We start from the raw sequence: 51,147 nt of genomic DNA, 5'->3' as shown, positions 1-51,147 counted from the left end.
GGCGATCGTCGTGAGGGTGGTTTCCGGTCTGGTCCGCGTGACGGTGACTCCCGTGAGGGTGGTTTCCGTGGTGGGGACCGTCGCGACGATTCGCGTGGTGACCGTGGTGGTTTCCGGTCCGGCCCGCGCGAGGGCGGCTTCCGCGGTGGCGACTCCCGCGAGGGCGGCTTCCGGGGCGGCGACCGTCGGCCCGGTGGATTCGGCGGCGACCGTCGTGAGGGCGGCTTCCGCGGCGGCGATCGCCGCGAAGGTGGCTTCGGCGGTGACCGTCGTGAGGGTGGTTTCCGGTCCGGTCCGCGTGACGGCGACTCCCGGCCCGGTGGTTTCCGGTCGGGTCCGCGTGACGGCGACTCCCGGCCCGGTGGCTTCCGCCGCGACGGTGACTCCCGCGAGGGTGGCTTCCGGGGCGGTGACCGCCGCGAGGGTGGTTTCCGCAACGACGACTCGCGCGGCGGTGACCGTCGTGAGGGCGGTTTCCGGGGCGGCGAGCGCGGCGGTCACGACCGGCCGCGCCGGGACGACCAGCGGGGGGACGACCGTCGTCGGGAGGGCGGGTTCGGCCCCGACCGGGAGCGTCGGGACGAGACCGACGGCCGGGCGGTCGCGCCGGTGCTGCCGGACGAGATCTCCGCGAGTGACCTCGACACGGCCGTCCGCGCGGAGCTGCTGTCGCTGAACAAGCCGGTGGCGGAGACCGTCGCCCGGCACCTGGTCGCCACCGGTCAGCTGATCGACGAGGACCCGGCGGAGGCGCTGGCCCACGCGATGGCCGCCCGGCGGCTGGCCGCCCGGATCTCCGCCGTACGTGAGGCGGTCGGTCTGGCCGCGTACCACGCGGGGGAGTGGCAGACGGCGATCGCCGAGCTGCGCACGTACCACCGGATGACCGGGTTGCAGAGCCACCTGGCCGTGCTGGCCGACTGCGAGCGGGCGCTGGGGCGGCCGGAGCGGGCGATCGACCTGTTCCGGGGGGCCGACAACGACAAGCTCGACAAGGCTGTCGCGGTCGAACTGCTGATCGTCGCGGCGGGCGCCCGGGGTGACCTGGGGCAGAAGGACGCGGCGGTGGCGATGCTCCAGGTTCCGGAGCTGACCACCGACGTGGCCGAGCCGTGGACCGCGCGGCTGCGGTACGCGTTTGCCGACGCGCTGCTAGCGGTGGACCGCCGCGAGGAGGCCCGGGAGTGGTTCTCGCGGGCCGCCGACGTGGACACCGACGGTGAGACCGATGCCCCGGAGCGGCTGCTGGAACTCGACGGCGTGGTGATCGAGGGCGACGACGAGGACGACGAGCCGGTAGAGGAACCCGCCGCCGGGGCCACCGGCGCGCTGCCGGCCGACCCGGACGCCGGGACCCGGCGGGCCGCCGACGACCGTGACGAGGACGACTTCGACGACGACGAAGACGACGTTGACGACGTCGACGACGAGGCTCGCGACAGCCACGACGACCGCGAGGACGAGGACGAGGACCGGGACGGCGACGGTGCCGCGCCGAGTGGGCCGGACGCCGACCGGGACACCGCCGACGCCGACCAGGATGTCCGCGACGCCGACCGGGACGACCCTGCCGGTGACGATCTGCCCACCGGTGCCGCACGCGACGCCGGCGACATCGCGGGCGCGTCGGCGGACGACCGGCCCGACACCGTCGCCTCCCCGGCCGCTGACGCCGACGACGCGACGGCTCCGGGCGGGGTGAAGTCGGTCGACGGCGCGGCGGGGGCGGACCAGCGATGACGGCGGCCGCCGGGGACCGGCTGATCGACGGGTACGCCCTGGTCGTCTTCGACCTGGACGGAGTGATCTACCTGATCGACCGGCCGATCCCCGGTGCGGTCGAGGCCCTCGGCGCGCTGCGGGCCGAGGGCCGGTCGGTGGCGTTCGCCACGAACAACGCCTCGCGGCGCTCCAGCGAGGTCGCCGACCTGCTCACGGGCATCGGCGTACCGGCTGACCCGGCGGAGGTGCTCACCTCGGCCGCCGCCTCCGCGGAGCTGCTGCGGGACCGGCTGCCGGCCGGCGCGGCGGTGCTCGTCGTCGGTGCCGAGGCGCTGCGCGCCGAGATCAGCGCCGTCGGGCTCACCCCCGTCGACCGCGCCGACGCCGCGCCGGTCGCCGTCGTGCAGGGGTACGGCCCGCAGGTGGGCTGGGTGGACCTGGCCGAGGCGTCGGTGGCGATCCGGGCCGGGGCGACCTGGGTGGCCACCAACACGGACCGGACGCTGCCGAGTGGACGGGGGCCGCTGCCCGGCAACGGGTCGCTGGTGGCCGCGCTGCGGCACGCCCTGGACCGGGTGCCCGACGTGGTGGTCGGCAAGCCCGAGCCGGCGCTGTTCACCACGGCCGCCCGGCGGGCCGGCACCGGCCGCACGCTGGTGGTCGGTGACCGGCTGGACACCGACATCGAGGGTGCCCGCCGGGCCGGGCTGGACAGCCTGCTGGTGCTCACCGGCGTCAGCGACGTAGCCGAGCTGTTGGGTGCCCCCGAGCAGCGGCGGCCGACCCACGTGGCGGCCGACCTGGCCGGGCTCTTCGATCCGACGGCGGTGGTCCGGGTCCCCGGCACCCCGCAGGCCGGTGGATGGTCGGCGGCGGCGGTGGACGGTGCGGTGGAGTTGCGCGGTGCCGGCCGGCCCCTGGACGCGGTGGCCGTGCTCTGCGCGGTCGCCTGGGAGACGGGCACCGGAGCGGACGTCCGCCCGGCCTCCCCGGAGGCGGAGCAGGCGCTGGCCGGGTTCGGCCTGGCCACCTGAGGCACGCCACCTGACGGTGGAACGGGCCGGCACCGGGCATCGGTGCCGGCCCGTTCGTCGCCGGGCGGCCGCTCAGAGCAGCTTGCGCAGTTTCAGCAGGTCGAACGGGCTGGCCTTGATGGAGACCCGGCGGGCCGCGACCGCCTTGGTGACGTCGAGCTGGCCGTGCACCAGGGCGACCAGGTCGTCACTGGAGGTGGTCAGGGCGATCTTCGCCTTGGGGTCGTCACCGTCGGCGAGATCGACCAGCCGTCCGCCTTCGATCCGGCCGTGGAACGCGGTCTCCAGATCGGTGATCCGGCAGGCCAGGGTCCGGTCCAGATCGATCTTCCTGGCGGCGTCGGCGTGCCGGTCCAACCGGTCGGCAAGATCCCGCAGGGCCTGTCGGCACTCGTCCACGCTTGCCACATCGTCTCCTTCGTACCCGCCACGCCGTTTTCCGGCACCGTACCGCAAGGGACGGCTCGGGGCGCCCGGTAGCGTGAGGGCCGCACACTGCCCCCGCGGAAGGACTTGAGTCATGCAGGACGCGTGGCGCGCCTACCTGGAGCTGGCCCTGGGCCTGACGGAGGCGCCCCGGAAGAGGGCACAGGACGCCGCCCGGCGGTTGGCCGGCACGGGCGGCGCGACGGCCGTCCAGTTGCAGGCGCTCGCCGAGGAACTCCTCGCCACCGGCGCGGCGAACCGGGAGGCGCTGACCAAGCTGGTCCGCTTCGAGGTGGACCGGGCGCTCGGTGCGGTGGGGCTGGCGACGGCCGACGAGGTCGCCGAGCTGACCCGCCGGGTGCACGAACTGGAACGGCAGCTCCGTGAGGCGAAGGGCGTGCCTGGGGTGTCGCCGGCCGGTGACGCGGCACCGGATACGACCGTCCCGCCGACCGGCGGCGCGGGGATGGGGTCCGGGGCCGACCCGACGGCCGGGCCGACTCCCGCGGCGGCGGCCGGGACCGTCCGACCGGCGACCGGGGCGGTGACGAAGAAGGCCGTCGCCAGGAAGGCGGTGGCGAAGAAGGCGGTGACCCCGACGACGGTGGCGACGACGGCCCCGAAGGCCGTGGCCAAGAAGGCGGTCGCGAAGAAGGCGGTGGCGAAGAAGTCCGGGTCGGCGGCGGACGCGGTCCCGTCGCCCACCGGGTCGGCCGGAGCCGGCGGGGATGCTCCCCGCCCCGGGAAGGTGACCCCCGGCCACGACGGCGGCTCCGGTGGTGCCGCGTGAGCCGTCCCGTGGGAAGCCGGCCGTGACCGCCCCGTTCCGCCCCGGTCCGCCGCCGGCCGGCCGGCCCGGCCCGCCGGCTGCCCGTCCCGGTCCACCGCCGCATGTGGGCCGGCCCGGCCCGCTGCCGGTCGTGGGGCGCGACGACGAGGTCGACGACGCCCGGCATCCGGCGGTCGACGCCGCCGTGCGGGCGATGGCCAACGCCGAGGGCCTGTCCCCGGCCGACCAGATCGCGCAGTACGAGGCGGCTTACCAGACGTTGCGGGAAACCCTCGCCACCATCGATCAGACCTGACCGGAGAGAACCACCCCCATGGCACGTCGTACCCGGCTCGACGCCGAACTCGTCCGTCGCGGCCTGGCCCGGTCCCGGGAGCAGGCCGGAGCGTTGATCGAGGCGGGTCGGGTGCAGTTGCGCGGGGTGCCCGCGCGCAAGGCGGCCGCGATGGTCGACCCGGCCGATCCGCTGCTGGTGACCGGGGCGGACCCGATCGACGAGTACGTCTCCCGGGGTGGGCACAAGCTGGCTGGCGCGCTGGCCGCCTTCGGTCCCGGCGGGTTGCGGGTGGCGGGCCGGCGGTGCCTGGACGCCGGGGCGTCGACCGGGGGGTTCACCGACGTGCTGTTGCGCGCCGACGCGGCCGAGGTGGTCGCGGTGGACGTCGGCTACGGGCAGCTCGCCTGGTCGCTGCGGACCGACGAACGGGTACGGGCGATGGACCGGACCAACGTGCGGACGCTGACCCCGGAGGTGATCGGTGGGGCGGTGGACCTGACCGTGGCGGACCTGTCGTTCATCTCGCTGCGGTTGGTGCTGCCCGCCCTGGCGGGCTGCACCCGTGGCGACGGTGACCTGGCGTTGATGGTCAAGCCGCAGTTCGAGGTGGGCAAGGAGCGGGTCGGCGCGGGCGGGGTGGTGCGTGATCCGGCGCTGCGGGCCGAGGCGGTGCTGGCGGTGGCGGCGACCGCGGCCGGGCTCGGGCTCGGCCTGGCGGACGTCGCGGCCAGTCCGCTGCCGGGTCCGAGTGGCAACGTGGAGTTCTTCGTATGGTTGCGCCGGGACGCGCCACCTGCCGATCCCGGGCGGGTGCGCGCCGTGGTGGACGCCGGGCCGAACGGCCCCGGGCCGGACCCGGCGTCGGGGAGGGTGGCAGGGTGAGCGTGGTGGGCGGCGTCGGGACGGTGCCCCGTGGGGGCGGACGGGAGGCGGGTCCGGTGGACCTCAGCGATGGTGGGGCTGGCCGGGTGCGGGGCGGGCGGTGGCACCGGTGAGCCGGACGGCCCTGCTGGTGACGCACACCGGGCGGCGGCGCAGCACCGAGCACGCCCGGGCGGTCGCCGCCGACCTGATCGCGGCCGGTTTCGAGGTGCGGGTGGTGGCCGAGGAGGCCGAGGATCTCGACCTGCCCGGGGTGGTGCCGGTGGACGGTCTCCAGGCGGCGGAGGGTGCCGAGATCGTCTTCGCGCTCGGCGGGGACGGCACGTTCCTGCGGGCGGCGGAGCTGGCCCGGCCGGCGAAGGTGCCGCTGCTCGGGATCAACCTGGGCAAGGTGGGTTTCCTGGCCGAGGCCGAGATCGACGATCTCGACACGGCGGTGCGGGACGTGGTGGGGCGCAACTACACGGTGGACGAACGGCTCACCCTCGACGTCACGGCCGAGTTCGACGGTGGCCCGACGATCGAGTCGTGGGCGCTCAACGAGATCAGCGTCGAGAAGGGCGAGCGTGCCCAGATGCTGGAGTTGCTGGTCGACGTGGACGGTCGCCCGTTGTCCCGGTACGGCTGCGACGGTGTGGTGTGCGCCACGCCCACCGGTTCGACGGCGTACGCGTTCTCCGGTGGCGGGCCGGTGGTCTGGCCGGAGGTGGAGGCGCTGCTGCTGGTGCCGATCAGCGCGCACGCGCTGTTCAGCCGGCCGCTGGTGACCGCGCCGACGTCCACGTTCGTCATCACGGTCGATCCGTTCACCACGTTGGCGGTGCTGTGTTGCGACGGTCGGCGGGTCTACGACCTGCCGCCGGGGGCGACGGTGACGGTGCGTCGGGGCGCACTGCCGGTGCGGGTGGTGCGGTTGCGGGACCGGCCGTTCACCGACCGGCTGGTGGCGAAGTTCGATCTGCCGGTGCAGGGTTGGCGCGGTAGCCGCCGCTGATCCCGTCCCGGGCGGGGCCGGTGCGGGTGTCCGTGGTCACCTGCGGGGCCGTCGACCAGCGGCGCTGTGCCGGTGGCCGGGCGGTGGAGGATTTCCTGCCGGTGCGGTGCCCCGTGCCGGCTGGTCAACTGTCGCAGCACGCGTCTACTGTCGGGTGCTGTGCTGGAAGAGCTGCGGATCACCGGACTGGGCGTCATCGAGGACACCACCCTGCCGCTGGCCGGCGGGATGAACGTCATCACCGGTGAGACCGGTGCCGGCAAGACGATGGTGGTGACCGGTCTCGGCCTGCTGTTCGGCGGGCGGGCCGACGCGGGTCGGGTGCGGGCCGCGCCGGGGCGGGCGACGGTCGAGGGGCGGTTGCGGCTCGACGGCCGGGTGGCCGACGTGGTGCACGCCCGGATCGTCGACGCCGGTGGGGGGCCCGACGACGACGGTTCGCTGCTGATGAGCCGGACGGTGACGGTGGAGGGGCGGTCCCGGGCGCATCTGGGTGGCCGCAGCATGCCGGTGTCGATGCTCGGCGAGGTCGGCGAGCAGGTGGTGGCGGTGCACGGCCAGTCCGACCAGTTGCGGCTGCTGCGGCCGGCCGAGCAGCGGGCGGCGCTGGACCGGTTCGCCGGGCCGGGGCACGAGAAGCTGGTCGACGCGCTGCGGGAGGCGTACGCGCGGTGGCGGCAGGTGGTCGACGACATGGCCGACCGGCGCAGCAACGCCCGCGCCCGGCACCAGGAGGCCGATCTGCTGCGGCTGGGGCTGGACGAGATCACCCGGGTGGATCCGCAGCCGGGTGAGGACGACGAGTTGAAGGCCGAGGCGCAGCGGCTGGAACATGCCGAGGGGTTGCGGACGGCGGCGCAGCTGGCGCACCTGTGTGTGGCCGGTGGGGTGGAGGCGGCCGACGACACGCCGGACGCGACGGCGTTGCTCGGTACGGCCCGGCGGACCCTGGAGGCGCAGGCCGGCACCGATCCGGCGCTGGGCGAGTTGGCCGGCCGGCTGGAGGAGGCGGCCACCCTGGTGGCGGACGTGTCGGCGGAGCTGTCGACGTATCTCGCGGCGTTGGACGCCGACCCGGCCCGGTTGCAGACGATCTACGAGCGGCGGGCGGCGTTGCGGGCGTTGACCCGTAAGTACGCCGACGACGTCGACGGGGTGATCGCGTGGGCGGAGCGGGCGCGGACCCGGTTGTCCGACCTGGACACCTCCGACGAGTTGCTCGACGAGCTGGACCGGGAGGCGCAGCGGCTGGCCGGTGAGGTGGCCGAGTTGGCCGGGCGGTTGTCGGCGTCCCGGCAGGAGGCGGCGGTGCGCTTCGCCGAGCAGGTGACGGTGGAGTTGGCGGGGTTGGCGATGCCGCACGCGCGGATCGAGGTGGCGGTGCTGCCCCGGCCGGCCGGGCGGTCCGAGCCGACGTTGCCGGTCAACGGGGTGGAGTGCGGGGTCGGTCCGGACGGTGCCGACGAGGTGGAGTTGCGGTTGCTGGCCCATCCGGGTGCGCCGTCGTTGCCGTTGCAGCGGGGTGCCTCCGGGGGTGAGCTGTCCCGGGTGATGCTCGCCATCGAGGTGGTGTTCGCCGGTTCGGGCGGTCCGCCGACGTTGGTGTTCGACGAGGTCGACGCGGGTGTGGGTGGGCAGGCGGCGGTGGAGATCGGTAGGCGGTTGGCCCGGTTGGCGCGCAGTCACCAGGTGTTGGTGGTGACGCACCTGCCGCAGGTGGCGGCGTTCGCCGACCGGCACCTGGTGGTGGCGAAGGACACCGGGGGTGCGGTGACGACCAGTGGGGTGCGCGTGGTGGAGGACACCGAGCGGGCCCGGGAGCTGGCGCGGATGCTCGCGGGTTTGCCGGATTCGGATCTGGGTATCGCGCATGCCGAGGAGTTGTTGGCCGTCGCGGCGAAGGAAAGGCGGCCCTGAGGGCAACGATTGTGAGCGGAGGCACACCGGCCTGTGCTCTGGTGTGCTTCCCTGGGTAGGCGGCCCTGCTCAGGCATGTCGCGACGGAAATGCCTGCCTCCCATGCCAGGATGGTCACGATGCGTCTACCCACGTTGCGCCGGGCCCGGAACGCGGAACCGGACTCAGTTCTCGGCACCGCACGTCTGGATCGCCGTACCAAGCGGCTGGTCGGCCGGCTCCGCCCCGGCGACATCGCGGTGATCGACCATGTCGATCTGGACCGGGTGGCGGCCGATTCGCTGGTCGCGGTCGGTGTCGCGGCGGTGCTCAATGCCAAGCCGTCGGTGTCGGGCCGGTATCCCAACCTCGGTCCGGAGGTGTTGATCGGTGCCGGCATCGTGCTGCTGGACGACCTCGGCGAGGGGGTGTTCGAGCGGATCCGGGAGGGTGACACCGTCCGGATCGAGGGCAACACCGTCTTCCTGGGCGACGAGCCGGTCGCGCACGGTGATCTCCAGGATGCCGAGACGGTCGCCAAGGCGATGTCCGACGCCCGGGAGGGTCTGTCGGTGCAGTTGGAGGCGTTCGCCGCCAACACGATGGACTACCTGCGTCAGGAGCGGGATCTGCTGCTCGACGGGGTGGGCGTGCCGGACATCCAGACCCCGGTGCAGGGGCGGCACTGCCTGATCGTGGTCCGGGGTTACGACTACAAGGCCGACCTGGACGTGCTGCGCCCGTACATCAGGGAGTTCAAGCCGGTGTTGATCGGCGTGGACGGCGGGGCGGACGCGCTGGTCGAGGCGGGGTACACCCCCGACATGATCATCGGGGACATGGATTCGGTCACCGACGACGTGTTGCGGTGCGGGGCCGAGGTTATCGTGCACGCCTACCCGGACGGCCGGGCGCCGGGCCTGGCCCGGGTCAACGGGCTCGGGGTGCCGGCGATCACCTTCCCGGCGGCGGCGACCAGCGAGGACCTGGCGATGCTGCTGGCCGACGAGAAGGGTGCCTCGCTGCTGGTCGCGGTCGGTACCCATGCCACGCTCGTGGAGTTCCTGGACAAGGGGCGCGGGGGGATGGCCTCGACGTTCCTGACCCGGCTGAAGGTCGGCGGGAAGCTGGTCGACGCCAAGGGGGTGAGCCGGCTGTACCGGCAGAGCATCTCCGGGTCGTCGCTGCTGCTGCTGGTCCTGTCGGCGATCGCCGCGATGGCGTCGGCCGTGGCGGTCTCCACCGTCGGCAAGGCGTATTTGGGTGTGGTCTCCGAGTGGTGGGACAATTTCGTGTTCCAGCTCGGCCAGCTCTTCTAGCTCCCGACCGATCAAGAGGCTGCAAGCGTGATCAACTTCCGGTACCACGTGGTGTCCCTGACCGCGGTCTTCCTGGCGTTGGCGATCGGCCTGGTGGTCGGCACGGCCGCCCTCAACGGGCCGGTCGCCGACTCGCTGAAGGAGACCGTCAACTCGCTGCGCAAGGACAACCAGCAGATGCGGCAGTCGGTCAACAGCCTGCAGAAGGAACTGGACATGGAGGAGGATTTCGCCGCCGAGATGGCGCAGATCATCCTCCCGGGCAAGTTGACCGGCAAGCGGGTCATGGTGCTCAGCCTGCCCACCGGGCGGGAGCACACCGAGGGTGTGCTGAAGATGCTCCAGACCGCCGGCGCCTCGGTGGCCGGCCGCGTCGACATCCAGGACAAGTTCGTCAACCCGGACAACAACACCAGCCTGATGGAGTTGGCCGTCACCGCCGCCCGGCCCACCGCCCCCGCCTCCGCGCTGCCGGGCAACGGCAACGGCGTGGAGACCTCCAGCGCCCTGCTGGCCAGCGTCCTGCTCGACCGGCCGCAGGGCACCCCGCCGGTGACCGACGCCGACCGGCGGGCGGTGCTGGCCGCGTACGTCAACGCCGGCTACCTGACCAGCGAGGAGAAGGTCACCGGCCCGGCCGAGGCCGTGGTGGTGGTCAGCGGGCAGCCGTACGTCGACAAGGACTCGGCGAAGAAGGACGAGTCGGTGGTGAAGATCGCCGAGCAGTTCGACCGGACCGGCGCGATCGTCGTCGGCGGCAACGGTTCCACCGGGGGCAACCTGGTGGCCGTGGTCCGTGGCGACCCGGTGCTCGCCCAGACCATCTCCACCGTCGACAACGCCAACACGGTACAGGGGCAGCTGGTCACCAGCCTGGCCCTGGTGCAACAGCTCACCGAGAAGCGGACGGGTCAGTACGGCGTCGGCGACAACGCCACGTTGGTGCCTAGACTGCCCCAGTGAACGAACCACGTACCCCGCTGACCGGTTACCACCCGTCCGCGCCGTCCGGCGGTGCCGCATGAGCGGGATCGGGCGGCTGCTCGCCGCCGCCGCAGGTGCCGCCGCCGCCCGGTACGCGCTGCGGGAGGCCCGTACCTCCCCGGCGGGGCCGGCGTTGGAGCGGACCAACTTCCGGGGCCGTACCGTCACCCTCGCCGCCGGGCCGGCGCTGGCCGTCGGGGCGTCCGGCGCGGGGGCCCTCGGCGCGGCCAGTGTCCCGGCGGGCGCGGCGGTGCTCGTCGCCGGCCTCGGCGCGGGCGCGGTCGGCCTCTACGACGACGTGGTCGGTGCCCGCCCGGAGCAGAAGGCCGCCAAGGGTTTCGCCGGTCACCTCGCCGCCCTGCGGGCCGGTCGGGTCACCGCCGGGATGGTCAAGGTCGCCGGGGTGGGTGCGGCCGGGCTCGCCGCCGCCGTGCTGCTCGCCGCCGACCCGAAGGTCGCCGCGCACCCCCGCCGGCAGCGCCACGGCGCGCTCGGCCGCACCGCCGACGTGCTGCTCGGCGCGGGGGTGATCGCCGGCACCGCCAACCTGCTCAACCTGCTGGACCTGCGTCCCGGCCGGGCGTTGAAGTCGGGGGTGCTGCTCGGTGTGCCGCTGGCCGGTGGCCCGCACGCCGGTATCGCCGCCGGTGCGGTCGGTGCCGCCGCCGGGCTGCTCGACGAGGACCTCGGCGAGCGGGTGATGATCGGCGACAGCGGGGCCAACGCGCTCGGCGCGCTGCTCGGGGTGGCCCTGGCCGCCCGCACCGGCCCGCTCGGCCGGGCCGGGCTGCTCGCGGTCCTCGCCGGCCTCACCGCGGCCAGCGAGAAGGTCAGCTTCACGGCGGTCATCCAGCGCACCCCGGTGCTGCGGGAACTCGACGCGCTGGGCCGGCGATCCGACTGACGTGACCAGACCGGCCCCCCTCGCCGGCACCGGTCGGGTGGCCGGCGCCGCCGCCCTGATCGCCGTGCTCACCGTCCTGGCCCGGCTCGCCGGGTTCGGCCGGACCGCCGTGTTCACCTGGGTCGTCGAACGCAGCGACCTCGGCGGCATGTACGTCATCGCCAACACCGTGCCGAACATCATCTTCGAGATCGTCGCCGGTGGGGCGTTGGCCAGTCTCGTCGTACCGCTGCTGGCCGGGCCGGTCGCGGCCGGTGACCGGCGGGCGGTGGCCGCGACCACCGGGGCATTGCTGACCTGGACGGTGACCCTGCTGGTGCCGCTGGCGGCGCTGGTGGCGGTGTTCGCCGACCCGGTCGTGGCGGCGATCTCCGACGGGCGGTCCCCGGCGGAACTGGCCGCCGGGGCGCGGATGCTGCGGGTGTTCGCCCCGCAACTGCCGCTCTACGGCATCGGGATCGTGCTCACCGGGGTGCTCCAGGCGCACCGCAGGTTCGCCTGGCCGGTCGTCGCGCCGCTGCTGTCCAGCCTCACCGTCGTGGCGGTCTACCTCGTCTTCGGCGTCACCCAGGGGCGGGACGCGAGCATCGCGCAGGTCAGCCGGGGCGGGGAGCTGATCCTTTCCGGCGGCACCACCCTCGGGGTGGTGGTGCTGTCGCTGTCGCTGTTGGTTCCGCTGCGTCGGCTCGGGTTGACCTGGCGGCCCGGCTACGCGTTCCCCGCCGACGCGCGGGCCCGCGTCGGTGGGCTCGCCGTCGCCGGGGCGGTCACCGTCACCGCCCAGCAACTCGCCCTGGTGGTCATCCTCAACCGGGTCTCCGGCGGCCCGACCGGCTCCCCGCAGGTGTACAACCTGGCCCAGACCGTCTACCTGCTGCCCTGGGCGGTGCTGGCGGTGCCGCTGGCGGTCGCCGCGTACCCGGGCCTGTCGGCCGCCGCCGCGTCCGGCGACGAGCAGGGCTACCGCGCCACGGTCGCCTCGACCACCCGGGGGGTGCTGCTGTTCGGCTTCCTCGGCGCGGCGGCGCTGATCGGCACCGCCGAACCGGTCGGCCGGTTCTTCCCGCTCGGCGCGGAGCCGACCGCCGCCGCGATCGCCGGGTTCGCCCCCGGCCTGGTCGGCTACGGCCTGTTCGCGGTGCTCTCGCGGGCCCTTTACGCCCGGGGTGCCACCCGAGCCGCCACCGCCGCCATCACCACCGGCTGGCTGGTGGTGCCGCTGGTCGCGCTGCCCCTTTCGGCGCTGCTGCCGCGCGCCGACCGGGTGCTGGCCGTCACCCTCGCCAACTCCGTCGGCATGCTGCTGCTCGGGGCGCTGCTGGTCGTCGCCGTACGCCGCAGCGCCGGGCCGGCGGCGCTGGCCGGTGCCGGCCGGGCCGCCACCGCCGGCCTGCTGGCGGCCCTGGTCGCCGCCCCGGCCGGTGGTCTCACCGCCCGGCTGGCCGCCGGCGGCGGCACCCCGACGACAGCCGGGGCACTCGTGCAGGGCATGCTGTCCGGGGCCGTGGTCGGCGCGCTGTTCCTCGCCGTCGCCTGGCTGGTGGACCGGCGGGACGTCGGGCCGCTGCTCACCGGCGTACGCCGTCGGTTGGGCGGCCGGCGACCGGCGGGGAACCCGCAGGACGGCGTTGTGCGCGACGCCGGTGACGGGAAGGAGACCCTCTCCCCATGACCGACGCGACGTCCGCCCCCGACGCCCGGGGCACGGTGGTGCTGCTGCTCGCCTCCAGCACCGGCGGGGTGGGCCAGCACGTCCGGTCGGTGGCGCGCGGGCTCGTCGAGGCCGGCCAGCCGGTGCTGGTCTGCGGCCCGGCCGCCACCGCCGAACAGTTCGACTTCACCGCCACCGGGGCCCGGTTCACCCCGGTGGAGATCTCGGCCAACCCCACCCCCGCCGACGCGCGGGCGGTCACCGCGCTGCGTCGGGCGCTGACCGGCCAGCGGGTGCGGGTGGTGCACGCCCACGGGCTGCGCGCCGGACTGGTCGCCGCGCTCGCCCGGCCACCAGCGCCGCTCGTGGTCACCTGGCACAACGCGGTGCTCGCCGGAGGGCTGCGCGGGCGGCTGTCCCGGCTCGCCGAACGGGTCGTCGCCCGGTCCGCCCGGGTCGCCCTCGGGGCCTCCACGGACCTGGTGCAGCGGGCCGCCGCGCTGGGCGCCACCGACGCCCGGCTCGCCCCGGTCGCCGCCCCGGCGCTGCCCGCCCCGCGTCGCCGCCGCACCGCAGTACGCGCCGAGTTCGGTGTTTCCGCCGGGCAGCCGCTGGTGCTCTCCGTCGGCCGGCTGCACCCGCAGAAACGCTACGACGTGCTCGTCGACGCCGCCGCCCGGTGGCGTACCCGCACCCCGCCGCCGGTGGTGGTGATCGCCGGCAGTGGCCCCGCCTACCTGCCGTTGGCCGCCCGTATCTCCGCCGCCCGCGCCCCGGTGACGCTGCTCGGGCACCGTACCGACGTGGCGGACCTGCTCGCCGGGGCCGACCTGGCGGTGGTGACCAGCGACTGGGAGGCCCGGCAGCTGTTCGCCCAAGAGGCGCTGCGTGTCGGCGTGCCGCTGGTGGCGACCGCCGTCGGTGGGCTGCCCGAGCTGGTCGGCGACGGCGCGCTGCTGGTCCCGCCCGGCGACGTCGACGCGGTCGACGCGGCCGTCCGGTCGCTGCTGGACGACCCGGGCCTGCGCGCCGACCTGGCGAAGCGGGGTGCCACCCGGGCCGCCACCTGGCCCACCGAGGCCGACACCGTCGCCGCGCTGCGGGCCCTCTACACCGAACTGGACGCCGACCCGGCCGGCCGCGCCGGGGCGTCCGCCCCCGGCACCGACACCCCCTCGACGGGACGCGCCTGATGCTGCGCCGATTCACCCCGGTCCTGCTCACCCTGGTCGTGGTGGCGCTCGGGGTCACCGCCCTGGCCGCCCGGCCCGACAGCAGCCCGCCCCGACGCACCGCCGACTACGTGGTGCTGGCCGGGGTGGCGGGGCTGCGCTGGTCGGATGTCGACCCGCAGAGCACCCCGACGCTGTGGCGGATGGCCCGGCAGGGTTCCATCGGGTCGTTGTCGACCCGCTCCGCGCACCGCCCGACGTGCCCGGTGGACGGCTGGCTCACCCTCGGCGCGGGCAGCTACGCGGGCTGGAACGGCAGCCGCCGGCCGGGCGGGTGTCCGCCGGCCTCGGTGACCGTCGAGCAGCCCGACGGGATCGGCGCGAACCTGCCCGACCAGGAGCGGGTGGTCGCCTACAACGCCGACCGGCAGCCCTGGGGCACGGTGCCCGGTTCGCTGTCGGAGTCGGTGCGCTGCTCGGTGGCGGTCGGCCCCGGTGCCGCCGTGGCCGCCGCCCGCCCCTTCGGCCGGGTCGACCGGTACGCCCCGGCGTTGCCGGCCGACCCGGCCGGACTGCTCGGTTCGTGTGTGCTGAGCATCGTCGACCTGGGCACGGTCAGCGGCACCGACCCGGCCGACCGGCGGGCCGACGCCCGGCGGGCCGACGAGGCGTTGGCGAGGGTGCTGGCGGCCCGGCCGCAGCGGTCGCTGGTGCTGGTCGCCGGGGTGTCCGACACGGAGGCGCCGGCCCGGCTGCACGTGGTCGTCGCCGACGGCCCGGGGTGGGAGAACGGCTGGCTCACCTCCGCCAGCACCGGCCGGGAGGGCTACCTGCAACTGGTCGATCTCGCGCCGACGGCGCTGACGGCGTTGGGCCGGCCGATGCCCGAGCGGCTGTTCCTGGGCCGGCCGGCGGTGAAGGTCGAGGGTCGCCCGGACGACCTGGCCAGTGCCATCGCCGCGCCCGCCGACGCCGACCGGGAGGCCGCCGCCCAGCGGGCCGTGGCCGGCTGGTTCTTCGGGTTGCTCGCCGCCGCCCAGATCGCCCTGGCCGTCGCGGTGCTGCCGCTGCTGCGTCGGGCGCGGCGGCTGGCCGGCCCGCACAGCCCGCCACCGGTGTCGCCGCGGATCGTGGCGACCGTGGAGTTGCTGCTGGTCGCCGTCGCGTTGGCGGTGCCCGCGGCGTTGCTCGCCGACGCGGTGCCGTGGTGGCGGGGCGACCACGCGGGGGCGTACTTCGCGGTGGTGACGGTCGCGTTGATCGTCGGCGCGACGGCCCTGGTCCGGTTCACCCCCGGCCACGACCGCACCCTCGGCCCGCTCGGCGCGGTCGCCGGCCTGGCCACCCTGGTGGTCGGCGCGGACGTGCTCAGCGGGGCCCGGTTGCAGCTCAACGGGGTGGTCGGCTACTCGGCCCTGGAGGGTGGCCGGTTCTCCGGCCTCGGCACGGTGGGTCTGGGGGTGTTCCTCGCCGGTTCGCTGCTCACCGCCGGGTGGCTGGCGCAGCGGGTCCGCCGGCAGTGGCGGCCGATGGTGGTGGTGGCGGTCGGCGGGTTGGCCGTGGTGGTGGTCGGCAGCCCCTACCTGGGGGCCGACTCGATCGGCGCGATCGCGTTGACCGCCGGGGTGGCGGTGGCCGCCGCGATCAGCACCGGCGGCTGGCTGACGGTCAGCCGGCTGGTCTGGGCGACCATGGCCGGGTTGGCGTTGACCATCGGGTTCGCGGTGGTGGACCTGCGCCGCCCGGTGGAGGAGCGGGGGGCGTTGGGCCGGTTCCTGACCGCCCTGGGTGAGGGCACCGGCGGGTTGACCGTGCATCGGTCCAGCACGGCCAACTTCCAGACCCTGGTGAACAGCCCGTTGACGGTGCTGGCGGTGGTCGGGGTGCTGCTGGTGTGGTTCGCGCTGCTGCAACCCTGGGGTGGGCTGATGCGGCTGTTCGGCATCTACCCGGCGATCCGGGCGGCGTTCGCCGGCACGGCCCTGGCCTCGGTGATCGCCGGGCTGCTCGGCGGTGCCGCGCTGGACGTGGCCGGGGCGGCCGCGGCGCTGGTGGTGCCGATGGCTGCGCTGGCCTCGCTGCGGGTGCTGGACCACTCCACCGACCGCACCCAGCCGGGCACCGGCCACCCGCGTCCGGTCGGTCCGGGCGGTGGTCCGTCCGGCGGCACCCCCTCCGGCGGCCGATCCGACGACGGTGGGTCGGCTGGTGCGTCCGACGGCACCGACGCCGCGGCGGCGTCCGACGGTACCGCCGCCGAGGCGTCGTCGTCCGAGGGCGGCGGGGCGGGCGGGCCGGTCGACGGCGGGGCCGGCGACCCGGACGTCGGGGCCCGGCCGGCGGGGCGCAGCGGAACACGGGTGCCGGTGGCGCGGACCGCCGCGCCGGGGGTGTCGACCGCGACCGGGGCGGCGGCCGGCCCGGCCGGCGTCGGGACCGGATAGCCCGAGGTCGGGTGCGACGCCAGGTGGCCCCGGGAGAGGTGTTACCGTGGAATCCCGTGGATCGCGTGATCACTTGATCGGCACGGCGGTTCGCACGACCGCTACGGACGACACGGGAGCAGGCCTTGGCCCCTTCAGCACGCACGACCCGGCACATCTTCGTCACCGGGGGCGTCGCCTCCTCGCTCGGTAAGGGCCTCACCGCCTCCAGCCTCGGCAATCTGCTCACCGCACGCGGGCTGCGGGTGGTCATGCAGAAGCTCGACCCCTACCTCAACGTCGACCCCGGGACGATGAACCCGTTCCAGCACGGCGAGGTGTTCATCACCGAGGACGGCGCGGAGACCGACCTCGACGTCGGGCACTACGAGCGGTTCCTCGACCGGGACCTCTCCGGCAAGGCCAACGTCACCACCGGCCAGATCTACTCCGACGTGATCGCCAAGGAGCGGCGCGGCGAGTACCTGGGCGACACCGTTCAGGTCATCCCGCACATCACCAACGAGATCAAGGCGCGGATCGTCGGCATGGCCGACCCGGACGCCGACGGCCAGATCCCCGACGTGGTGATCACCGAGGTCGGCGGCACCGTCGGCGACATCGAGTCGTTGCCGTTCCTGGAGGCGATCCGGCAGGTGCGGCACGACCTGGGCCGGGACAACTGCTTCTACCTGCACGTGTCGCTGGTGCCCTACCTCGCCCCGTCGGGGGAGCTGAAGACCAAGCCGACCCAGCACTCGGTGGCGCAGCTGCGCAACATCGGCATCCAGCCCGACGCGATCGTGCTGCGCTGCGACCGGGAGATCCCGGAGAAGCTCAAGGAGAAGCTGTCCCTGTACTGCGACGTCGACGCCGAGGCGGTCGTCGCCGCCCCGGACGCGCCGAGCATCTACGACATCCCCAAGGTGCTGCACCGCGAGGGACTCGACGCGTACGTGGTGCGCCGGCTCGGCCTGTCCTTCCGTGACGTCGACTGGACCCGCTGGGACGACCTGCTGGAGCGGGTGCACCAGCCGCACCACACGGTCACCGTGGCGGTCGTCGGCAAGTACGTCGACCTGCCGGACGCCTACCTGTCGGTCAGCGAGGCGATCCGGGCCGCCGGGTTCGGCCACCGGGCCCGGGTGCAGCTGCGCTGGGTGCCCAGCGACGACTGCGTCACCCCGGCCGGCGCGGCGGCGGCCCTGGCCGGTGTGGACGGCATCGTCATCCCCGGCGGGTTCGGCGTGCGCGGCATCGAGGGCAAGATCGGCACCGCCCGGTACGCCCGGGAGAACGGGGTGCCGCTGCTCGGGCTCTGCCTCGGCCTGCAGTGCATGACCATCGAGGTGGCCCGCCACCTGGCCGGCCTCGACGCGGCGAACTCCCTCGAATTCGACGAGGACGCCAAGCACCCGGTCATCGCCACCATGGCCGACCAGCAGGACATCGTCGCCGGCCGGGGTGACCTGGGCGGCACCATGCGGCTGGGGGCGTACCCGGCGACGCTGGCCGAGGGGTCGATCGTGGCCGAGGCGTACGGCGCCACGGAGATCAGCGAACGGCATCGGCACCGCTACGAGGTGAACAACGCCTACCGGGACCAGCTCACCAAGGCCGGCCTGCACATCTCCGGCACCTCCCCGGACGGCCGGCTGGTCGAGTTCGTGGAGCTGGACCGCGGCCTGCACCCGTTCTTCGTGGCCACCCAGGCGCATCCGGAGCTGAAGAGCCGCCCGACCCGCCCGCACCCGCTGTTCGCCGGGTTCGTCAAGGCGGCCGTGGCGTACTCGCAGGCCGACCAGTTGCCGGTGGACCTCGACCCGGTGCCCGGTGCGGCGACGACCGAGACGACGAGGAAGACGCAGGCGGCGGCGAAGAACGCGTCCCGCAACGGCGCACCGGCGACGGCGTCGTCCGCGTCGTGAGCGCCGTCGAGCACCGCTACGAGCTGCGTTCCCGGGTGCAGCGGTACGCCGGGCGGATCTTCACCGTGGTCACCGACGAGGTGACCATGCCCGGTGGGGGCACCGCCACCCGCGACTACGCCCGGCACGTCGGCGCGGTCGCCGTGGTCGCCCTCGACGACGCGAGTCAGGTGGTGCTGGTGCGCCAGTACCGGCAGCCGGTCGGCCGGCACCTGTGGGAGCTGCCCGCCGGGCTGATGGACGTCGCCGGTGAGGACCTGCCGGTGGCCGCGGCCCGGGAGTTGGCCGAGGAGGCCGACCTGACCGCCGCCCGGTGGGACCTGCTGGTCGACGTGCACACGTCGCCGGGTTTCTCCGACGAGGTGGTCCGGGTGTTCCTCGCCCGGGAGCTGGCCGAGGTGCCCGTCGGGCAGCGGCACGAGCGGCACGACGAGGAGGCCGACCTGCAGGTCGTCCGGATCGACCTGGACGAGGCGGTCGGCATGGCGTTGGCCGGGGAGATCACCAACGGCCCGTGCGTGGCCGGGCTGCTGGCCGCCGCGCGGGCCCGGGACGCCGGCTGGTCGGTGCTGCGTCGCGCCGACACCCCGCTGCACCGCTGAATCCGTCCGCCGACAGGGGCCGCCGCGGTTCGCCGCGCGGCCCCTGCGTCGTGCGCACACCCCGGCCGGCCCGCTGTGTCACGACGTCGTTGCGGGAGCGTTTCCCGTGCGGCGGTCGGGGCCGCGCGGTGCGACGATGGGTGTGACGCCGAACGGCAGGCCCGCGCGGTATGCCTGACACACCGTCAGGCGCATCGGGCACCGGCTGTCACTGTGCCGCCCGTCGGGGGAGGGCGGCGCGCCTAGACTGCCGCCGGCGGGAACGGTGGACCGCGTCGGCAACGGAGCCGGCGGGGCACCGCGCAGTCCGGGGTGCGGCATCCCGGAGAAGGGTGTCTCACGTGAAGGTCGGAATCCCCCGCGAGGTCAAGAACCACGAGTACCGCGTGGCGATCACGCCGGCGGGCGTCAACGAGTTCGTCCGCCACGGTCACCAGGTCTTCGTCGAGGCCGGTGCCGGCGTCGGGTCCAGCCTCACCGACGACGAGTTCACCGCCGCCGGGGCCACCATCCTCGGCACCGCCGACGAGGTGTGGGACACCGCCGAGCTGGTGCTGAAGGTCAAGGAACCGATCGCCGAGGAGTACCACCGGATGCGCGCCGGGCAGGTGCTCTTCACCTACCTGCACCTGGCCGCGTCCAAGGAGTGCACCGACGCGCTTGTCGACCGGAAGGTCACCGGCATCGCCTACGAGACCGTCGAGCTGCCCGACCGGTCGCTGCCGCTGCTCGCCCCGATGTCCGAGGTGGCCGGTCGGCTCGCCCCGCAGGTCGGCGCGTACCACCTGCAACGGCAGGGCGGCGGCCGGGGCATCCTGATGGGCGGCGTCTCCGGGGTGTACGCGGCGAAGACCGTCGTCATCGGCGCGGGCGTGTCCGGGATGAACGCCGCCGCGATCGCGCTGGGCCTGCAGGCCGAGGTGCTGCTGCTGGACAAGAACGTGGCCCGGCTGCGGCAGGCCGACGCCATCTACCGGGGCCATCTGCAGACGGTCGCCTCCAACGCGTACGAGATCGAACGGGCGGTGCTCGACGCCGACCTGGTCATCGGCGCGGTCCTCGTCCCGGGCGCGAAGGCCCCGACGCTGATCTCCAACGAGCTGGTGTCCCGGATGAAGCCGGGCAGCGTGCTCGTCGACATCTCCATCGACCAGGGTGGCTGCTTCGAGGACTCCCGCCCCACCACCCACGCGGAGCCGACCTACCAGGTGCACGACTCGATCTTCTACTGCGTGGCGAACATGCCCGGCGCGGTGCCGCACACCAGCACCTACGCGCTGACCAACGTCACCCTGCCGTACGCCCTGGAGCTTGCCAACCAGGGCTGGCGCGACGCGCTGCGCCACGACCCGGCCCTGGCGCTGGGCCTGAACACCCACGACGGTCGGGTCGTCTACGGCCCGGTCGCCGAGGCGCACGGCATGGCCACCCTCCCGCTGGACGAGGTGCTGGCCTGACCGGGCGGACGACGCACGCCCCGGCACCCGACGCCGTGCCCCGCGCGACCGGGGACGAGGTGCCGGGGGCGGCAGGTGACGGGGCCGGGGCGGGCGGGGAGCCCGCGCCGGCCCTGCGGCGGGCCGTGCGCGGCTACCTCGACCACCTCACCGTCGAGCGGGGACTGTCGGCGAACACCCTCGCCTCGTACCGGCGGGACCTGGACCGTTACCTGGACACCCTGGCCGCCGCCGGGGTACGCGACCTGGCCGCCGTTGACGCCGGGCAGGTCGAGGCGCACCTGGCCCGGCTGCGCGCCGGTGACGACGACCATCCGCCGCTGGCGGTGACCTCGGCCGCGCGGGCCGCGTCCGCCGTGCGTGGGCTGCACCGGTTCGCCGTCCGCGAGGGCCTGGCCGGCGACGACCCCAGCCGCGACGTGCGCCCGCCCACCCCGGCCCGGCGGCTGCCCCGGGCGCTGCCGGTCGACGACGTGGTCCGGTTGCTGGAGACCGCCGGCCCGGTCACCGCCACCGGCGACGGGGCCGCCCTCGCCCTGCGCGACCGGGCGCTGCTGGAGTTCCTGTACGGCACCGGCGCGCGGATCTCCGAGGCGGTCGGCGCGGCAGTCGACGACCTGGCCGTCGACGAGGGCACCGCCCTGCTGCGCGGCAAGGGCGGCCGGACCCGGCTGGTGCCCATCGGCGGGTACGCCGTCGACGCGCTGCGCGCCTACCTGGTGCGGGCCCGGCCGGCGCTGGTGGCCGCCGGGCGGGGCACCCCGACGGTGTTCGTCAACGCCCGGGGTGGGCCGCTGACCCGGCAGGGGGCGTGGACCGTGCTGCGGCGGGCCGCCCGCCGGGCCGGACTGCCGGTGGACGGGCCGCACGCCGTCTCCCCGCACACCCTGCGTCACTGCTACGCCACCCACCTGCTCGACGGGGGCGCGGACGTGCGGGTGGTGCAGGAGTTGCTCGGCCACGCCTCGGTCACCACCACCCAGGTGTACACGTTGGTCACCGTGGACCGGCTCCGCGAGGTGTACGCCACCACGCACCCCCGCGCCCGCGACGCGGACCCCCCGCCAGCCCGCTGACCGGCCGCTATGCCCGACACGCCGGACCGGTGCCGAACGCGCTGGTCGTCGGTGGCGTAGAGTCGGCATCGGCGCGGACCTCCTGGGCGACAACCGGGGTGCGCAGCGGCGCCGCGAAGGACGTCGGACAGCTCCGACGCCGGGTGGTCGTCGGGAGGGGGCAACGAGGACATGGCTGGCAACGGTGACCGTGCCGACGCCTGGACGTCGGAGCTCCGTGAGCAGCAGGCGTCGCTCGGCGCCGACCTGGGCCCGGCCGATCCGGCCGCCTACACGATGCGCAAGCCGATCCCCGAGCCGATGCCCACCGACCGGCACGGCCCGGCCCGGATCATCGCGATGGCCAACCAGAAGGGTGGCGTGGGTAAGACCACCACCACCATCAACCTCGGTGCGGCCCTGGCCGAGTACGGCCGCAAGGTGCTGCTCGTCGACTTCGACCCGCAGGGCGCCCTGTCGGTGGGCCTCGGGGTCAACCCGCACAACCTCGACCTGTCCGTCTACAACCTGCTCATGCAGGACGACGTCATCGCCGAAGACGTCCTGATCAAGACGGACGTGGCCGGCCTGCACCTGCTGCCCGCCAACATCGACCTGTCGGCCGCCGAGATACAGCTGGTCAACGAGGTCGCCCGGGAGATGGCCCTGGCCCGGGTGCTGCGGACCATCCGCAAGGAGTACGACTACATCCTGATCGACTGCCAGCCCTCGCTGGGCCTGCTGGCGATCAACGCGCTGACCGTCGCGCACGGCGTGCTCATCCCCCTGGAGTGCGAGTTCTTCAGCCTGCGCGGGGTGGCGCTGCTGCTGGACACCATCGACAAGGTCCGCGAGCGGCTCAACTTCGACCTGGAACTCGAAGGCATCCTCGCCACCATGTACGACAGCCGCACCACCCACTGCCGGCAGGTGCTCCAGCGGGTGGTCGAGGCGTTCGGCGACAAGGTCTACCAGACCGTCATCACCAAGACGGTGAAGTTCCCCGAGTCCACGGTGGCCGGTGCGCCGATCACCACCCTCGACCCGGCCTCCTCGGGGGCCCGCAACTACCGGCAGTTGGCCCGTGAGGTGATCGCGGCCCAGGCCGACCGGTAGGTCGGGGTGCACGCCGGGGCGTCCCGGGCGGCGACGACGTCCGGGACGTGGACTACGGTCGTCCGGTGACCGCGCCGCCGCTGGACCCGCCGACGACCCCGCAGCAGCCGCCCGTGCTGGCCGCCGAGGTCGCCGCCGACGTGGCGACCGACCCGGCGGGGGTGCCGCAGGCCGGGCAGAGCGGCGGCTTCACCGTCCGGCTGGCGAACTTCACCGGCCCGTTCGACCTGCTGCTGCAACTGATCAGCAAACACAAGCTGGACGTCACCGAGGTGGCGTTGCACACCGTCACCGACGAGTTCATCTCCTACCTGCGCGCCATGGGCGACGAGTGGGACCTCGACGAGACCAGCGAGTTCCTGCTCGTCGCCGCCACCCTGCTCGACCTGAAGGCGGCCCGGCTGCTGCCGTCGGCCGAGGTGGAGGACGAGGAGGACCTCGCCCTGCTGGAGGCGCGGGACCTGCTCTTCGCCAGGCTGTTGCAGTACAAGGCGTACAAGGAGGCGGCGGCGCACATCGCCGAACTGGAGGCCGTCGGCGGGCGACGCTACCCACGGGCGGTCACCCTGGAAGCCCGGTATGCCGAGGCCCTGCCCGACCTGGTGCTCGGCATCGGCCCGGAGCGGCTGCGCACGCTCGCCGTGCGGGCGATGACCCCGAAGCCGGTGCCCGAGGTGTCCATCGCGCACGTGCACCTCGTCCGGGTCAGTGTCCGGGAACACGCGGCGGTCATCGCCGAGCGGCTACGCCGGGCCGGGATCGCCACCTTCGCGCTGCTCTGTGCCGACTGCGCGATCACCCTGGAGGTGGTGGCCCGCTTCCTGGCCCTGCTGGAGCTGTACCGGGAGGGGCTGGTCGTGTTCGTCCAGGAGGAGGCCCTGGAGGAGTTGACGGTGCGCTGGACCGGTCCCGCCGAGGGCGGCACCGAACTGCACGTCGACGAGTACGCCGGCAGCCCCACAGACCCCGACCCGGCCGCGCCCGCCACCGCCCCCCCGGCCGCCACCACGCCCGCCCCGGTGACTGCGCAGGAGAACTGATGAGCGACGAGGAGCGCCGGGACTCGCTGGCCGACCAGGCCGCCGCCTGGATTCCCCCGTGGGAGCGGCCCGCCCCGCAGCGCAAGCCCGCACCCGGCGCGCCGGACTCCGGGGCCGAGGACGCTCCCGTCCCGTCAGAAACGGACACCGTCGACGAACTCCCCGCTGCGGCGGCACCACCCGCAGCCGACGCCGAGACAGCCGACGCCGAGGCAGCCGACGGCGAGACCGCCGACGGCGAGACAACCGACGCCGGGACGGCCGGTCCCGAGCCTGCTACCGACGGGACACCCGAACCCGGACCTGACGAGGACGTGACCGCAGCCGTCGTGACCGCAGCCGGTGGGGCGGCTGGCAGCGACGCCGGCCCGGAGACGGCGGGGGAGCGGGGTGCGGGGGGCGTACCGAAGCGGCAGCCGGCCGGACGACGGCGGGCGACGGTCGCCCCGCCGCCGGCACCCGAACTCGACGACGCGGAACTGCGCGGCGCGTTGGAGGCCATCCTGCTGGTGGTCGACGAACCGGTAAGCGAACTCGTGCTGGCGCAGGTGCTGGAGCAGCCCCCGGAGCGGATCGGCCCGGTGCTCGACGACATCGCGGCCGGCTACACCACCGCCGGGCACGGGTTCGAGCTGCGCCGGGCGGCCGGCGGGTGGCGGCTGTACACCCGGCCGGAATACGCGACGTACGTGGAACGGTTCGTGCTGGACGGGCAGTCGGTCCGGCTGACCCAGGCCGCCCTGGAGACACTCGCGGTGGTCGCCTACAAGCAGCCGGTGACCCGGGGTCGGGTGTCGGCCATCCGGGGTGTCAACTGTGACGGGGTGCTCCGTACCCTGGTCTCCCGGGGGTTGGTCGAGGAGTGCGGCGCCGAACCGGACAGTGGGGCGTTCCTCTACCGGACCACCACGATGTTCCTGGAGAAGCTGGGCCTGGACTCGGTCGCCGACCTGCCCCCACTCGCCCCGTTCCTCCCCGACGACGTAGAAGAGCTTGCCGATGCCACGCGATAGCCGTTCCCCCAAGCCCGACGCCCCCGTGTACGAGGGCGCCGAGCGCCTCCAGAAGGTGCTCGCCGCCGCCGGCGTCGGTTCCCGACGCGCCTGTGAGGATCTGATCTTCCGGCGTCGGGTGACCGTGAACGGGCGGGTCGCCCAGCTCGGGGACAAGGTCGACCCCGCCACCGCCGTGATCCACGTCGACGGGGAACGCCTCCAGGCCGACAACCGCCTGGTGTACGTGGCGATGAACAAGCCGCGCGGGGTGGTCACCACGATGGCCGACGAGAAGGGCCGCAACGAGCTGGCCGAGTTCATCGGCAACCGGGTCGAGCAGCGGGTCTACCACGTCGGGCGGCTCGACGCCGACAGCGAGGGCCTGCTGCTGCTCACCAACGACGGCACCCTGACCCACAAGCTGATGCACCCGTCGTACCAGGTGCTCAAGACCTACCTGGCCGAGGTGGCCGGGCCGATCCCGCGTAACCTCGGCAAGCGGCTGCTGGCCGGTGTGGAGCTGGAGGACGGGCCGGTCAAGGTCGACTCGTTCAAGGTGGTGGACACCCTGGGGCGAACCGCCCAGGTGGAGCTGAGCCTGCACGAGGGACGCAAGCACATCGTCCGGCGGCTGCTGGCCGAGGTCGGGCACCCGGTGTCCCGGCTGGTGCGTACCTCGATCGGGCCGATCAAGCTCGGTGACCTGCGCACCGGGCGGATCCGGCGGCTGACCAACGCGGAGGTCGCCGCCCTGTTCAAGGCCGTGGGTGACTGACCGGAGTCGCACCGGGTACGTGTGCCGGTAGGCTTCCACGCGGCCCGCGGGCCGGTGGTGGCGTGCGCCGCCCCGGCGGCGCGGAGACACCCGCGAGGCGCGGGCATGATTGACGACGATGGACTACCGCTCAACGGCGCCGGAGCACCGGCGACCCGCGAGATACGGGCTGAGGAGGACAACGGTGGAGGAAAACGTACGGGCCGGGCGCTGCGTGGTCGCTGTGGACGGGCCGTCCGGTTCGGGTAAGTCCACCGTCTCGCGGCGGCTCGCCGCCGGCCTCGGTGCCCGCTACCTGGACACCGGCGCGATGTACCGGGCGATCACCTGGGCGGTGCTGCGTTCCGGGGTCGACCTGACCGACGCCGCCGCGGTGGGCAAGGTCGCCGAGGAGGTCGAGCTGCGCATCGGCACCGACCCCCAGGGGTACGCCGTGACCGTCGACGGGGTGAACGTCGACCGGGAGATCCGGGGCCCCGAGGTGACCGGCGCGGTCTCCGCGGTGGCCGCCGTCCCGGCGGTGCGGGCGCTGCTCGTGGCCCGGCAGCGGGAACTGATCAACCACGCCGGCCGGATCGTGGTGGAGGGTCGGGACATCGGTGCCGTGGTGGCTCCCGACGCCGACCTGAAGGTCTACCTGACCGCCTCCGAGGCGGCCCGGGCCCGGCGGCGCAGCGCCGAGGACGCCGTCGACGTCGCGGCGACCGCCGCCGATCTGGCCCGCCGGGACCGGCTCGACTCCACCCGCACGGTCGACCCGCTGCGGCAGTCCGCCGACGCCGTCGAACTCGACACCACCGAGCTGGGCATCGACGAGGTCGTCGACCGGCTGCGTGGGCTGCTCACCGAGCGGGGAGTGGCATGAGCGACGGTTGGGTGGAGCTACGCGAACCGGATGTCGAGGTCGACGAGCCGACCGGTCCGCAGCCGGTGGTGGCCGTCGTCGGCCGCCCCAACGTGGGCAAGTCGACGCTGGTCAACCGGATCATCGGCCGCCGGCAGGCGGTCGTCGAGGACACCCCCGGGGTGACCCGGGACCGGGTGCCGTACGACGCGCAGTGGAACGGCCGCTCGTTCACCGTGGTGGACACCGGCGGTTGGGAACCGGACGCGAAGGACCGGGCGGCGGCGATCGCCGCGCAGGCCGAGACGGCGGTGCTCACCGCCGACGTGGTGATCTTCGTGGTCGACGCGATGGTCGGCTCGACCGACGTGGACGAGGCCGCGGTGCGGATGCTGCGGCGCAGCGCCAAGCCGGTGATCCTGGTGGCCAACAAGACCGACAACAGCGCCATCGAGCTGGAGGCCACCTCGCTGTGGTCGCTGGGGCTCGGCGAGCCGCACCCGGTCTCCGCCCTGCACGGCCGGGGCTCCGGGGAACTGCTCGATGCCATCCTCGACGCCCTGCCCGAGGCCCCGAAGATCGTCGAGAACCGGCCGCGCGGCCCCCGCCGGGTGGCGCTGGTCGGCCGGCCCAACGTCGGCAAGTCCAGCCTGCTCAACCGGTTCTCCGGTGAGGAACGGGCGGTCGTCGACTCGGTCGCCGGCACCACAGTCGACCCGGTGGACAGCCTCGTCGAGATCGGTGGCGAAACCTGGCAACTGGTCGACACCGCCGGGCTGCGCAAGCGGGTCGGCAAGGCCAGCGGCACCGAGTACTACGCCAGCCTGCGCACCGCCGGGGCGATCGAGGCGGCCGAGGTGGCGGTGGTGCTGCTCGACTCCAGCGAGCCGATCAGCGAGCAGGACCAGCGGATCCTGACCATGGTCGTCGAGGCCGGCCGGGCCCTGGTGATCGCCTTCAACAAGTGGGACCTGGTCGACGCCGACCGCCGGTACTACCTGGACAAGGAGATCGACCGGGAGCTGCGCCGCATCCCCTGGGCGATCCGGCTCAACCTGTCGGCGCAGACCGGCCGGGCCGTCGACAAGCTCGCCCCCGCGCTGCGCAAGGCGCTGGCGAGCTGGGAGACCCGGGTGCCCACCGCGCAACTCAACCAGTGGCTCACCGCCCTGGTGCAGGCCACCCCGCACCCGGTGCGCGGCGGCCGGGCCCCGAAGATCCTCTTCGCCACCCAGGCGGGTGTCTCCCCGCCGCGGTTCGTGCTGTTCACCACCGCACCGCTGGACGCCGGCTACCAGCGCTTCGTCGAGCGCAAGCTCCGCGAGGAGTTCGGCTTCGAGGGCAGCCCGGTGGAGATCTCGGTACGCCCCCGCAAGAAGCTCGGCCCCGGCGGTCGGGGCAAAGCCCACGGCTGACCCGCCGTCGACACAGGCTGCCGCCCCACCCCGGGACGGCAGCCTGTGTCGTATCCCCTCCTTCCTAGGATGCTCTAGGGGTGGTGGCGGTGCCCACCGGCGCGGTGGGGGGCTGTGCGCGCGGTGCGAAGATCCTGCGCTAAGCTGTACCGGCTGCCGCGGGGGAGACCACGCGGGGAGCATCGGGACGTGGCGCAGCTTGGTAGCGCACTTGACTGGGGGTCAAGGGGTCGTCGGTTCGAATCCGGCCGTCCCGACAGCACGAAAAGAGGCCGTCGACCGGGATATTCTCCCTGGTCAACGGCCTCTAATTCGTACCACGGCAGTAGAGGTTCGCTGATCTAGACGGCGCGTAGCTGGGGACCACTCTGGGACCGGCGAGCCTTCAAGTGCGCGCTGAGCGCCGTTCCGGCGTCGGTGATCGAATGCCGGTCGGGGTGCAGGTACCGCCGGGTCGCGGTCGGCGACCCGTGGCCGGCGATCTTCCGTAGGACGTGTACCGGCACCCCGGCGTCGGCCATCCAGGTCAGACCGGCGTGCCGCAGATCGTGCCGTCGCAGGTGGTCATGGCCGAACCGGCATGGATCCGCGTCGTCCTGGCGGGGCCCGCGCGGCGTTGCACCGGACCCCTGACGATCACAGATACTGGCCGATCGTGGGCGGTCGGTCCTGACTGCCGAAGTTGGTCGGCAGGTCCTCCACCACCAGCTTCCGGACGACCTCCGTCGGCGCGTCGGCCAACTCGATGATCCGTGCCGCCTGCTTGGCGACGGTCGCCTCCAGCAGGTTGCGTACCGTACGGCCGTTGCCGAACGACGACCCCGGGGAAAGACGGGCGAGCGTCGTACGAACCCGGCCCGGTACGCCGTCGGCGAGTTGGTAGCCGGCGTCGTGGGCGAGGACGGTGAAGATCTGCACCAGCTCGTCGAGGTCGTAGTCGGGGAACTCGAGAAGCGTGGGGAACCGGGATGCCAGACCACTGTTCGCCTCGAGGAACCGCCGCATCTCGACCTCGTAGCCGGCGGCGATCACCACCAGGTCGTCCCGATGGTCCTCCATCAGCTTGAGCAGCGTGGCGATGGCCTCGTGACCGTAGTCCCGCGGCGAGTCGGACATCGACAGCGAGTACGCCTCGTCGATGAAGAGCACGCCACCGAGTGCCCGTTCGAACGCCGCGTGGACGCGCGGGCCGGTCTGCCCGATGTACTGGCCGATCAGGTCCGTCCTGGTCACCTCGACCAGATGACCGGAACCGAGCAGCCCGAGGTCGGCGTAGATCCGGGCGATCAACCGGGCCACCGTGGTCTTCGCGGTGCCCGGATTTCCGACGAACACCATGTGCCGGGATCCTCGGCTCACCGCGAGCCCGGCCCGGGTCCGCAGGCTTTCCGCCCGGGCCTCCGCGACCAGCAGCCGTACCTGCGCCTTGACGTCGGGTAGCCCGATGAGCGTGTCCAGCTCCGCCATCGGGTCGCCCTTGTGGGCGGGCGCGAGCACCACGGACGCCGGTGCCGTGACGTCTTCCACCAACAGCTCGGCCAGTTGCCCGACCGTGGGTGCGGCCGACCGGCTGATCCGCATCGCCTGGTGCGACGCGGACTCGTCGACGAGGTTACGGACCACCCGGACGTTGTCGAAGCCGGCGGCGCGCGGCATCCGCGTGACCAGATTCCGGACCCGGTCGAGCACACCGTCGGCGGGTACGAACCCGGACGCCTTGGCCTCCCGCTCGAAGAGTCGCACCAACTCGTCGTCGGTGAAGTCGACGAAGTTGAAGGTGTTCGGGAACCGCGCCGCCAGGCCGACCTCACTGGACAGGAACTCCGCGACATCCTTGGGCTGCCCGGCGATGACGACCACCAGGTCCTCGCGGTGCTCCTCGATCAACCTGGTCAGCGTCGCGGTGGCCTCGCGCGCGGCGGGGTTCTCCTGGACCGCCCGACCGACGTTGATCATCAGGATGCCGCCGAGCGCGTTGCGTACGGCAGCGGTCACCTTGGCGCCGTTGAGCAGTTCCGCCCTGGCCACCTCGACCAGGTGGCCGGAGGCCAGCACGCCGTACGCGGCATAGACCCGGCCGATGATCGTGGCGATGGTGGTCTTTCCGGTGCCCGGGTTGCCGGCGAACACCATGTGCCGTCGGTTGCGGGCCGGTGGCAGACCGGACTCGCGGCGTAGTGCCTCGACTCTGGCCTCCGCGTGGAGCCGGACGACGCGTTGCTTGACCGGGGACATCCCGATCATGTCGTCGAGGACGCCCATGGCGTCCTGCTCGGTGTGCTCGTCCGGGGCACCCCCGGGCCGGGCGGGTCGGGGCGGGGCGGTCGTGGGCTGCGCCGGTCCCGGAGTGTCGGCGAGGGCGGACACCAGCGGGTTGACGACGGCGGGCCGTGGCTGGCCGAGCATGCGCAGGCTACGCAGGTATCTCAGGCAGAAGAAGAGCCCGCTCTGCACGTCCCGGTGTGGGCCCGGCCAGCCGTTCAGCGCGGTGGCACAGCTCCACTCCAGGCCCACCCAGATGCGTGCGGTCTCCGCTTCGCCCGCGATGATCGCGTGGTCCAGCCACGCGAACACCGTCCGGTACCAGACGTCGTAGTCGAAATTGGGCTCAAGCACGTCGTACGCGCGGAGGACGGCGTGGAAACCGTCCTGGCCCAGCCCGGTCGTGGCGATGACGGCCGGCACCGGCTTGCCGAGCTTCAGCAGCATGGCGGCGACCAACTCGTCGAAACTGCCGGCCTCGGCGCCCACCGTGTCCACCAGGCGCTGGTGGGCGGCCCGGAGGCCGGTCAGGGTCCAGGACAGGTAGTCGGCCGGCCCGGCGTAGTCGGGTAGGGCGGCCCGCTCCGCGTCACCGAGCAGGGCCGATCCCCACTGGACGGCGAGTTGCCGCCTCGACCCCGCCCGGTGCTGTTCCAGTAGCGCCGGGTCCTCGGCTATCCGGGCGTACAACGTGGCCAGGGCGTGTCCACGCTCGGCGAACGGTGGCGCCTCGACGAGTATCCCGAGGCAGTCGCGGTAGTAGCGGATGATGCGTTCCCGGCGTGCCGGGCTGTCGGAGTCCGCGAAGAGGCGTCCCGGTAGGACCGGCATGACCTGGGTCTGCCAGGTGGTCTCCGGGTCCGTCGTCGGAGTCAGGGGTGCCGTCAGGTGGTCGGCCACCAGGAGGTCACCGAGCCGCCACAACGGGCCCGACACGCTGGTGGACGCGCCGAGCGCGCCCTGCGCCAGCCACTTCACCTCCTCGACCGCCATCGACGTGCCGGGCTTGAGTCGTGCCATCCGGGCGGGCAGGTCGGTGAGCCCTTTCCGGGCGGCGACGGCCATCAGCCGGGCACGGGTGTCCTCGAGCCACCCCGTGGGTGGCACCCATGGCCTGGCCGGCCCGAACACGTTGAGGTGCGGCGATCCGGTCAGCAACGGCACCAGATGGTCAGGCAGATCGATCCGGCCACTGGTGGGCCGCACGGCGACCGGGGCGGCACTACCCGGGGGCCAGGTGGTCATGCCTGAAGCCTAGGTCTGACCACCGACACTTATCCGGGTCCAGATCCGACCCCCTCCGGCAGCCCCACCGGAGCGGGAGCCGCTGGATGATCTTCGATGATGGGCGGCACCGCGTCGACACCAAGCCGGCTGACCACCAGCCTCCGTCATCACCGAAGGTGAGACAGAACCGAATGTGGGACAGAGCCGAGATCTACGTAGTCCCCTTGTCGCTGTCGGTGCCGGCGATCCGGGCGAGGGGAGAACGCACGGTGCCGATCGCGATGAGGAGTTGGATGGCGACGGCAACCAGGAACAGGGCGCGCACGGACCCGGAGGCGTCCAGGAGGACCGCGCCGAGCACGGCGCCCGCCGGGAGCGTGGCGTAGGCGATGGCCCGGCCCATTGCGACGAACCTGCCGATGAGTTCAACCGGGATGATCCGCTGGAGACTGGTGTACCAGCACACGACGACCAGCGCGAACGCCGCGCCGCTGATGCCCCCGCCCGCGAGGATCGCGCCCCATACCGGCAGCACCGCCGGTATGGCCATCCCCAGAAGCGAGAGCGCCATCCCGGCCGAGATCACCAGTCCGGCTGAGGTGCGCTTCATCAGGCGGGGGGCCAGCACGCCCGCGACGACGGCACCGGCCCCCTGCGCGCTGAACACCATGCCCAGCGTCAACGTGGACTGACCTTCGCTGTGTAGCAGGATGTAGACCAGATTGCCCTGGATCAGGGCCGTGGCGAAGTTGGCAGCGGTCATCAGTACGGTTCCCCACAGAATAGCCGGGGAATATCCGATCGTACGCAGTCCCACCGCCAGTCCGCGAAGGACGCCTGACGAAACGGCGGGGGGCCGCGCCCGTCGGGTCACGCCGGGGACGATCGACGCGAGCAGTGCGGCTGAGGCCACGAACGTCGCAGCGTTGATCGAGGTGGCCGTGCCGACGCCGGTGGCCGCGACGACCGCGGTGCCGAAGAGGGGGCCGCTGAAGGACAGCAGGCCGTCGGTCACCTGTGTCCACGCGTTGAATCCGGCCCTGCGTCCCTCCGGCACCCCCTCGACCGTCAAGCCTTGCATGGCGGGGAAGTAGAACGGACGGATGCACGCGAGCAGCAGCGCGACGGCGTACAGGGCCGCGATGGGCGGGTGGTCGGCGCGGGCGAGTAACGCCAGCAGGGCCGCGACGACTGCGGAGGCCGAGTCGCAGAGGATCATGACTTTGAGTCTCGGGAATCGGTCGGCCACGAGGCCCGCGAACGGCCCGATCACCACGTACGGCACGAACTCGACGACGTATGCGAAGGCCGTGGCCAGCGGCGAACCGGTCAGTTGCAGCACCAGCATCGGAACCGCGAATCGGTAGATCCAGTCGCCGACCGAGGAGATGGTGAACGCGGCTCGGAGACGGATGATGGCCGCGAGGGTGAGCCGGTCGACCTCGCCCGCCGGGGTCTGCACCACCGCCCTGAGTTGCCTTCTCAGGCCATCGACTCGGTGGTCACCGACGATGCGAAATCCGTGACGAGCTTGCTCGGCAGGTCGGCACGCAGCAGAATCCGCAGCCCGGCCTCGCCCTTGGCGACGATGGGGAAGAACACCGCCGAACAGTAGTAGCCTCTTTCGAACATCCGCACCGACAGGTCGATGGCCCGGTCGGCCTCGCCGACGGGGACGACGCGCACGGCGAAGTCGTTCCCCGCGTGCGGGGTCGGCACCAGCCGGTCGAAGAGCTCGACGTTGTCCCGCAGCCGTCGTTGCAACTCCCCGAGTTCCGGCGTCCGGTGCAGGGCCGCGCTGGCGAGTGAGGCACCGAGCACCATGTTGTCGGGGCTCTGCGACCAGCCCACCGGTCCCGCGTGACGTCGCAGGAGCCGGACCAGGCCACGGTCACCGAGCATGGCGACCGCGCCACCGGTGCCGAACCCCTTGACCAGCGACGCCACCACCATGGTCAGTGGGTTGAGCTCCGCCCGGGAGCGCACGTAGCCCTCGCCGTGCTCGCCGACCGCGGACAGGGAGTGCGAGTCGTCGATGTAGAGGAACAGGCCGTACCTGTCCTGGAGCTCCAGCAGCCCTTCCAGCGGGAGCGCACCGCCCATCGAGTACGCGCCGTCCGCGACGTACGCCACGCGCGGGTGTTTGCGGCAGACGTCCTCCACGTAGTCCAGGTCGTTGTGCGGGGCGGTGAGCACCAGGCTCTCGTCGGCGCAGATCGGCTTCACGTGGGCGAGGTTGAAATGGGCGAAGCGGTCGAAGACCATCGTCCGGGGGCCGCCCTCGGCCAACTGGCCGCCCGCCAGCAGCGGCAGGATGCCTGACGTCAGCGTGCTGCAGGACAGGCCGACCAGGATGTCGGCCCGCCACAGGTCGCCCAGTTCGTCCTCCAGGTCCGCTGACAGATTGGGCCGGATCCGGGTCGCCGATACCGACAGCGACGTCGACTTCGCCGTGGCCAGCGCGTCCACGGCTCCCTGCAGGATCTTCGGGTGGGAATTGAGCCCCAGATAGGAGCACGAGCACATGTTCACGAACCGGTGGCCGGTTTCCCGTATCACCAGTTCGTAGTCGGACGCCGCGTCCACGTGCATGTCGATCAGCCCGTGCTCGGCCGCGGCCTGCCAGACCGGATCGGACGCCGCCAACATCCGCTCGCTGTTGCGGTAGCGGTGCGGACCGGTCGCCTCGGGCTTCTCGCCCGGGTGATCCACTGCTGTCGCGGTCACTGTCTCTCCGTTCGGTCGAGGTGCGGCGGAATCAGTCCGGGGCGCAGAGCGGATGCCGCGGGCACTGGGCGGTCGTGGTTACGTCGTATCCCTTCGCAAGACCTGTTCGGCGTCAGTAGCCGGCCGCGCCGTGAGCGTCTTCACCGCGCGCGGTGGGCACCATGAAGGTGCGTTCGAAGGTCAGCACGATCTCGCCGGTGGACTTGCGGCCCTCGGTGCGGCAACTGACGATGCCGACGCCCGGCCGGCTCGTCGACAGACGTTTGGCGGTGATCTCGCTCTCCGCGTAGAGCGTGTCGCCGACGAAGACCGGATGGGGCAGGCGGATGTGGTCCCATCCGAGATTGGCCACGGCGCGCCCGCTCGTGCTGCGCGCGGTCATCCCGCCGACGATGCTCAACGTGACCAGGCTCGACACGAGCGGCCGGCCCCACCTGGTGTGCTCGCCGTAGGCGGCGTCGATGTGCAGCGGCGAATCGTTCATGCTCAGCATGCTCATCAGCACGTTGTCCATCTCGGTCACGGTGCGCCCCGGCCGATGCTCGATCACCGTGCCGACGACCAGTTCCTCGTAGCAGAACCCGACTGTCTCGCGGTACCGGTGCGGGCCGATCCGGCGGTAGCCGAGCGGCCACGGCTCATCGTCGTCAGTTCTCGCCTCGGTCATCGGTGTGCCACCTGGGGCGCGTCGCCGGATGCCCCGAATTCGTCGAGCAGCCGCCGGGACGCCTCGAAGAACGGACGGCCGAGCATGCCACCATCGACCGTGGTCACGCCGTCGGCGCTGTGTCGGGCCGCGTCGACGATCCGTGCGGCACGTTCCAGCTGCTCCATGCCCGGCGAGAACACCTCGTTGATCACGGTCACCTGGGCCGGGTTGAGCGCGATCTTGCCGCTGAACCCCAGTGCCAGCGCGAGTTCGGCCTCCCGGTACGTGGCCTTGGTGTCGGTCAGGTCGAAGGTGGGCGAGTCGATCGCGTGGATGCCGGCGGTATGGGCGCCGTTGACCACCCGGGCGCGCGCGTGCACCAGCGGCTCCCAGTCCACATTGATGCCGAGCACGGCGGCGTAGTCGGCGGCGCCGAAGATCAGGGCGCGCAGGTTACCGCAGGCCGCGGCGATCTGCGCGGCGTGTTCCACGCCTCGCGGCGTCTCCAGCACGGCGAACAGTTCCACGCCGGGGCACCGGGGCCGCAGCACCTGTTCGACGATTTCCAGGTCGCGCGGCGATTCGACCTTGGGCACGAGGACGGTGGCGGGTTTGACCGGGTAGTCCTGAATGGCCAGGAGATCGTGCAGGCCTTCGGATTCGGTGACCGGATTGATCCGGATGGCGCAGTGCCGTGCCATTCCCAACGCGGACGAGAAGAAGGCGCCGGCCTCGCTGCGGGCCTCCTGCTTGCGCCGCACGGACACCGAGTCCTCCAGGTCGACAAGACAGATGTCGGCGCCGGAGCGGTGGCACTTGGCGTAGCGTTCGGGGGAGGTCGCCGGCGTGCACAGCACGGAACGGCAGTAGCGGGTATACATTCACGACTCCCGGTTCACGTCGATCAACACCTTGCCGACGGTCGCCCTGGCAGCCAGCGCGGCATGGGCGGCGGCGACGTCACGCAGGCCTACGACGCGATCGACGTGCGCGACCAACCGACCTCGGCGCGCGAATTCGAACAGGGTCTGGGCGATGTGGCACAGCAGCTCCCGGTCGTCCACGACGTGCCGCATCCAGAAGCCGGCACATCCGACGGACTGCTCGATCAGCCGACGCAGCGGCACGTCGACGTGCCCGCCCGGACGCCAGCCGAGGGTGACCAGTCGGCCGAACGGGGCCAATCCGGTCAGCGCGGACTGCGTCCGCGCACCGCCGACGGAGTCGAGGAACACATCGACCCCGCGACCACCGGTCAGCTCGCGCAGGCGTGCGCCCAGATCGGTACCCGTCCCCTCGACGAGGGCCTCGGCACCCTGTGCGGTCACGAACGCCTGCTTGGCGGCGGTCCCCGTGATGCCGATGACTGAGCCGGCGCCCAGCGTGAGGGCCAGTTGGACTGCGAGATGGCCGACACCGCCCGCGGCCGCGGACACCGCGACGGTCTCGCCCGGGCGCAGGCGGCCGGCCAACATCAGAGCGCCGTAAGCGGTGGCTCCCTGTTCGAACAAAGCGACAGCCTGCCGGTCGTCCAGGTCGTCGGGCACCTCGACCGTGTGCACGTCAGGGGCAGCAACGACCTGCGCGTACCCGCCGCCGGTCCGTAGCAGCGCGGCCACCCGGCGTCCATCGCGCCGCCGTATGCCCACGGCGTCCACGCCCAGCACCGCGGGCACCTTCCGCCCCGGGTCGGCGCGTTGGTCCAGATCGTCGAAGTTGAGGCCGGCGAACGTGACGTCGACCAGGCTCTCCCCGCCGGCAGGCGACGGCTCGGGCACCTGCTCCACCCGCAGGACGTCCGGCCCGCCTGCCGCGTGCATGACGACGGCGTTCATCGACCTTTTCACAGAACGCCACCGGATATGTTCCTGGTGCGGCTGGTGCCAATTCTCAACGACGCCACGAAACCTCACCGGAGATCGCGGCGCAATCCGCGGCGCCGATTTGGATCATGAGTGACCTGGTGCCGAGCCGATAGCGACAGCGTGACCGCGTTCGCCCTTCGCGCGTTTCTACTGCGTAGCGGGTCTATCCGGGCTCTACGCCAGCTATTGCTCCGGTGAAATTATCACGGCCCACCTCCATCGGCCAGTATCAGTCTTCACCGAAGATCGCGGTCTACGTCTCCGCCGCGGGCCGGGTAATTTCGCATATTGCGACAATGGATACGGAAATGGTGCGACCGGAACGTCACGTACGCACTCATGGTCCGTTGTGGACGAGTACCGCGGTGGGAACCGCCGAATCGGACATGGCGGCTATCGCGAGGCTCTCCATGTCCCGCAGCAGCGCCTCGCCGTCCGCCGGGGTGACATACCAGCTGTCCCCGCGCAGTGTGAACACGATGCCTTCCGCAGGGTCGTCGATGCTCAGGTACAGCGGCTCGATCGGCTTGTCCCGCCACTCGGTCAGCCGGAACTCGGTGCGGGCGAGCAACTCCGGGATCGTGTCTGCCGCCGACGCGTCCGGAGGCGTCATGGCCGCGATTCTGGTCGTCTCGCCTCGCCGGTCGTTGACGTACGCCCACGTGTCGCCGGCCCAGCGCGGGGCGCCCGGCTGTTCGCGGGCGAGGCGGTCGATGAGCGCGAGCTCGTCCTCCGGATCGTAGTAAGCGTGCTTGTACGCCAGCCGAACGGGACCGCGGGCGCGGATCATCGCCTCGTCGACGGTGGCTCCGGCGACATCGAGCACGCAGACGCCGGACTGCATGACATGGCTCACGACCCTGCGCAGGCCCGGCCGAAACCGGTTGTTCACCAGCGGCCGCAGCACAGCCGGGTTCAGCAGTTCCCGTCGGCCCAGAGCGATGGCGTACAGGGTCAGCAGGATCGTCGAGGAGTCGGCGCGCGTGCGGCGGGCGATCGCCTGCATCGCCGGGAGCAGGGCGGCGGTGGTCAGGGTGGCCGCCCAGTGCCGCCGTTCGCCCCGATCGGCCGACCGGGGCATCGGGCGCGGCGGGACGGACCGCAGCTCCGCCTCGATGTGGCGCAGCCCCGCCGCGGCCTGCCGCCGCCCGGCCAGCGAGTCCTGCCAGCGGACGAGTTCCAGCTGCTCCATGCCGCGCGGCGGCTCGGCGACGCGGGCAGTGGTCTCCTCGAAGAGCACCGAGACGCCGACGCCGTCCGTCGCCAGGTGACAGACGACGATGACCATGTGGGTCACCGCGCCCTCGCGGCGCACCGCGGCAACGCGCAGCGGCCATTCACGGACGAAGTCGCGGGCCGTGGCCAGATACGCTTCGTACACCGCTCGGGCCGTCTTCTGCGGGTCGGCGTCCCCGTCGGCGTCGTATACCTCGAAGGCGATCTCGCCGTCGGCGAACAGTTCCTGGCTCGGCCGGCCCTCGGCGTCGAACCGCAGCCTCGTGCGCAGCGAAGGGAAGCGGGACATCATGTACCGCAACTCGTCTGCCAGGTCCGCCACGGTCCGGCCGGGCGGCTGCGGCATCGGCGCGCCGATGTTGAGCCAGCCCCACCTCAGCATCGACAGCCAGACCATGCGCTGGCCCCAGGTGAGCTCCCCGGCCCCGGTGGCGTCGCCGGCGAAGGCGACGGTCACCCGCTCGGCGGGAAGGGGCGGCGCGGCGGGCGGTCGTTCGGGCATGCCCGGTTCACGCACCACGCCGGCGACCGCGGCGTAGCGTACCGCCTCGGGCAGGGCCTCGGGTTCGAAGAACATCGTCGAGCTCCTCGGGAGTGCGGGTACTGACCCGGTGCCACCACCACCGCCCGGACCACTGAGGAGCGACCGGTAGGCGGGTTGTCAGCGTCCGGGAATTATCGCGGGCGTGACCGCATCCCGCGAGAGTCCACATCCGACCTTCGCGCTGACCGTCGGGCCGTTGTCGAGCCGGGTCGGCCCGGCTAGCATGACCGCAGAACTCTGGTAAGAGAGTGGAGCACCTCGCGGGCTTGCGCGGACCGCCGCCACTCCGGCAGACCATCTGACAGCAGAAGGCTGCCGCTGACGGAGTCCCGGCCGGTAGCCAGGAGGTCCTCGTGGTCGCACCGCTGGGTATCGTGCCGGCGGCGGGTGGGGGTTCGCGGCTTTGGCCGTACCGGGCCGCGAAGGAACTGATCCAGATCGGCTACGAGACGGTCGCGGCGGACGGTGGGCCGGGGCGGCTGGTGCCGAAGGCCGCGATCGACCACGTGCTGGACGCCATGCGGCGCGGCGGGGTGCACTCGGCCTTCGTCGTGCTCTCCCCGGTCAAGTGGGAGGTCTTCCGCTATCTCGGCTCAGGCGGGCAGCGCGGCATGCAGCTGTCTTACCTGTGCCAGGAGGAGCCGCTCGGCATGCCGCACGCGCTCGACCTGGCCCACCCCTTCATCGGGGACCGGACCGTGTGTATGGGCATGCCGGACACCCTCCTCGCACCGGATGACTGCTTCGCCAAGCTGCTGGCCTTCCACGAGAAGCGCGACGCGGACCTGAGCCTGGGCCTGTTCCCGGTCGCCGATCCGCGAGCCTTCGCGCCGGTCGTGCTCGACCCGGGCACGGGCCGGGTGGTCGACATCGTCGACAAGCCCGAGGTGCCGCCGGTGGCGACCGTGTGGGGCATCGCGGCCTGGTCGCCCGCGTTCGGCGACCTCCTGCACGAGTTCGTGCGCTCGGCCGGGGCCGGGGTGCCGGGCGAGGGGCTGCTCAGCGAGGCGTTCCTGCAGGCCGCACGGTGCGGGCTGCAGGTGTACGGCTTACCGTTCGACACCGGCGAGTACCACGACATCGGCACGCCGGCCGGCCTGCTTCACGTGCGCCGCCGGTTCGAGCCGGACCTCGGCGGGTTGTCGTGAGCCGTTTCCTGTTCGTCGTCCCGCCGTTGGCCGCGCACGCCAACCCGGCGGCGGCGGTTTCCCGTGCGCTGACCGGGCGCGGGCACGAGGTCGCCTGGGTCGGCTCCGAGCGTTACCTGCGGCCGCTGCTGGGCGCGGAGGCGACCGTCTTCGGCACCGGGCTTCGCCCGTACCGCGGACAGCGCGACAGAGGGCTGAGCGCCGTGCGGTCGCTGTGGGACGACTTCGTCGTTCCGTTCTGCGCACACATCGCGCCTCAGGTGAACGACGCGGTTGAGACCTATCGGCCGCACGTGGTGGTCGCCGACCAGCACGCCATCGCCGGCAGCCTGGTGGCGCAGCGGCATGGGCTGCGGTGGGCGAGCCTGGCGCCCACCCAGATGGAGCAGGCTCGGCCGTTTCGCAACGTGCAACAGGTGGAGCGGTGGATCGAAGGCCGGGTGGCGGCCGCGGGCGAGGCGCTGCTGGGCGCCGCGCCGGAGCACGACCCGCGCTTCTCGCCCCACCTGCTGATCGACTTCACCACGCCTGCGCTGACCGGTCGCCATGACCCGTCCGCACACCTCGCGGCGGTCGGCCCGGCGCTCGGCCCGCGCCCGGGCGTGCCGGACTTCCCCTGGGCGGCGCTGGACCGGGATCGCCGACTGGTGCTGGTCACGATCGGCACCGTGGCCACCGACCTGGGCCGGGACTTCTTCGCCCGGGTGGTCCGGGCGCTGGAGCCGCTGTCCGGCCGGGTCCAGGCGGTGATCAACGCGCCGGCCGCACTGGTCCCCGACCCGCCGCCGCACGTGCTGGTCGCCCCGCGCACGCCGATCCCCGAACTGCTGCCCCGAGTGGACGCCATGATCTGCCACGGCGGGATGAGCACCAGCTGCGAGGCGCTGCTCAACGGCATCCCGCTGATCGTGGCACCGATCAAGTACGACCACCCGATCGTGGCCAGACAGGTCGCCGCCGCCGGCGCGGGACGACACCGGCACTTCGACCGTACCAGCGCCGCTCAGTTCACCACGGCGATCGAGGCCCTACTCGACGATCCGGAATACCGGGCCTCCGCCGAGCGCATCGCCGCCTCGTTCACGGCGGCTGGCGGCGCCGGGACGGCAGCCGAACGCCTGGAACGCCTGGCGGCCTGATCCGGCCGGATCCGAACGGCTCCGATCCCGCGCCGGCTCAGCGGCCCAGCACAGAAGCCTGACGAGAGAGAAGCTCGCTGGAATCCAGGCCCGGTCACGGCTCGGCCGGCGACGGCGAGGCCGTGCGGGACGCGGCCGACAGCCGACGGGTGAGCGCGGCGCCGATGATCGCCATCGGCTCGGGCAGCAGCATGTGCTGGTGCTTGCAGTCGAGTTCGATCACCTCGACCGGGCCGTGCGTGACGGCGCGCCAGGATTCGGTCTTCTCGGCGGTGCTCGGCTCCTGCTCGGTCCCGGTGGCCGCGAACAGCAGGACCGGGCAGCGCAGCATGCCGGGCGGCCGTACGTCGGCCCGGGCGATGGCGACGTTGTTGACAATCACCTGCAGCAGGCGTCGGATCTCGTCGTCGGACCACGTGCTCAGGACGAGGTTCGGGCGGCGGCGGATCAGGGCCAGCGCGCTCGCCTCCGGTTCGGGATCGCCCTGCCTCAGCAACGCGGGATAGCCGAAGCTGTCCAGGACGATGTTGTAGTAGAACCAGGCGTCCGGCTCGGCATCGAAGCTCGCCGGATCGAAGCTCGGGCTCGCGTCCATGCTCGCCAGCAGGCCGACCTCGTGCCCTCGTGCCTCGAGTTCACGCGCCATGCTGTACGCGACATTGCCGCCCACCGACCAGCCGAGCAGGAAGTACGGGCCCTGCGGCTGCACCCGGCACACCTGGTCGGCGAAGTCCCGGGCCAGCTCCGCCATGCTCGTCGGCAGCGGCTCGGGACGCGTCAGCCCTCGGGACTGCAGGCCGTAGACGTTGCAGTCGGGAGGCAGTGCGGTCAACAACTGATGGAAACCCCAGCTCAGCCCACCTACCGGCGGCACGCAGAACAGTGTCGCGCCGGGCCCGCCCTCGCGCAGCGGCAGCACGACGTCGAACATGCCCTCCATGGCCTTGAGGACGGCCCTGCTCTGGCGCTTCCAACGCAGATCGGCGGCGTCCGCGAGTGGCATTCCTCGGCCTCCAACGCGGGTCGGGGAGAGGTTCCAACGGTCATGCTGCCACAGCGCGGCACGCTTCGACAGAGCCATGAGTCGGCTGCCGCAGGTGCCTGATTCGCAGCGGGTCACCACGGTCGGCTGTGGAGGCCGATACCGTCGATTGACGGCCGTCGAAGGGGAGTGCTGTAATGCGCCAGTGGTGACTGCGTGCGAGCGTTCCGTGTGACCGCACTCGATGCGGTGGCGGCCGACCCGCCGCCCACGCCGGTTCCCGTCGAGAAGCTGGCGGACCGTCTGGAGTTGACGGACATACAGGTCAGGATGGTCCGCCGGTTCGACGGGCTGCCCGCCGTCGCGCGGGCCGGCCGGCTGCTGGCGGCCGACCGCCCGGCCCTGGCCGGGGTGATCCGGCGGGCGGTGGACCGGGCCGGGATCAGGACCGGACGAGCGGTGGCTGATCCGGCCCCGCAACGTCAGTGTCGTGACATGGCAGCGGCTGTGCGTCCTGCTGTGGTTCCCGCTGAGCCGGGCGCTGTTCGAGCACGTGGGCACCGGCGGGCACCTGTTCCGCTCCGACGCGTTCGTGAACTGCCGGACCAGCGGTGGACTGCGGGCTGCTGGCGCCCGGCGACCGCTATCTGGTGGCCCCGGTCGGGTCGGGCGAGGGCGCGACCGTCGCCACCCTGGTTCCTCGAGCACTGACTTTCCAAACGCCGACACTACGGGCACGACGACTCGGGACTGACGGGAGCTGGGCGATGGACGCGGACCAGGAGACACCGGTGGACGTGCGGATGCGGGACGCGGTGACGGCCACGATGCTCGCCATACTGCCCGGGCTGCTCGACTACGACGGGCCACTGACGCCGCACAGCCGGTTGCAGGACGAACTGGGCCTGAGCTCCTCGCTGGTCCTGGAGCTACTGCTCGGCATCGAGGAGACGCACGACATCCAGATCGACCTGGAGGTGATGGACGAGGACAAGGTCGTCACCGTGGCGGATCTGGCCGAGTACATCGCCGGCCACTACGAGCAGTTCTAGCCGCGCGTGCGCCTGATCGCAGCGGTGCGCCGCGAGTTCGACGGCCGGGCGACGTCCCTGGACGACCCTGGGTGCGGCCGTGCGGCGCGGTGGGGTGGAGGCCGTCGGTGCTCGCGCCGCAGCCGAGTAGCCGGCCGCAGCTGCGCGCGCCTCGGGCCCGCGCGAACCCGGGCCGTCAGCGCACGGACCATCGTGGACACTGCCCCACTGGTACGGGTGCGCAGGAGTCCTGAATCGGCCCGGCTCTCCGCCGCGCGCACCCGCCTAACCCGGCGTATATGTACGCGTTGAAGCCGGTGCGCCGCGAGTATAGACATGGTTCTGTTTCACTAAGAGAATCTTCACGGGGCGGACGGCTGCCGTCCCGCGGCTCGACCGGCTCCGGCAGAGCGGCTCACCCGACCCTCGGGCGAGCAGGCTGCCCCGACTGAAGGTGAGCTGTCCGACATGCGCGACGACGATGGCCACTTGGCGGGCACCACGGTGCACGTGCCCCGTCCCGCGCCGCAGACCGCCGCGGAAGACCGATGACGCCTGCTGAGATAGCGGCGCTCATGCGTGAGATCACCGAGGTCGACGAGATCGGGGTCGACGACGACTTCTTCCACGCGGGCGGCAAGTCGTGGGATGCGCTCTCGCTCCTGGTGATCCTGGCGGAGCGATCCGACGTCAAGCTCTCACTCCTCGACGTGTTCCACACCCGCACCCCCAGTCGGCTGGCGGACCTCATCGCCCACCGGAGCGTCACGGAGAGGTGATCCACATGGTGCCGGCGACGCTGGACCTGGTGACCCACGACAACGCGCGGCGGACATCTCCGGCTCTACACCTCGACGCTCACACCGTGTTGTCCTACGGTGAGCTGTCCGAACTGGTCGGCGAAGCCGAGCAGGCACTGCGCCACGACGGCAAGGCGCTGGTTCTGTGCGCGGGAGACCGCGATCTGCCCACTCTGCTGGCCTATCTGGCCGCGTTGCGCCTGGGGCACACCGTCGCGTTCCTCACCGCCACGGCGGAGAACCTCTCGGCGTATCAACCCGAGTTCGTCGTTCCGGCGCCCGGCGGCGGGACCGGACTGGCCGAACTGGGCTACCACCCGACCGCCCGGGAGATCGCCGGCGCGACGGTCTTCAGCCGGGACGGCAGCCGACCGGCGGGCGAGATCTTCCCCGGCACCGCATTGCTGCTCGCCACGTCCGGCTCGACCGGCAGCCCCAAGGCCGTCCGGCTGTCCTACCGGGGGCTGGCCGACAACACCGCGGCCGTCGTCCGCGCGCTGGGTGTCACCGCGGCCGAACGCGCCCCCACCACGCTGCCGATCAGGCACGCCTTCGGGTTGTCCGTGCTGAACACCCACCTGCTGGCCGGCGCGAGCGTCGCGCTCACCGGGCACTCACCGCTGTCGTTGGCGATGTGGGACGACCTGATCCGGTCCGGTGCCACGTCGTTCGCCGCGGTGCCGATGACCTACGCGGCATTCGGGCCGGCGCATCTGAACCTGCTGGAACGCAGCAGGGTCCGCACCATGACCCACTCGGGCGCACGGCTGGGCGAGGAGCTGACCGTGCGGCTGGCCGACACGATGCGACGGCTGAACGGCCGGTTCTTCGTGATGTACGGCCAGACCGAGGCGACGTCCCGGATCGCCCGCCTGGACCCCGCGGACCTGCCGCATCGTCTCGGCTCGGTCGGCACCGCGATGCCGGGCGGCACCATCACGATCCAGCCGATGCCAAGCCACGCGCGAGCGGTGCCCGGCGAGGGCGCGGTCCACTACCGTGGCCCCGGCGTCATGCTCGGCTACGCCAGCGGGCGCGCGGACCTCGCCCGTGACGCCGAGGTGGACGTCTTGGACACCGGCGACCTCGGATATCTGCGCGACGGCTACCTGTATCTGACCGGCCGTTCGAAACGGATCGTCAAGGTGCTGGGTGTCCGCACCAGTCTGGACGACCTGGAGCGCATGGTGGAGCGGCCGGGTCACCCGCTCGCGGTGGTATGCGGCGCCGACGAGGTGATGCATCTGGTCGGCGCGGGCGACCGGGCGGTGCACGAACAGCAGCGCAGGGACCTGGTCGAGCTGCTCGGGGTACCCAGCCGGCACGTCGTCTTCCGCCAGGTGCGCTCGCTGCCCCGGACCTCCGGCGGAAAGATCGACTACCGGACACTGGCGGCAGCCACGGAAGTGCGCGGAGGCTCGCTCGATGAAGCTGACTGACTGGCGGATCCTGTCCGATCGGGGGCCTGATCTCATCGCCTGCCTGGACTTTCCCGGGGCGCGTGCGGCGGCGGGCTTCACCGACCTGGCCGAGGGGGTGCCGGTCGACGCCTGCTTCCTGCACTTCAGGCAGGCCGGTGCCGGCCCGCTGGCGGCGAGCGTGGACCGCTGGGCCGCCGAACTCGCCGCGACCGGCCGACCGGTGCGCGCGGTGCTGGGCTACTGCGCCGGCGGCGCGCTGGCCACCCGCCTCGCGGACGCGATCGCCGCGACCGGCCCGGCACCCGTGGTCGTACTCTTCGACGCCGTGCCCACGACCGGCGAATCGGTGGCCGACCAGTTCATGTCGGCGGTGCAGTCCTCGGCCCGGCAGTTGACCGCGCAGGAACTGGCGGACGCCCGTGCGCTTTCCGAGCAGATCGTGACGAGGTATCCGGACGACCTGCGGCTTGTCGCGGCGGGCCTGACCGAACACTACGAGGCGCTGATGCGCGCGGTCGCCGACCGGTTGTCCCTGCCACTGTTCCTCCATCAGGAACTCACCGCCGGGTTCACCGCCTATCTGGACTACCTGCTGCTGGCCGGTGAGGGCGGGTTCGACACCCGCGCGTCGACTCCGCTGTTCGTGACCTCGCTCGAACACGAGCCGCCGGTGCAGCCGGCGCGGACCATCAGCCTCGATGTGGAGCACGACGATCTGCTGCGCGATCCCAAGGTGTACAAGCTCGTCGCCGAGATCATCAGAGGAGAGATACCACAGTGGTGAGCCTGCCGAAGATATCCGAGGTCCTGTCCGCGCATTCCGCGGTCCGCCGAGCCGAGACCGTGATCGTGCGCTGCGATGGGCGGGACGTGACCGTGGCGGCCGCCGAGCTGAACCAGTACGTGAGCGGGCCGATCCTGCGTAACCACGTGTGGCAGGAGTTGGGCGAGGACAGCGGGCTCGCGGCCGTCCTGATCGTGGAGAGCATTCCGGCCGGTGACGCGGCGAACGCCGAATCCCTCGCCGCCGCGGTGGCGGACGGGCATTGCGCCCTGTTCGAGGAGCCCCGCGACGACGTCGAACGCCGTGTGGCGGCGATCTGGTCGGAGACGATGGGCGTGACGCGCGTCGGCGTGCACGACGACTTCCTGGAACTGGGCGGCGACTCGCTCTCGGCCCTGCGCATCATCACCGCCATCGAGGCGCAGTTCGACCGGTCGCTGGACGTGTACGACTTCATGAGCGCGGGCAGTGTCCGCCGCCTGGCGGACCTGCTGCGCTGATGGAACTCAGCGTGCGCCGACGGGTCGCCGAGATCGCCCGGGCCGAGCCGGACCGCCCGGCCCTGATCGGGTTCGACGCCGACCTGGCCGAGCAGGTCCTTCCCTGGCAGCGGTTCGCCGACCGGGTCGGGGACGCGGCCGACGCGCTGCGGGCGGCGCTGGACCCGGGCGCGCGATCCTGCGTCGTCGTGCCGGCCGGCAACAACCTGCCTGCCGCCCTCGGCATCGCGGCGGCGCTCGTGGCCGAGGTGCCGGTCTTCCCCCTGAACCCGGCCACCCCGCCGGCCGAGCGCGACGCCCTGCTGAACCTGCTGGGTCGGCGGTTCGCACACGTCCACCTGATGGACGCCGAGCTTGAGCCACAGCGGGCGCAACTGCCCGCCGGACCCGACTCGCCGAGTACCGGCACCGGCACCGGCACCGGCACCGGCACTACGGCTTACCTGCTTGCGACCGGTGCCAGTTCGGGCATTCCGAAGATATCCGCACGGCCCGGACCGCTGCGCTACGACCCGGCCACGACGCCCTCCCTGGTGATCCGGCAGACCGGCTGGCGCACCGCGCAGCGGCAGCTCATCGTCGGGCCGCTGTACCACGCCGCACCGTTCACCGCGTTCATCGATGCCGTGCTGGACGGCAACACCGTCGTCCTCCAGTCGTTCTTCGCCCCGCAGTGGACGGTCGAGTTGGTGCGCCGGTACGCCGTGGAATGGCTGCAGCTGACCCCGACACACATGCGCGAGATCCTGCGTGTGCCGGACCTGGCCGAAGCGGACTTCGGCAGCCTGCGGGCGATGCTGCACACCGCGGCGCGCTGCGACCCGGACACGAAACGCGGCTGGATCGACCTGCTCGGCCCGCGGCGGGTCTACGAGCTCTACGGCGCGACCGAGGGGGTGGGCGTGACGCTGGTGCGCGGCGACGAGTGGCTGGCCCGGCCCGGAACGGTCGGCCGTGGCTTCCTGACCCAGATCCGCATCCTGGACGACGCGGGCCGTCAGGTCCCGCCCGGCACGAGCGGCACCGTGTTCATGCGGACCCCGCAGCGCCTCGGCCGCTCCGACTATCTCAACGACCAGTCGATCCGCACCACGGCGGACGGGTTCGCCACGGTGGGCGACCGCGGGCGGGTGGACCAGGACGGCTACCTGTACCTTGAGCCGCGCGGCCACGACACCATCAACGTGGGCGGCGAGAAGGTCGACCCGGACGAGGTCGAGGCTGCGCTGCGCGACCATCCCGCGATCCTCGACGCCGTCGCCGTCGCCGTCGCGCACCAGACGCTCGGGTTCGTGGTCGCGGCGCACGTGGTGCTGCGTCCGGGCGCGAGCGTACGCAAGGCCGAACTCGCCGCGCACTGCGGGCGGCGGCTGGCCGGCTACAAGATCCCCAAGCAGTTCACGTTCACCGCCCAGCTTCCCCGGTCGGCGGCCGGCAAGGCCCAACGCTGGCGGTTGACCCCCCACGACAAGCCCCATGACGAGAGTGGTGCGACCCCGCTATGAACACTGTTCGCGACGAGCCGATCGGCAACGGCTCCTTGACCGGCACCGGTTACGAGCGCCCCCGGGACCCGGTGGAGATCTGGCTGGCCCGGCAGTGGCAGCGCATCCTGGGCTTCGGCGTCGGCATCCGGGAGAACTTCTTCGGCGTCGGCGGCAACTCCCTGGACGCGGCCCGGGTGATCGACGCCATCCTGGGGGAGTTCGGCGTCCAACTGCCGCTGAACGTGCTGACCGAGCACCCGACGGTCGAACGCCTGGCCGCGGTGTTGCGCGACCATGACGAGCGGCCACCGGGCTCGCTCATCGCGATCCAGGACGGCGACGGTTCACGTACGCCACTGTTCCTGGTCCACCCGGACGACGGTCAGGTGGGCCGCTACTGCCTGCTCGCCAATGCGCTGGGCGAGGAGTTCGCCGTGTTCGGCCTCCAGGCGGGGGGTCTCCACAGTGACACACAACCGTCTCGCACGGTGCCGTCGATGGCCGATGCCTACGTCGACGCCGTCCGTGCGGTACACCCCACCGGCCCGTATCTGCTCGGTGGCTGCGGGGTGGGCGCGGCGATCGCCTACGAGATGGCCGTCCGCCTCGAAGACGTCCGGCTCGTGGCCGCGATCGACGTCGAACTGCTCGAACCTCTGGACACCGTCGTCGAGTCCTGGTCGCGCGAACTGCCCCGGCAGGCGCAGCTGCCGGAAATCCTGGCGGACTGGCAGGATCGAGGCCTGGTACCGCCGAACGCGACACCCGAGATCGTCGCGCGCTCGCTGCGCGTGTGGCAGGCCAACCGGGAGGCCGCGCGCGACTGGCGGCCGTCGCCGTACACCGGACCGATCGACGTCTTCGGCCGCGAGCAGAGCACGATCCTGCCGGCGACAGTCGCCCAGCGGGCACACGACTGCGACACGGTCGACCGCCTGGCCGCCGCGTTGCGCGAGCTGATCGGCTGACCGGCGATGAGCGCCGACACTGAAACCGCACCGCGCCGTCGGCGCCGTGTGGTCCTCACCCCGGCGCGCTCGATCCCGGTCGAGTTCGCCGGGGAGCGGGGCGGCGAGGGACCGCTCACCCTGGGCCAGCTCAACATCCTCAACTGGCTGGGCGCGATGCCCGAGCACTCCCTCGCGAATCTCTGGGTCGAGCTGCCGATCCCCGGCACGCCGTCCATCGAGGAGGTGACCCGGGCGGCGGCGGCGCTGATCGCCCGGCACGAGAGCCTGCGCACCACCTGTGCATCCGGTGGAGAGCCGCGCCAACAGGTCGCGAAGACCGGCGTCCAGCTGGTCGAAGTGTACTCGCTCGGCGAAGGACACTGGGGGCCGCGGGACCGCCCTGTGGTGGCCGAGGCGCTCATCAGGTGGCTGCGCGAGCATACCGACTCAGCATGGCGTCCGCTGCGGATGGCGGTGTCCGTCGCTCCCGACGACGGCGGTCGCGTCATCGCCTGCGCTGCCGGGTTCGCGCACCTGACCGTGGACCACGCCGCCATCGAGATCCTCAAGCGCGACTTCGCCGGCCTGCTCGACCAGCCCGGACGAGGACAGCTGGGCCACCCCGGCCACCAGCCACTGGACCAGGCCGAACTGGAGACGACGCCGGCCGAGCAACGCAGGGCCGAGGCGGCGCTCGGGTATCTGCGGGCGCAGCTGCAACGCGTCTCCCACTGCCTCTACACGGTGCCGGGCGCCCGACCCGGCGGCGAGTCGCTGGCGGTTGAACTGTCGTCGGTCGCCGCCGCGATGGCTGTGCGACAGATCGCGGCGCGCACGCGGGCCAGCCGGTCCAGCACCGTGCTGGCAGCGGTCTGCGCCGTGGTCGCCCACCGTGCGAACCGTCGGGAACTGGTGCTGCCGATCCTGTCGAACAACCGATTCGAACACCACCTGACGGGCTATGTCGGCTCCCTCGTCCAGAGCACGCTCGCCACCGTCGAGGTCGGCGACAGGGACTTCGACGAGCTGGTAGGCCACACCTGGGCTGCCGTGCTGGAGGCCAGCCGCCACGCCAGGTACGACGCGGCCAGGCGATCCGCCATGGACGAACTGGTCGAGCACGAACGCGGCCTGCGCATCAACTACGACCCCTTGTTCAACAGCCTCGTGCCCGAATCGTGGTCCGGGCTCACCGGGGGCGTCGGCTTCCAGGCCGGGCGGATCGACGCCGCACTCGCCCAGACCCGGCTGCTGTGGCGCCCGATGCCGCGTGCCGGCACACCGATCCGGTTCAGCCTCAATCAGCTCGACGGATGCCTGCGGCTCGACGCGTGGAGCTCCGACTCCGGCCTGATGCCGCGGGCCGAACTCGAATCGGTGCTACTGGCGACCGAACGCGTGCTGGTCGCCGCCGCCCCCGGTGACCTGCCCCGCGCCCGGACGCCTGAGGTCATCGGGCTGGAGCCCGTCACGGGCACACCGGACCGGATTCTGGTCGACTCCTGCTGGGTCGACGTGGCCGACGTGCAACGCCTCGTGGAGGCGGCGGTCGCGCCCGCCGTGGCACACGTCTTCGCTGAGGTCGGCGGCCGCCCGCTTGTCGCTCACCTCACCGCCACCGACACCGTCCGTACGCCGGAACAGGCGCACGCCCGCTGCATGGCCTTCCTCGCCGACCACCCCACAGCCATCACCCCACGCCAGTACGTCATCTGCGACGCCGCGCCGCCCGAACCGGATGATCCCGCGGCCTGGCCGACGCCTTCGGCCACCGGCTCCGGTCGCCGTTGACGGTCGCGGTCACGCAGCTCGGGTGGCTCACCGCCACCGACACCCGGTCTGGTTCCCGCCGGACACCCCGCCAGCCAGGACTGGGGTCCCGGACCAGGGAAATCCCTGGTCCCAGGCGGCTCCCAGCGGCACACACTGGTGTTCGTCCGGCCGACCAGCCGGGCGCTCCCTCCAGGGTGAACAGGGGTACGACATGAGGCGCAAGACCGTACGGATCGACAACATTCCGGCTGACGGCGTGCAACTGGCCGACGAGCAGCTCGCCCGGATGCTGGGCGGCCTGCCGAGGCGGGACGTCGGGGGTTCGTCGAAGACCATCGACGACATCCCCAACGGGGGCCGGAACGACACGGACAGCGACTTCTGATCACCGCCGTCGCCGGCCCGCCCCGTCCCGGGACCGGCCGGCGTCGGCCACCCCACGGTCCACTCTGGCGTCGAGGCCGTCGCCGGATCGCCGACCCCGATCGAGATCAGGGCCGGGCATGGCGGAAATTCAACTGTACGATCGACCTGCTGGACGGGCCGGTACGCCTGCTTCCGCAGCCCGGTGGCGAAGCTCGGTGAAAGCGGGATCGGCTCACGGATACGGTCCACCATGCCGGTGTCGACCACTGTCGGATCAGTCCATCGCCCGCGCGAGTAGGCCGGCCGGTCCCAGGTTCGCGGCGAGCAGCCGGACCGCCCTCGCACGCCACGTGTCGCCGTGGTCGCCCGGGGTATAGGCCTCCCCGGCGAGGAAGGCGACGTCGACCAGACCACGGCTTGCGCGCCAGTAGGCCAGGCGACGCGGGTCCACCGTCACCGGCCCGTACCCCTCGAAGAACCAGTCGCGTTCCCGATCGCCGATGTGCTCGTCGCCGTACGCGCCACCGAGGACGAACATCAGGTCGTGTTCGGGTG

The 51,147-nt window shown here is 72.6% G+C and carries 44 protein-coding genes, 1 tRNA gene and 2 pseudogenes (1 of these 47 cut by a window edge); 35 read left to right on the top strand and 12 right to left on the bottom strand.

The genetic code is table 11. The features are described 5' to 3' along the window. A pseudogene (locus tag B5D80_RS15215) lies at nucleotides 1-501 on the bottom strand (hypothetical protein); the annotation flags it as partial. 108 nt (nucleotides 502-609) lie between these two features. Between B5D80_RS15215 and B5D80_RS15210 the strand changes: the two are divergent. Next, the gene (locus B5D80_RS15210; RefSeq protein ID WP_088644525.1) at nucleotides 610-1,740 is read left to right on the top strand and encodes a hypothetical protein; all 1,131 of its coding nucleotides are present in this window, start codon (nucleotides 610-612) and stop codon (nucleotides 1,738-1,740) included. Next, complete coding sequence (locus B5D80_RS15205) at nucleotides 1,737-2,756, top strand: HAD-IIA family hydrolase (RefSeq protein WP_088644524.1); 1,020 nt, start codon at nucleotides 1,737-1,739, stop codon at nucleotides 2,754-2,756. The genes B5D80_RS15210 and B5D80_RS15205 overlap by 4 nt, the downstream gene beginning before the upstream one ends. A 72-nt stretch (nucleotides 2,757-2,828) precedes the next feature. On the opposite strand, the gene B5D80_RS15200 is transcribed toward B5D80_RS15205, so the two are convergent. Continuing rightward, nucleotides 2,829-3,164, bottom strand: a complete 336-nt coding sequence (locus B5D80_RS15200; protein WP_088644523.1) for an SCP2 sterol-binding domain-containing protein — start codon at nucleotides 3,162-3,164, stop codon at nucleotides 2,829-2,831. Nucleotides 3,165-3,276: 112 nt separating this feature from the next. On the opposite strand from B5D80_RS15200, the gene B5D80_RS15195 reads away from it, so the two are divergent. The 22 genes from B5D80_RS15195 (at nucleotide 3,277) to B5D80_RS15090 (ending at nucleotide 27,958) form a co-directional block, all read left to right on the top strand. Then, nucleotides 3,277-3,972 carry a phasin family protein gene (locus B5D80_RS15195; protein WP_245854597.1) on the top strand — a complete coding sequence of 232 codons (696 nt, stop codon included), beginning with the start codon at nucleotides 3,277-3,279 and terminating at the stop codon, nucleotides 3,970-3,972. 22 nt (nucleotides 3,973-3,994) lie between these two features. Next, complete coding sequence (locus tag B5D80_RS15190; protein WP_088644532.1) at nucleotides 3,995-4,267, top strand: hypothetical protein; 273 nt, start codon at nucleotides 3,995-3,997, stop codon at nucleotides 4,265-4,267. Between the two features lie 18 nt (nucleotides 4,268-4,285). Continuing rightward, a complete protein-coding gene (locus B5D80_RS15185) occupies nucleotides 4,286-5,131 on the top strand; it encodes a TlyA family RNA methyltransferase (protein ID WP_088644522.1) in 846 nt (281 codons plus the stop codon). 109 nt (nucleotides 5,132-5,240) lie between these two features. Continuing rightward, a complete protein-coding gene (locus tag B5D80_RS15180) occupies nucleotides 5,241-6,125 on the top strand; it encodes an NAD kinase (protein WP_088644521.1) in 885 nt (294 codons plus the stop codon). A 159-nt stretch (nucleotides 6,126-6,284) separates the two neighbouring features. After that, nucleotides 6,285-8,042 carry a DNA repair protein RecN gene (recN, locus tag B5D80_RS15175; protein ID WP_088644520.1) on the top strand — a complete coding sequence of 586 codons (1,758 nt, stop codon included), beginning with the start codon at nucleotides 6,285-6,287 and terminating at the stop codon, nucleotides 8,040-8,042. Between the two features lie 119 nt (nucleotides 8,043-8,161). Continuing rightward, complete coding sequence (steA, locus tag B5D80_RS15170; protein ID WP_088644531.1) at nucleotides 8,162-9,340, top strand: putative cytokinetic ring protein SteA; 1,179 nt, start codon at nucleotides 8,162-8,164, stop codon at nucleotides 9,338-9,340. 27 nt (nucleotides 9,341-9,367) lie between these two features. Next, the gene (locus tag B5D80_RS15165; protein ID WP_088644519.1) at nucleotides 9,368-10,303 is read left to right on the top strand and encodes a copper transporter; all 936 of its coding nucleotides are present in this window, start codon (nucleotides 9,368-9,370) and stop codon (nucleotides 10,301-10,303) included. Nucleotides 10,304-10,361: 58 nt separating this feature from the next. Further along, nucleotides 10,362-11,228 carry a hypothetical protein gene (locus B5D80_RS15160; protein WP_088644518.1) on the top strand — a complete coding sequence of 289 codons (867 nt, stop codon included), beginning with the start codon at nucleotides 10,362-10,364 and terminating at the stop codon, nucleotides 11,226-11,228. A gap of 1 nt (nucleotide 11,229) precedes the next feature. Beyond that, on the top strand, nucleotides 11,230-12,900 hold the full coding sequence (gene murJ, locus B5D80_RS15155) for a murein biosynthesis integral membrane protein MurJ (RefSeq protein WP_088644517.1): 1,671 nt from the start codon (nucleotides 11,230-11,232) through the stop codon (nucleotides 12,898-12,900). After that, nucleotides 12,897-14,072: a glycosyltransferase family 4 protein gene (locus tag B5D80_RS15150; protein ID WP_088644516.1), complete on the top strand. Its 1,176-nt coding sequence runs from the start codon at nucleotides 12,897-12,899 to the stop codon at nucleotides 14,070-14,072. The genes murJ and B5D80_RS15150 overlap by 4 nt, the downstream gene beginning before the upstream one ends. After that, a complete protein-coding gene (locus tag B5D80_RS15145; protein ID WP_245854595.1) occupies nucleotides 14,072-16,495 on the top strand; it encodes a hypothetical protein in 2,424 nt (807 codons plus the stop codon). Before B5D80_RS15150 ends, B5D80_RS15145 begins: the two co-directional genes overlap by 1 nt. Before the next feature lie 125 nt (nucleotides 16,496-16,620). Beyond that, on the top strand, nucleotides 16,621-18,402 hold the full coding sequence (locus B5D80_RS15140) for a CTP synthase (RefSeq protein WP_088644515.1): 1,782 nt from the start codon (nucleotides 16,621-16,623) through the stop codon (nucleotides 18,400-18,402). Further along, nucleotides 18,399-19,004 carry an NUDIX domain-containing protein gene (locus tag B5D80_RS15135; RefSeq protein ID WP_088644514.1) on the top strand — a complete coding sequence of 202 codons (606 nt, stop codon included), beginning with the start codon at nucleotides 18,399-18,401 and terminating at the stop codon, nucleotides 19,002-19,004. The genes B5D80_RS15140 and B5D80_RS15135 overlap by 4 nt, the downstream gene beginning before the upstream one ends. A 341-nt stretch (nucleotides 19,005-19,345) precedes the next feature. After that, a complete protein-coding gene (gene ald, locus B5D80_RS15130; protein WP_088644513.1) occupies nucleotides 19,346-20,461 on the top strand; it encodes an alanine dehydrogenase in 1,116 nt (371 codons plus the stop codon). A 59-nt stretch (nucleotides 20,462-20,520) separates the two neighbouring features. Further along, nucleotides 20,521-21,537 carry a site-specific tyrosine recombinase XerD gene (locus tag B5D80_RS15125; protein ID WP_088644530.1) on the top strand — a complete coding sequence of 339 codons (1,017 nt, stop codon included), beginning with the start codon at nucleotides 20,521-20,523 and terminating at the stop codon, nucleotides 21,535-21,537. A gap of 171 nt (nucleotides 21,538-21,708) precedes the next feature. After that, nucleotides 21,709-22,632, top strand: coding sequence for a ParA family protein (locus B5D80_RS15120; RefSeq protein WP_088644512.1), 924 nt, complete (start codon nucleotides 21,709-21,711; stop codon nucleotides 22,630-22,632). A 140-nt stretch (nucleotides 22,633-22,772) separates the two neighbouring features. Then, a complete protein-coding gene (locus B5D80_RS15115; RefSeq protein WP_425437210.1) occupies nucleotides 22,773-23,672 on the top strand; it encodes a segregation and condensation protein A in 900 nt (299 codons plus the stop codon). Further along, on the top strand, nucleotides 23,672-24,685 hold the full coding sequence (gene scpB / locus B5D80_RS15110) for an SMC-Scp complex subunit ScpB (protein ID WP_144081675.1): 1,014 nt from the start codon (nucleotides 23,672-23,674) through the stop codon (nucleotides 24,683-24,685). The genes B5D80_RS15115 and scpB overlap by 1 nt, the downstream gene beginning before the upstream one ends. Continuing rightward, nucleotides 24,672-25,442, top strand: a complete 771-nt coding sequence (locus tag B5D80_RS15105) for a pseudouridine synthase (RefSeq protein ID WP_088644511.1) — start codon at nucleotides 24,672-24,674, stop codon at nucleotides 25,440-25,442. The genes scpB and B5D80_RS15105 overlap by 14 nt, the downstream gene beginning before the upstream one ends. Before the next feature lie 184 nt (nucleotides 25,443-25,626). After that, nucleotides 25,627-26,307: a (d)CMP kinase gene (cmk, locus tag B5D80_RS15100; RefSeq protein WP_088644510.1), complete on the top strand. Its 681-nt coding sequence runs from the start codon at nucleotides 25,627-25,629 to the stop codon at nucleotides 26,305-26,307. After that, nucleotides 26,304-27,701 (top strand): ribosome biogenesis GTPase Der, encoded by a 1,398-nt coding sequence (gene der / locus B5D80_RS15095; RefSeq protein WP_088644509.1) that lies wholly within the window; start codon nucleotides 26,304-26,306, stop codon nucleotides 27,699-27,701. Before cmk ends, der begins: the two co-directional genes overlap by 4 nt. 183 nt (nucleotides 27,702-27,884) lie before the next feature. Beyond that, a tRNA-Pro gene (locus B5D80_RS15090) sits at nucleotides 27,885-27,958 on the top strand. Between the two features lie 84 nt (nucleotides 27,959-28,042). Here the strand turns inward: B5D80_RS15090 and B5D80_RS15085 are convergent. From B5D80_RS15085 to B5D80_RS15050, 8 genes and pseudogenes are all read right to left on the bottom strand, one after another. After that, a pseudogene (locus B5D80_RS15085) lies at nucleotides 28,043-28,273 on the bottom strand (tyrosine-type recombinase/integrase); the annotation flags it as partial. A gap of 64 nt (nucleotides 28,274-28,337) precedes the next feature. Next, nucleotides 28,338-31,208 carry an AAA family ATPase gene (locus B5D80_RS33900; RefSeq protein ID WP_088644508.1) on the bottom strand — a complete coding sequence of 957 codons (2,871 nt, stop codon included), beginning with the start codon at nucleotides 31,206-31,208 and terminating at the stop codon, nucleotides 28,338-28,340. Nucleotides 31,209-31,401: 193 nt separating this feature from the next. Continuing rightward, the gene (locus B5D80_RS15075) at nucleotides 31,402-32,655 is read right to left on the bottom strand and encodes an MFS transporter (protein ID WP_158224187.1); all 1,254 of its coding nucleotides are present in this window, start codon (nucleotides 32,653-32,655) and stop codon (nucleotides 31,402-31,404) included. Nucleotides 32,656-32,672: 17 nt separating this feature from the next. Further along, entirely contained in the window at nucleotides 32,673-33,917 is a 1,245-nt protein-coding gene (locus tag B5D80_RS15070) for an aminotransferase class I/II-fold pyridoxal phosphate-dependent enzyme (protein ID WP_245854591.1), read from the bottom strand. A gap of 112 nt (nucleotides 33,918-34,029) precedes the next feature. After that, complete coding sequence (locus B5D80_RS15065; RefSeq protein ID WP_088644506.1) at nucleotides 34,030-34,584, bottom strand: MaoC family dehydratase; 555 nt, start codon at nucleotides 34,582-34,584, stop codon at nucleotides 34,030-34,032. After that, nucleotides 34,581-35,447, bottom strand: a complete 867-nt coding sequence (locus B5D80_RS15060; protein WP_088644505.1) for an HpcH/HpaI aldolase/citrate lyase family protein — start codon at nucleotides 35,445-35,447, stop codon at nucleotides 34,581-34,583. The genes B5D80_RS15065 and B5D80_RS15060 overlap by 4 nt, the downstream gene beginning before the upstream one ends. After that, nucleotides 35,448-36,401 (bottom strand): quinone oxidoreductase family protein, encoded by a 954-nt coding sequence (locus tag B5D80_RS15055; RefSeq protein ID WP_088644504.1) that lies wholly within the window; start codon nucleotides 36,399-36,401, stop codon nucleotides 35,448-35,450. Between the two features lie 367 nt (nucleotides 36,402-36,768). Continuing rightward, the gene (locus tag B5D80_RS15050) at nucleotides 36,769-38,244 is read right to left on the bottom strand and encodes a condensation domain-containing protein (protein ID WP_088644503.1); all 1,476 of its coding nucleotides are present in this window, start codon (nucleotides 38,242-38,244) and stop codon (nucleotides 36,769-36,771) included. Nucleotides 38,245-38,564: 320 nt separating this feature from the next. Here B5D80_RS15050 and B5D80_RS15045 point away from each other — a divergent pair, with 320 nt between their 5' ends. Then, the gene (locus B5D80_RS15045) at nucleotides 38,565-39,359 is read left to right on the top strand and encodes a nucleotidyltransferase family protein (protein ID WP_088644502.1); all 795 of its coding nucleotides are present in this window, start codon (nucleotides 38,565-38,567) and stop codon (nucleotides 39,357-39,359) included. After that, complete coding sequence (locus tag B5D80_RS15040; protein WP_088644501.1) at nucleotides 39,356-40,498, top strand: glycosyltransferase; 1,143 nt, start codon at nucleotides 39,356-39,358, stop codon at nucleotides 40,496-40,498. Before B5D80_RS15045 ends, B5D80_RS15040 begins: the two co-directional genes overlap by 4 nt. A 94-nt stretch (nucleotides 40,499-40,592) precedes the next feature. Here B5D80_RS15040 and B5D80_RS15035 read toward each other — a convergent pair whose 3' ends face one another. Beyond that, nucleotides 40,593-41,501, bottom strand: coding sequence for a thioesterase domain-containing protein (locus B5D80_RS15035; RefSeq protein WP_158224186.1), 909 nt, complete (start codon nucleotides 41,499-41,501; stop codon nucleotides 40,593-40,595). 746 nt (nucleotides 41,502-42,247) lie between these two features. Between B5D80_RS15035 and B5D80_RS15030 the strand changes: the two genes are divergently transcribed. From B5D80_RS15030 to B5D80_RS32930, 9 genes are all read left to right on the top strand, one after another. Beyond that, nucleotides 42,248-42,532, top strand: coding sequence for a phosphopantetheine-binding protein (locus B5D80_RS15030; protein ID WP_088644499.1), 285 nt, complete (start codon nucleotides 42,248-42,250; stop codon nucleotides 42,530-42,532). 527 nt (nucleotides 42,533-43,059) lie between these two features. After that, a complete protein-coding gene (locus B5D80_RS15025) occupies nucleotides 43,060-43,290 on the top strand; it encodes a phosphopantetheine-binding protein (RefSeq protein WP_088644498.1) in 231 nt (76 codons plus the stop codon). Nucleotides 43,291-43,295: 5 nt separating this feature from the next. Beyond that, nucleotides 43,296-44,750, top strand: a complete 1,455-nt coding sequence (locus B5D80_RS15020; RefSeq protein ID WP_245854606.1) for an AMP-binding protein — start codon at nucleotides 43,296-43,298, stop codon at nucleotides 44,748-44,750. Beyond that, complete coding sequence (locus tag B5D80_RS15015; protein ID WP_088644496.1) at nucleotides 44,737-45,516, top strand: hypothetical protein; 780 nt, start codon at nucleotides 44,737-44,739, stop codon at nucleotides 45,514-45,516. Before B5D80_RS15020 ends, B5D80_RS15015 begins: the two co-directional genes overlap by 14 nt. Continuing rightward, a complete protein-coding gene (locus B5D80_RS15010) occupies nucleotides 45,513-46,016 on the top strand; it encodes a phosphopantetheine-binding protein (protein WP_144081674.1) in 504 nt (167 codons plus the stop codon). The genes B5D80_RS15015 and B5D80_RS15010 overlap by 4 nt, the downstream gene beginning before the upstream one ends. Beyond that, a complete protein-coding gene (locus B5D80_RS15005; protein ID WP_088644494.1) occupies nucleotides 46,016-47,521 on the top strand; it encodes an AMP-binding protein in 1,506 nt (501 codons plus the stop codon). Before B5D80_RS15010 ends, B5D80_RS15005 begins: the two co-directional genes overlap by 1 nt. After that, the gene (locus B5D80_RS15000) at nucleotides 47,518-48,471 is read left to right on the top strand and encodes a thioesterase domain-containing protein (RefSeq protein WP_088644493.1); all 954 of its coding nucleotides are present in this window, start codon (nucleotides 47,518-47,520) and stop codon (nucleotides 48,469-48,471) included. Before B5D80_RS15005 ends, B5D80_RS15000 begins: the two co-directional genes overlap by 4 nt. A gap of 48 nt (nucleotides 48,472-48,519) precedes the next feature. Next, nucleotides 48,520-50,244, top strand: coding sequence for a condensation domain-containing protein (locus B5D80_RS14995; RefSeq protein WP_088644492.1), 1,725 nt, complete (start codon nucleotides 48,520-48,522; stop codon nucleotides 50,242-50,244). A gap of 193 nt (nucleotides 50,245-50,437) precedes the next feature. Then, nucleotides 50,438-50,611, top strand: a complete 174-nt coding sequence (locus B5D80_RS32930; RefSeq protein WP_144081672.1) for a putative ATP-grasp target RiPP — start codon at nucleotides 50,438-50,440, stop codon at nucleotides 50,609-50,611. A 255-nt stretch (nucleotides 50,612-50,866) separates the two neighbouring features. Here B5D80_RS32930 and B5D80_RS14990 read toward each other — a convergent pair whose 3' ends face one another. Next, nucleotides 50,867-51,147, bottom strand: the final stretch of a protein-coding gene (locus tag B5D80_RS14990) for a phosphotransferase family protein (protein ID WP_158224185.1). Its footprint extends 661 nt past the window's final position; only the last 281 of its 942 coding nucleotides appear in the window; its start codon lies beyond the right edge, outside the window; it ends in the stop codon at nucleotides 50,867-50,869.

It is taken from the genome of Micromonospora wenchangensis, assembly GCF_002210435.1.
Taxonomy (GTDB): domain Bacteria; phylum Actinomycetota; class Actinomycetes; order Mycobacteriales; family Micromonosporaceae; genus Micromonospora; species Micromonospora wenchangensis.
Note: the sequence above shows the minus strand (reverse complement) of the source record. Positions and strands in the feature narration are given on the sequence as shown.

Coding starts and splice junctions, on each gene's coding strand:
- B5D80_RS15150 (WP_088644516.1), top strand. CDS start 12,897: ATGACCGACGCGACGTCCGCCCCCGACGCCCGGGGCACGGTGGTGCTG.
- der (WP_088644509.1), top strand. CDS start 26,304: ATGAGCGACGGTTGGGTGGAGCTACGCGAACCGGATGTCGAGGTCGAC.
- B5D80_RS33900 (WP_088644508.1), bottom strand. CDS start 31,208: ATGACCACCTGGCCCCCGGGTAGTGCCGCCCCGGTCGCCGTGCGGCCC.
- B5D80_RS15120 (WP_088644512.1), top strand. CDS start 21,709: ATGGCTGGCAACGGTGACCGTGCCGACGCCTGGACGTCGGAGCTCCGT.
- B5D80_RS15015 (WP_088644496.1), top strand. CDS start 44,737: ATGAAGCTGACTGACTGGCGGATCCTGTCCGATCGGGGGCCTGATCTC.
- B5D80_RS15160 (WP_088644518.1), top strand. CDS start 10,362: ATGAGCGGGATCGGGCGGCTGCTCGCCGCCGCCGCAGGTGCCGCCGCC.
- B5D80_RS15030 (WP_088644499.1), top strand. CDS start 42,248: ATGGACGCGGACCAGGAGACACCGGTGGACGTGCGGATGCGGGACGCG.
- B5D80_RS15025 (WP_088644498.1), top strand. CDS start 43,060: ATGACGCCTGCTGAGATAGCGGCGCTCATGCGTGAGATCACCGAGGTC.
- B5D80_RS15205 (WP_088644524.1), top strand. CDS start 1,737: ATGACGGCGGCCGCCGGGGACCGGCTGATCGACGGGTACGCCCTGGTC.
- B5D80_RS15050 (WP_088644503.1), bottom strand. CDS start 38,244: ATGTTCTTCGAACCCGAGGCCCTGCCCGAGGCGGTACGCTACGCCGCG.
- B5D80_RS15145 (WP_245854595.1), top strand. CDS start 14,072: ATGCTGCGCCGATTCACCCCGGTCCTGCTCACCCTGGTCGTGGTGGCG.
- B5D80_RS15020 (WP_245854606.1), top strand. CDS start 43,296: ATGGTGCCGGCGACGCTGGACCTGGTGACCCACGACAACGCGCGGCGG.
- B5D80_RS15105 (WP_088644511.1), top strand. CDS start 24,672: ATGCCACGCGATAGCCGTTCCCCCAAGCCCGACGCCCCCGTGTACGAG.
- B5D80_RS15035 (WP_158224186.1), bottom strand. CDS start 41,501: ATGCCACTCGCGGACGCCGCCGATCTGCGTTGGAAGCGCCAGAGCAGG.
- B5D80_RS32930 (WP_144081672.1), top strand. CDS start 50,438: ATGAGGCGCAAGACCGTACGGATCGACAACATTCCGGCTGACGGCGTG.
- B5D80_RS15000 (WP_088644493.1), top strand. CDS start 47,518: ATGAACACTGTTCGCGACGAGCCGATCGGCAACGGCTCCTTGACCGGC.
- B5D80_RS15065 (WP_088644506.1), bottom strand. CDS start 34,584: ATGACCGAGGCGAGAACTGACGACGATGAGCCGTGGCCGCTCGGCTAC.
- B5D80_RS15060 (WP_088644505.1), bottom strand. CDS start 35,447: ATGTATACCCGCTACTGCCGTTCCGTGCTGTGCACGCCGGCGACCTCC.
- B5D80_RS15195 (WP_245854597.1), top strand. CDS start 3,277: ATGCAGGACGCGTGGCGCGCCTACCTGGAGCTGGCCCTGGGCCTGACG.
- B5D80_RS15185 (WP_088644522.1), top strand. CDS start 4,286: ATGGCACGTCGTACCCGGCTCGACGCCGAACTCGTCCGTCGCGGCCTG.
- B5D80_RS15055 (WP_088644504.1), bottom strand. CDS start 36,401: ATGAACGCCGTCGTCATGCACGCGGCAGGCGGGCCGGACGTCCTGCGG.
- scpB (WP_144081675.1), top strand. CDS start 23,672: ATGAGCGACGAGGAGCGCCGGGACTCGCTGGCCGACCAGGCCGCCGCC.
- B5D80_RS15005 (WP_088644494.1), top strand. CDS start 46,016: ATGGAACTCAGCGTGCGCCGACGGGTCGCCGAGATCGCCCGGGCCGAG.
- steA (WP_088644531.1), top strand. CDS start 8,162: ATGCGTCTACCCACGTTGCGCCGGGCCCGGAACGCGGAACCGGACTCA.